The sequence below is a fragment of the Actinoplanes sp. NPDC023936 genome, from assembly GCF_040639325.1.
Taxonomy (GTDB): domain Bacteria; phylum Actinomycetota; class Actinomycetes; order Mycobacteriales; family Micromonosporaceae; genus Actinoplanes.
On the sequence record NZ_JBEZZR010000010.1, the window covers coordinates 1 to 56,690 of the forward strand.

The following is a 56,690-nucleotide window of genomic DNA, read 5'->3' on the forward strand; positions in this document are numbered from 1 at the left end:
TATTCGGATCTGGGCGGGGGAGGGCCCACTCCGGGCGGTCAGGCTTGATCCCTGCGTGGGCCCTCCCCCGCCCCAAAACCTTGCGTGGCTGGCCTTTGGGGGGCCGGGAACGCTATGTGAGGGCTTTCGGGTGGCGGTGGGTGCGCCGGGTTGGCTTTGGTGCGGCTCTGCGGCTCTGCGGCTCTGCGGCTCTGCGGCTCTGCGGCTCTCCGGCTCTGCAGCTCTGCGGCGAGGGCTACGGGGTGGGCCAGGGGTAGGGGCGTTCGGGGGGTAGGAGGGCGGCTGCGGCTGCTGGGGTGGCGCTTTGTGTCCTGGCGTGGATGGTGTGGGCCAGCTCGGTCACGTCGGTGATTGAGGCCGTCCAGGCGGTTGTGTAGTGGGCGGCGGCGTCCGGGCCCAAGCCCAGTTGCAGCGAGCGGTAGGGCAGCGGCTGCAGGTGCAGGTCGCGTTCCGGGTCCCACTGGATTCGGGTGGGTGCGGCCCTGAGCCGGCGCTGCCAGGTCGCTCGGTCGGGGTGCGTTCCGGGCTCGTAGTGGCTCAGGACGGCGTGATTCAGCGCCCACTCGAAGCCGGCACGGGTGATCGACACGGCGAGTATCCGTTCCTGGCCGGGCTTGGTGGCCCAGCCGGAGCGGTACATCATCCACAGGAACGACGGTTTGATCCAGGTCATCCGATTCGGCTTGAACGGTGGCACGAAACGACCGGCTCGCAATGCCGGTTCCGCGATTTCTACCGGATAAGCCTGATAAATCGTGATCAGGTCATCGTCGAACACTGCTCGAATCTCACGCACGAGCAACATCGTTGCGGGGTTCTACAACTGTTGCACCTCAGTTTGCGGCGCATCGCCGGCCAGCACGAAATCGTTCGAACCCAGCGGCTCGACAAGTCCGTCCTCGACGAGTCCGGAAAGCGCCCGCGCCCGTTGCACCTCATCCGTCCAGACGAGGTCCAGGCGCTGCCGCGGCACCGGCCCGCTGGTGTGCCGCAGCACTTCCAGAATCAGTCCTCGAACCTGGCGATCGGTGCCGGCGTAACGCTGCGGTTTACGGCTCGGCCCGTCCGGGAGTGGCGTTCCGGAAAGACGCCAAGCGCAAACGTCATGGAACGGGCATTCACTGCATTTCGGCGACCGGGCCGTGCACACGATCGCGCCCAGTTCCATGAAGGCGATGCTGGCCCGGGCCGCCGTCGGCACGTCGAACGGCAGCAGCGCCTCCATCGCGGTCAGGTCGGCGGCGGTGGTGGCCGGCCCGGCGTCCGGTTTGCCCTCGACGGCTCGGGAGACCACCCGCCGCACGTTCGTGTCCACCACCGGGTGCCGCTGCCCGTACGCGAAGGTCGCCACCGCCCGCCCGGTGTAGGTGCCGACACCCGGCAGAGCGAGCAACTGATCGAGATCATCCGGCACCCGCCCGCCGTGGCGCTCCACGATCGCGACGGCGCAGGCGTGCAGGCGCATGGCCCGCCGGGGGTACCCGAGCCGCCCCCACATCCGGATCGCCTCGGACGGCGGATCGGCGGCGAGCGCGGCCGGTGTGGGCCAGCGGGTCATCCAGGAGCGCCAGGCGGGCTCCACGCGGACGACCGGGGTCTGCTGGAGCATCACCTCACTGACGAGTACGCCCCACGGGGTAGTCGAGGGCTGACGCCACGGAAGATCTCGGGCATTCGTGTCGTACCAGGCGATGGCTGCGTCGGCGAGAGTCATAGCCGTTTTACTGTAGGCGGGTGCACGAGCTAGCCATCACCGTCATCGGCCCGGACCGGACCGGCATCGTCGCCGACGTCGCCGAGGCTCTCGCCGGAGTCGGCGCGAACCTCACCGACTCGACGATGACCCGTCTGCGTGGGCACTTCGCCATGACCCTGATCTGCAACGGGCCGACCGCCGAGGAGGTCGAGGCGGCGCTGAAGCCGGTCGGTCTGCTCGCCACGGTGCGCAGTGTGGAGCCGGAGTCCGACCAGGTGCCGAACGGCGAGCCCTACCTGGTGAGCGTGCACGGCGCCGACCGGCTCGGCATCGTCGCGGCGGTCACCCGGGTGGTCGCCGCGTCCGGTGGCAACATCACCGACCTCACCACCCGTCTGACCGGGCCGCTCTACGTGCTGGTCGCCGAGGTGGACCTGCCGGCCGGCGCGGCCGACGAGCTGGCCGAGCGTCTCGCCGTCGCGGGCGCCGAGCTGGGCGTCGACGTCACGCTCCGGCGAGCCGAGTCGGAGCTGCTGTGAGCCGGCGATCGGCGGGCCCGGAACAGATCAAGGATTCGGCCGGCCCGCAACGGAGCCCGGCATGGGCCGGCTCCGGAGGAATGCCCGAGGGCCGGGTGCTCCCCGTCGTCACCGCGCCAGCCGGCGTGCTCGGCGAGGTCGGTCGGGAGGTCGACCCCACCGACCCGGAGATCGTCCAGCTCGCCGCCGACCTGGTCGCCACGATGCGGGTCTCGCCGGGCTGTGTCGGGCTGGCCGCGCCGCAGGTGGGTGTGAGCGCTCAGGTCTTCTGCGTGGATGTCACGGATCACCCGAAAGCGGCGACGGTCCACGGCACGTTCGTCCTCTGCAACGCGAAGATCATCGAAGCGAGCCGGTGGCGGCCCGGCCGGGAGGGCTGCATGTCCGTGCCCGACCTCACCGGTGACGTGAAGCGTGCGGCGCGGATCGTGGTCGAGGCCGTCCTCCCCGGTACGGGTGAATCCGTCACGATGACGACCGACGCGTTCGAGGCGCGGGCGCTGCAGCACGAGATCGACCACTGTGGAGGCAAGCTCTTCCTCGACCGGGTCGCCGGCGCCCACGCCGTCTACCAGCGCAAGGTCTATCTCTAACGAGCGATTCGCGAGTTGGTGTCGCATAACCGGCGCGTCGTGCGCATGCCGCTGGACGCACGGGTCTACCGTGAGCGTCATCATGCGTGCGACGGTTGGTCCCCTCTCACCCAGCGTCTACTGGCGCCGGCGTGCGGTCGTGCTGGGCGCGGTGCTGCTCGGCGTCATCGTGCTCTTCATGGCCTGTTCCCCTGAGGACGACAAGGACACGAAGACCAAGAACGCGTCGTCGCAGTACCCGACACCCGCGCCGAACACGGCGTCGCCGTCACCGGACACCTCCTTCCTGGACAGCGCGCCGCCCGGCGGCCAGGCGCTGCCGGACCCCGCCGACCTGCTGACGCAGGATCCGGCGGAGGAGCTGCTGCCGACCACGAACGCCCCGACGGCCGGCGCCCCGAGCGCCGGTGCCCCGGGTGCCGGCGCCACGACCGCGGCTGTCCCGGCCGGTGACGGTGGCGCCTGCACGGATGCCGAGATGTCCGTCACGCCCGTTCCGGTGAAGGCCGGTGTCAAGCGCGGCGTTCCGCTCGAGATCCGCTTGAAGATCAAGAACATCGGCACGCGCACCTGTACGCGGGACGTCGGCGCCGACCCGCAGGAGCTCTACCTGGAGCAGGGCGCGCAGAAGTTCTGGTCGTCGGACAAGTGCAGCACGGCGAAGGGCAGCGACATCCGCGCGTTCGCCCCGGGCGCCGAGCGGGAGTACATGGTGACCTGGAACGGCCGCCAGTCGACCCAGTGCGCCAACAACGTGCCGGCCGGCCCGATCCCGCCGGCCGGTGATTACGAGCTGCGCGGACGCCTTGGCGCGCTGGTCAGCGCCCCGGTCGTCGTGACGATCGTCGCCTGACAGCTTGGTCGCGGCACTCGAGCTCTACCTGGACGTCGACGCGACCCGGCGGATCCGCACGCTCTGGCGCGCGCTGGACGACGAGGGCATCCCGAGCCTGGGCTCGCTGCACCAGAAGCACCGCCCGCACATCTCCCTGGCCGCCGCCCGGCACATCGATCCGCACGCGGTCGCGGACGCCCTCGACGGCGTTCCGCTGGGCTGCGGACTGCCCGTGGAGATGAACTTCGCCGGCCAGTTCGTCGGTCGTGTCCTCTGGCTCGGCGTCACGGTCACCCCGGAACTGCTCGCGCTCCACCGAGCCGTGCACACCCGCCTGGACGAGCGCGGCGTCGACGTCTGGGACCACTATCGCCCCGGCCGCTGGGTGCCGCACTGCACCATCTCCCTGCGCGTCCCCAACCCGGTGATGGGCCCGGCGATCCGCCGCTGCCTGGAGGTCCTCCCGCTCACGGCGACGATCACCGGAGCGGCCGTGGCAGACCACGCGAACGACATACATCAAACCCTCTGACGGGTACGGGTCATCGGCCACCCTGCTACGCAGAGTCACCCACCAGTCAGCACCGGACGCCAGGAATGTTCGCTTTGTCGCACGTCGAGCGCGCCGTTACTCTACGGAAGTGAGGCACGTCACTAGACGTAGCGCTCCAGGATCGACGCCTCGGCCAGCCGGGACAGGCCCTCCCGCACACCCCGGGCCCGAGCGTCGCCCACGCCCTCGACGGCCTGCAGATCCTCGACCGTCGCCCCGAGCAGGCGCTGCAGGCTGCCGAAGTGGTCGACCAGGCGGTCGACGATCTGCGCCGGGAGCCGGGGCACCTTGGCCAGCAGCCGGAACCCGCGCGGCGAGACGGCCGCGTCGAGCGCGTCGGAGGCGCCCGGGTAACCGATCGCCTTCGCCACCGAGACCAGGTCGATCATCTCGGTGGCGGTGAGCAGGTCCAGCTCGACCAGGGCCTCGTCGAGCGTGCGGGCCTTGCGGCCGGACGGCAGGTAGTCGCGGATGACCAGGGTGCGGTCGGCGTCGACACCGGCCATCAACTCGTCCAGCTGGAGGGCGAGCAGGCGGCCGTCGGTGCCGAGCTCCACCACGTAACCGGAGATCTCGTCGGCGATGCGGCGGACCATCTCCAGCCGCTGCACCACTGCCACGGCGTCCCGGACGGTCACCAGGTCCTCGATCTCCAGGGCGGAGAGCGTGCCGGAGACCTCGTCGAGGCGCAGCTTGTAACGCTCCAGGGTGGCGAGCGCCTGGTTGGCCCGGGAGAGGATCGCGGCCGAGTCGTCGAGGACGTGGCGCTGACCGTTCACATAGAGCCCGATGATGTGCATCGACTGGCTCACCGAGATCACCGGGAAGGCCGACTGTTTCGCCACCCGCTCGGCGGTGCGGTGCCGGGTGCCGGACTCCTCGGACGGGATCGACGGGTCGGGCATGAGGTGCACGGCGGCCCGGACGATGCGGGTGCCGTCGCTGGAGAGCACGACCGCGCCGTCCATCTTGCACAGCTCACGCAGCCGGGTCGCGGAGAACTCCACATCCAGAGGGAAGCCGCCGGTGCAGATGCTCTCGACGACAGCGTCGTAGCCGAGCACGATCAGCGCGCCGGTGCGGCCCCGCAGGATGCGCTCCAGACCGTCGCGCAGCGCCGTGCCGGGGGCCATCAGGGCCAGGTTGGCGCGGAGCGGATCGCTTGCTCCCCCGGTCAGGCCGGGGCCGGCCGTAGGTGTCATCGCGCGGTGTCCAGCGCCGTTGACGCCGGGACGTGGCGTGGAACTGGCGGCGGGCTTGGAACCATCGCGGTCGAGCGGCACCTGGACATTCTACGGACTGTCATCCACGTCAACGAGGCGTGGTTCGATGAATGCTCCGTAGCGTGATGATTCGTCACGCTGCGTCACCGCGCGACGTGATCGGCGGCGGCCCTCGCCGCGCTCTGCAACGCCGAGCGCAGATCGCCGACCTCGACCACCTGCATGCCCTTGGGCGTGCCTGTCGTCCCGTCCGGCCCGCAGCCCGGCGGCACCAGCGCGACCCGGAAACCGAGCCGGGCCGCCTCGGCGAGCCGACGCCCGACCGCGCCGACCCGGCGGATCTCACCGGTCAGGCCGACCTCGCCGATCGCCACCAGGGTCGGCGGCATCGCCAGGTCGAGCCCGCCGGACGCGACAGCGAGCGCCATCGCCAGGTCGGCCGAGGGCTCGGTGAGCCGGATCCCGCCGACGGTGGCCGCGAAGACCTCCCGGTTGGAGAGCTTGAGCTGCTTGGTGCGGCGCTCCAGGACGGCCAGGACCATGGCAAGGCGGGCGCCGTCGAGACCGGACACCGTCCGCCGGGGCGAGCCCTGCACCTCGGCGCCGATCAGCGCCTGGACCTCGGTGACCAGAGCGCGCCGGCCCTCCATCGCCACCGTGACGCAGGTGCCGGGGACGGGCTCCAGATAGCGCGTGAGGAATAGGCCGGACGGGTCGGGGAGGCTGGTGATGCCGCCCTCGTGCATCTCGAAGCAGCCCACCTCGTCGGCCGCGCCGAAGCGGTTCTTCACGCCGCGGACCAGCCGCAGCGACGAATGCTTGTCGCCCTCGAAGTGGAGCACCACGTCGACCAGGTGCTCGAGGACCCGGGGACCGGCGACCTGGCCGTCCTTGGTCACGTGACCGACCAGGACCGTCGCGATGCCGCGCTCCTTGGCGATCGAGACGAGGGCGGCCGTCACGGCGCGGACCTGGGTCACGCCGCCGGGCACGCCCTCGGTGCCGGGGGCGGAGACGGTCTGCACCGAGTCGAGCACCAGCAGACCGGGTTTCACGGCGTCGAGGTGGCCGATCACCGTCCCCAAATCGTTCTCTGCGGCCAGGTAGAGCTGGTCGTGCAACGCGCCGAGCCGCTCGGCGCGCAGGCGGACCTGGCTCACCGACTCCTCACCGCTGACCACCAGCGACGGGGTGCCGGCGCCGGCCGCCCACTGCTGGGCCACGTCGAGAAGGAGGGTGGACTTGCCGACGCCGGGCTCGCCGGCGAGCAGCACCACAGCGCCGGGGACCAGGCCGCCGCCGAGCACCCGGTCGAGCTCACCGACACCGGTGGCGACGGCACGAGCCGGCGCGGCGCTGATCTGGGCGATCGGCCGGGCCGGCTCGGACGGCATGCGGGAGCTGACCACCCGGCCGGAGACCAGCGGGGCGGAGACTGTGGACTCGATGACCGAGCCCCACTCGCCGCACTCCGGGCAGCGGCCCACCCACTTGGGTGGCTGGTGGCCGCAGGCGTCGCAGACGTAAGAGGCGCGAGGTGCCTTGGCGGAAGCTCGGGAGGATGTCACCCGGCAAAGTTAGCCGGGGGGTACGACATCACTCGTGCTCGGCCTCGCCGAGGTGATCCTCGGCCGGCTCGCCCGGCGCCCGGGAGACGGGGGTCAGCGGGTTCGCGACCGGGGCCGGCAGCTCGAGGGCCGGCGAACCGTCGCTGAACTCGAAGACGAGGTTGACCGAGGTGCCCGGCATGAGGTCGTCACTGAGGCCGATGACCTGGAGCTGCGCCGCGTCGGTCGGACGGAACAGGGCGGAACCCTGCGCGCCGATCTTGAACTGGGCCGGGGCCACCTTGACCGGGGGCACAACCGGGGCGGTCGGGCCGTCGGAGGCGATCGGCGCCGACGGGGCGTCGGAAGCCGGGCCGGTGGGCGCCTCGGACCCGTGCGCGCCGGGAGTCTCGGAAGCGTTCGCGGCGGGAGTCTCGGGAGCGTGCGCGGACGGCGTCTCGGCGGGAGCGCCGGACGGCGCTGCCGGGGCGGCTCCACCGGTGACCACGCCGACCTGGCTCGCCGAGACGACCTGGGCCTGTTCGGTCGGCTTGGAGCTGATCGACACCGTGATCTCGTTGTCGGTCTGGTTGTAGAGGCTCAGCTCCAGCGGCGCGTTCCCGCCGGCCTGGTAGCCCTGCACACCCGGGAACTCCACCTGCAGGTTGCGGATGTAGACGCTTCCGGCCGCGGTCTGCGAGTCGACGCCGCCGATGGGCGTGTCCAGCATGGCGGTTTCGGCGACCTGACCGGCCGAGCACCCGGCCAGCGCCAGGACAGCGACCGTGGCGGCACCCGCGACCAGACCGGCGCGACGGGTTCCCAGGGGACGCATCACGATCCTCCAAATAGAGACACCAAGGTGTTAGATCAGCCTAATGGGCGGCGATCGGCCGCGTGCGCCGACCCATCCAACAGGTGCCGGTCAGATCCATCATGCGCCGGTCAGGCCAGGACGGATCAGCTCAGCACCAGCAACACGACGTCGATCAGGGCCACCACCATCACCGCGCGAAACAGCGCCACCGGCCGGCCACTCGCGCGCTTGGACACGTACATCCCAAGAGGAAGGACCACGACGGCGACCGACACCGCCGCCCAGCCGGCCCACGACGGAGGCCCGGGGGGCCCTGCGACAAGCGTGAGCGTGGCACCCAGAAGGAGTACCGCGGCGGCCAGCTGGGAGCCGCGGGCGCCGATCCGATGCGGCAACCCGCGCACCCCGGTCGCCGCGTCGTCGGCGAGATCCGGGAGCACGTTGGCGAAGTGCGCGCCGCCGCCGAGCAGCGCGCCCGCCGCGACGAGCCAGGCCGGTGGGGCCGGATTGCCGGGCAGCGACACCACCACGAACGCCGGCAGCAGCCCGAACGCCACCAGATAGGGCACCACGGAGAACGGCGTGGATTTCAGCGGCCAGTCGTAGAGCAGGGCGAACACCCCGACCAGCGCGATCAGGAGGGTGGGCACGGCGCCGAGCGGCAGCGCCGGCAGGGGAATCGCGAGCGCCGCGAGCAGACCCGAGATTCCCACGGTACGGGCGGAGACCGCGCCCGCCGCCACCGGTTTGTCCCGCCGCCCCGCCGTGCGGTCCCGGTCCGCGTCCAGCCAGTCGTTGACCCAGCCCACCGCGAGCTGGGTGAGCGCCACCGACAGCACCACCGCGACGAGCCGCCACCCCCGATGCCCCACCCCCACGGCGAGCAACGCCATCGCGAGGGTGACGGCGCCACCCGGCTCCGGATGTGAGGCGCGTAGCAAGGCGAGTGCACGGGGCATGTCTCGCAGTGTGGTGGAACCGGCGATCCCGTGCCACGCTCGATCACATGCTGTCGATGCAGCGCAATGATCCCCGTCAGTACGACGACCTGGCCGGCGAGTGGTGGCGACCCGGCGGAGACTTCGAGCTTCTGCACTGGCTGGCCGCCGCCCGCGCGGCGCTGATCCCACCGGCGTCCGGCCCGGGCCGGGTGCTGCTGGACGCCGGCTGCGGCGGGGGACTGCTCGCCCCGCACGTGCGCGACAAGGGGTACCGGCACGTCGGCGTGGACCTGGGCCGCCCGGGCCTCGCGGAGGCGCACCGGCGCGGGGTCACCGGCCTCAACGGCGACGTGACACGGCTGCCGCTGCGGTCCGGCAGCGTGGACGTCGTGGTGGCCGGCGAGATCCTGGAGCACGTCACCGACCTGCCGGGAACTGTCGCGGAACTGTCCCGGGTGCTGCGGCCGGGCGGGCTCGTGGTGATCGACACGGTGAACGACACCCCGCTGAGCCGGCTGATCACGGTGACCCTCGGCGAGCGGCTCGGTGTGGCGCCGGTGGGACTGCACGACCCGGACCTGTTCGTGCCGCCCCGGCGGCTGATCGAGCAGTTCGCCCGGCACGGCGTGACACTGCGGATCCGCGGCGTCCGGCCCACCCTCACCGGGATGTTCAAGTGGCTGGTGTTGCGCAGGGGGTCCGCGGGAAAGATCGTTCCGGCGTTCTCCGCCGCCGTTCTCTATCAAGGGGTTGGTACCCGGCATGATCGATGAGGCTCGCCGGCTGGCGCCGCGCTTCGCGGCCCGCGCCGCCGCCACCGACCGGGACGGTTCGTTTCCCGTCGACGACTTCGCCGACCTGCGCGACGCGGGACTCTTCGGCCTGATGGTCCCGGCACGTCTCGGCGGTACCGGCGCCGGCTTCGCGGAGTACGCCGAGGTCGCCTACGAACTGGCCCGGGGCAACGGCGCCACCGCGCTGGTCTTCAACATGCACGCCTCGGTGACCGGCGCGCTCAGCGGGATCAGCGACGCCCTGGCCGACGCGCTCGGGCTGCCGCCGGACGCGATGGCCGCCCGGGACGAGCACCTGAAGGCGGCCGCCGCCGGCAGCTGGTACGCGGTGGCGATGAGCGAACGCGGCGTCGGCTCCCGGCTGTCGAAACTGGCCACCAGCTACGAGCGGGTCGACGGCGGATACCGGATCACCGGGTCGAAGACGTTCTGTTCGGGGGCGGGGCACGCGGACGCGTACCTGGTGGCCGCTCGCAGCGCGAGCGACCCCACCCAGGTCTCGCAGTTCCTGGTCCCGGCCGGCGACGGGATGCGCGTCGAGGAGACCTGGGACGCGCTCGGCATGCGCGCCACCGGCTCGCACGACCTGCACATCGACGTGACGGTCCCGGCGTCGGCGCTGCTCGGCGGCCTGGAAGGGCTCGCGCTGGTGGCGGTGCAGCTGGCGCCGCACTGGATGGTGGCCAGTTACGCGGCGGTCTACGTGGGCGTGGCCCGGGCCGCCGTCGACGCCGCCGTCGCGCACGTGAACGAGCGAGGGCTCGGGCATCTGCCGGCGGTCCGTGCCCGGATCGGCCGGGCCGACGCCGCCGTGTCCGCCGCCCATCTGGCGGTCCGGGAGGCGGCCCGGCGCGTCGACGAGGCGCCCGGCGACACCGAGACGAACCGCTGGGTGTGGCGGGCGAAACTGCTGGCCGGCACGACCGCGGCCGAGGTCGCCGCATCGATGCTGGAAGCGGCGGGCACGTCGGCGATGCGGCGAGGCCATCCGCTGGAACGCCTGTACCGCGACGCCCGGGCCGGCTCCCTGCAACCGGCCACCAGCGACGTCTGCGCCGACTGGCTCGGCATCGACGCCCTCGGCGGCGATCCCGACTCCGACGGGGTGACCCCCCGGTGGTGACCGCGGTGATCAGCGGCCTGGGCGTGGCGCTCCCGCCCTCGGCCGTGCAGTCCGAGCTCTGGGACGGGTACTTCGCCCACCACTACAGCGGCACGCGGCGGGCCCTCGCGAAGCGGATCTTCACGAACTCCGGGGTGCGTACCCGGCAGGCGGTGGTCAGCCCGCTCCTCGAAGACGTCTCCAGCTGGTCCACCGAACGCCGGATGCGCCGCTACCAGGTCGAGGCGATCCCGCTCGGCAAGGCGGCGGTCGGCCGGGCCCTCGCCGACGCCGGCCTGACCGCCGACGAGCTGGGCCTCTTCGCGGTCTGCTCCTGCACCGGGTACGCCACTCCCGGGCTGGACATCCTGCTCGCCCGGGACATGGGCATGTCGCCGAGCGTGCAGCGCCTCTTCGTCGGGCACATGGGCTGTTACGCGGCACTGCCGGGCCTCGGCACGGTGAGCGACTTCGTGGTGGCCCGCGGGCGGCCGGCGCTGCTGCTCTGCGCGGAGCTGACGAGCCTGCACCTGCAGCCGGCCGGTACCCGTACCGACATCCAGCAGATCGTCTCCCACGCGCTCTTCTCGGACGCGGCGGCCGCGTGCGTCGTCACTCCCGGCGGGCATGGGTACGCGGTCTCCGAGGTCGCCGCCGTCACCGACACCACGACCGCCGACCACATGACGTGGGAGGTCACCGACGCCGGATTCCGGATGGGGCTGTCCCCGCAGGTGCCCTCGGTCCTGTCGGCACACGTCCGTGAGCTGGTCGACGACGTGCTGGCCAAGCGCGGGCTGCGGATCGCCGACATCGACGGGTGGGCGGTCCACCCGGGCGGCCCCAAGATCCTCGACGTGGTGCAGGAGCGGCTGGAACTCGACGACGCGGCGCTCGCGCCCTCCCGGGGAGTGCTGGAGGCGTACGGGAACTGCTCCTCCGCGACAGTTCTGCTGGTTCTCGACGCCCTGCGCCGCCAGGAAGATCCACCACGACGAATCGTCATGCTTGCGTTTGGTCCCGGCCTCACGCTCTATGTCACTCTTCTGGAGGGCTCTACTCTCGGAGCGTGAACGCGGAACGGGGTCGCGGTGCCGTATTGCACCTATTGGCGGCGTTGATCCTGGTCGCAGGGGCGATGTGGTGGTGGCGAGCCGCACCTCGCGAACCGGTCGACGACCGCCTGCTGGACTGGCGGCTCACCGCCGAGCAGTTGCTGCCCGACTCGGGTGACCTGCAGACGTCCGGGACCGTGGCGGTCACCGAGGACGGTCATGAGGAGGTCGCCGAGGTCGGCGGCGGAGAGTTCCTGGTGTCGGTGGTCTGCGCGGGGGAGGACGGCAGTCGGGTCCGGGTCAGCCTCGGCGCGCGGGAGACCGGGCGGGGGTTGAGGTGCTCGGGGGAGCGGACGCCGGAGGTGTTCAGTGTCGGGCTGGCGAACGAGCTCCACCTGCGGGTGAACGTGGAGAAGGCCGGCCCGGTCGTGTTCCGCTACACCCTCCAGCGCGTCAGCTCGTAACGCCGCCTCCCGCGCTCGCCGCGCGTGGCGTGGCCGCCGCTTCCCGTGTTCGCCGCGCGTGGCGTGGCCGCCGCTTCCCGTGTTCGCCGCGCGTGGCGTGGCCGCCGCCTCCCGCGCTCGCCGCCTGCCGCTCCGCTCGCTGGGCGTTTTGTCCGAGCGCGCGGGTGCTGCGCGTTTTACCGTTCCGCCTAAGCGGGCCGATTACAGGCGGGCCAGATCGGGGCGGATCCGCTCGGCCGAGGCGACCCGGTCCCACAGCCGCACGATCTTGCCGGACTTGTCGACCACGAGCACCGCGGCCGTACCGTCGGGTGCGCTCAGCCGGAAATGGCGCCGCAGGCCGCCGGTGGGATCTTGCAGGAGGCTGACCGCCTTGCCGTCCGCCTGGGGGGTCTGCGCCGGCGGCAACGCGACCGCGCCGGTGCCCACCGAAGGGGTGGTGGACTCGACGGCGATGACCGCGGTATCCGGCTTGACCAGAGAAACGGTATCGGCGATCAGGCGCTCGCAGTCGCAGCCGTCGGTCAGAATGATTACAGCGGGTAGCCGGCCCATCAGCGAGACGGTCTGCCCGTTAGCGCCGATCAACTCCAGGGCGGGCAGCTTGCCGGCCGGCTCCTCGGTGGTGGTGGCGGTGCGCTGCGTGGCCGGCTGACGCGGCGGGCCGGGCCACGCCGAGGCGAACAGGCTCGCCACCGTGACCAGGATGGCCAACGAAATGATCAGAGCGGGAGTGCGCACGGCGAACGTGCCCCACCGGCGCAGGCGGCGCACTGCCGGCCTGCGGGCGAAGCGCTGCCACCCGGTGGCGGGCGCCGCCGTGTCCAGCTCGGCGCGGACCGCCTCGACCTCGTCGGAGAGCTCGGAGAGGTCGTCGGGGATCACGATGACCCCCCACTCCTCCGGGAGGTCAGGAAGATCGTCGTTGGCGCCGCCGTCAGGCGGCCAGCCGCCGTTGTCGCTCGCGCCAGCCATGACTAAACCTCCCCCCTGGCCGACCAGATCTTGCTTCGGTCGGGGAACTCTCGTCCAGCCTCCCCCACGGGGGCTCGCATCGCCAGTGGTGCGTCATTGCGGACCTTAGCGATAAGCTTGATCTGACAAAGCCATCAGGTCGGGAATTTCCGACTCGCTGGCTTAGCCCGTGACGTGCCGATCACTTTGAGTTACTTAGGCAGCTTCTCGCTTCGCTGTCAAGCGGGAGAAAGCCCCGTCACATGCCCCCTGAGCTGCACTAACAGTGACCGCCAGGGCGAGACACCGCCGTCTGAGCGTGTTACCCTAGACACAGCGAAAGGGGTTTCGAACCTATGGTTTTCAGTGTCGGCGAGACCGTTGTTTACCCCCACCACGGGGCCGCACTCATCGAGGCAATCGAGACTAGGGTCATCAAGGGCGTTGAAAGGCAGTATCTCGTTCTGCGTGTCGCCCAGGGCGATCTGACTGTTCGGGTGCCCGCTGAGAACGCCGAAGAAGTCGGCGTGCGCGAAGTGGTTGGCGAAGAGGGCCTGGGCAAGGTCTTCGACGTCCTGCGCGCTCCGCACACCGAGGAGCCGACCAACTGGTCGCGGCGTTACAAGGCCAACCTGGAGAAGCTGGCCTCCGGCAACCCGCTGAAGGTTGCTGAGGTCGTTCGTGACCTTTGGCGTCGTGAGCGTGAGCGTGGCCTGTCCGCAGGTGAGAAGCGCATGCTCGCCAAGGCCCGCGACATCCTGGTCGGCGAGGTGGCCCTCGCTGAGAAGAGCACCAAGGACGAGGCTGAGGTTCTGCTCGACAAGGTCCTCACCGAGGCCTGATCCACCCGACGCAAACACTCCTCAAGACTGTGTCCGACGACCGCGACGTGACCGCGCAGCCCAGTGCTCGCGGTGACGTCGCGGTCGTCGTTCCAGCCGCCGGCGCCGGCCTCCGGCTCGGTCCCGGCGCGCCCAAGGCGCTCCGCCTTCTCGAGGGCGAGCCCCTGCTTGTCCACGCGGTCCGCCGGATCGCCGCGGCGCCCTCGGTCGCCATGATCGTGATTGCCGCCCCACCGGCCGACGTCGACGCCGTGCACACCCTTCTCGCCGAGATCGCCCCGGTCACCGTGGTGGCCGGCGGTGCCGAGCGTCAGGAGTCGGTCGCCGCCGCCCTCGCCGTCGTCCCGCCCGAGCTGGGCATCGTCCTGGTCCACGATGCGGCCCGTTGCCTTACCCCGGTCTCCGTCTTCGAGCGCGTCGCCGCCACCGTCCGTGACGGCGCCGACGCGGTGATCCCGGTGCTGCCGGTCGTCGACACGATCAAAGAGGTCGACGACAGAGAAACGGTGCTGGGTACGGTCGACCGCTCCGCGCTCCGAGCCGTCCAGACCCCGCAGGGCTTCCGGGCCTCGGTGCTGCGAGCCGCCCACGCCGCGGCCGCGGATTCACACACCGACGACGCGGGAGCAGTCGAGAAGCTGGGCCTGCCGGTGCGCTGCGTTCCCGGCTCCGACCTCGCGCTGAAGATCACCCGCCCCATCGACATGGCCGTGGCAGCCCACCTGCTGACACTTCCCACCCCGCCGGACTAACCCGCGCCGCGGTGCCCGCCGCCGACATCGAGGCCGGCGTCAGCAGGGCAGGCGCTCGCGGGCGGGCCGTCGGGGATGGGCAGCACACGGGGCGGCGTAGGCTCGCGTGGTGATCGTTCCGCGGGTTGGTGTCGGTACCGATGTGCACGCCTTTGACGGCGACCGGCCCTGCTGGGTGGCGGGACTCCAGTGGCCCGGGGAGCCCGGCCTCGCCGGGCATTCCGATGCCGATGTGGCAGCGCACGCTGCCTGTGACGCGCTGCTCTCCGCGGCCGGGCTCGGTGATCTGGGCAGCAACTACGGGACGAGCCGGCCCGAGTGGGCGGGCGCGGCCGGGGTGGCGCTGCTCAAGGAGACGGCTTCTCGGGTTAGGGCGGCCGGCTTCGAGATCGGGAACGTGTCGATTCAGGTGGTGGGGAACCGTCCCAAGATCGGCAAGCGGCGCGCCGAGGCCGAACGGGTGCTCTCCGACGCGGTGGGCGCGCCGGTCACCGTCGCCGGGACCACCACCGACGGCCTCGGCCTCACCGGGCGCGGTGAAGGACTGGCCGGCATAGCCGTGGCGATGGTCTATCCCGCTGCCTGAGCCCCGTGGCGGTTGTCACGGAGGAAACTCCGTGGTCATCGGGCATGATCACTGCCATGACCGTCGCGCTGCCGGAGACTGCCCGGAATTTGATCGACAATCCCACCTACGTGGTGCTGACCACGATCAACCCGGACGGCACGCCTCAGTCGACTCCGATCTGGGTCAAGCGGGACGGTGAGGACGTCATCTTCTCGACCGTCCGGGGACGCCAGAAGACGCGGAACATGGAGCGGGACGCGCGGGTCTCGATCTGCGGGTACGACCCGGCGCAGCCGTACTCCTACTTCACCGTGGAGGGCACGGTTGATCTGCGGGACGACGAGGGCGACCTGATCAGCGAGCTGAGCTTCAAGTACGCGAACGAGCCGTGGACCGCCGACGGGCCGGACGTGGTGCGGGTCGTGTGCCGGCTCACCCCGACTCACGTCATTTCCAGGTAGACCGCCTACGCTCGGCATCGTGTCCGCCCCCATTGAGCCCGAGACCACGCCCGAGGAGCACCGGCAGCGAGCGCTTCTCCTCGCCGACCTCGGCCGGTACGACGAAGCCGCCGAGGAGATCGCGGCCGGCTTGAGCAGCGCGCCGAAGGAGTCCGCGCTGCTCGCCACGCTTGCCACCATTCACCTCGCCGCGGAGCAGCCGGTCGAGGCGCTGGCCGCCGCCGACCGGGCCGTGTCGGCCACACCGCCGGCGCTTCCGGCACTGGTGGTGCGGGCCATGGCGCTCACCGACTGCCGGCGGTTCAGTGATGCCGCGCAGGTCGCGGAGGGGATTCTCCGGGACTGGCCCGAGGACGCGTACGCACAGCGAACCGGCGCCGCCCTGCTCAGTGAGGCGCGCAACGGCCAGGAGGCGCTGAACGCCGCGTGGAACGGTGTCCGGGTCGCTCCGACCGAAGCCGAGGCGCACCTGGTCCTGGCCGTCGTCGCGGCGCGGCTGCGCCTCTTCGACCTGGCGCAGCGGGCCTATGCGGAGGCCCTGGAACTGGACGGGACGGTCGGCGACGCCGCCAGCGAGGTGGGCATCGTCCGGTTCGAGCGGCGCCGATGGGCGCGAGCACTCGAGGACCTGGCCGAGGAGGCGTCGCTGGGTGTTCCTCCGGAGGCCTCGATGCCGGGCGAGGAGGCGTACCCGAGCAAGCTGGTGAGTGAGGTGGCGCGCCCTGCGCGCCCAGTGCTCGACGTCTCGGAGGAGTCCGCGGACGCGGTGCGCCAGACCGTGCAGTACGCGGCGGGCGGCACCCTTGTCGCCGCCGTGCTGACCGCCGCCATGACGCTGGTCAGCTCGGGGATCTCGCGGGTCTGGTCGGGCATGGTCGGTGTGCTGATCTTCGGTGCGGTGGTGCTCTGGTTCCGGGGGCGGCTACCGGAGCCCGGTGGTGTGGTGCTGGCCCGGCTGCGCTCCGCGAACCGGAAACTGGCGGTCGCGGTCTATCTGAGTTTCGCGGCACCGCTGTTCCTGCTGCTCTACACGGTGATCGGTGGCCTGCCCGCGCTGGTGATCGCGATGGTCCTGGCCGCCGCCGCGGAGCTTCTGGTGATCACCAGCCGCCGCTGAAGGCGCTGATAAGCGAGGACGACGTGGTTGTCCGTTTCTCGCGGCGTCCATTAGGTTCGAAATCGTGTCGACGATGGTGCCTCCGCTCTATGCCGGGCTCGTCGATGACGCGTCTCTGCTTCCGCCCAGTCCGATCGTCCTGGCGGACGCTGTGGCGAAATACGACGAGCACGCCGCTTCCTGGTACGCGGGTCTGATCGGCTCCCTGCTGGTCCCCGCGTCGGTCGTCGGCGCCGGTCCGCTGCCCCGCGCCCGGGCCGGGCTGATCGGTGACGTGCCCGCCGCGAACCTGCCGGTGACCGTGGAGAAGCTGCGGGCCGCCGGCCTGGCGATCGAGCACGTCGAGGCGGCGGTGGCCCGCCGGGGCGAGGACCCGCAGCCGGGGCTGGCCGCGTTGCGGGCGTTCGCGGCGCGGCAGGGCGACATCCGGCTGTATGCCGAGATCCCGCTCAGCTGGGGACTGCTCGCCGCGCTGGACAGCGTCGCCGAGGCCCGCGTCGAAGGGCTGGCGATCGCCCCCAAGTTCCGGGTCGGCGGGCTGGCCGCGGAACTGTTCCCGACGCCGGTCGAGCTGGCCGCGGTGATCTGCGCGTGCCGGGACCGGGAGTTGCCGTTCAAGCTGGCCGCGGGGATGCGGCACGCGACCCGGCACACCGATCCGGAGACCGGTTTCACCCACCACGGGTTCCTCAACGTGCTGATCGCGACGGTGGTCGCCGCGGAGGGCGGTGAGGTGGCCGAGGTGGCCGAGGCGCTCGCCGCGACGCACCCGGTGCCGCTGGTCGAGCCGGCCCGGGCACACCGGGACGCGCAGCGGCCGCTGTTCGTCGGCTTCGGCGCGGCGAACGTGGTGGAGCCGCTCACCGAACTGGTGCGGCTGGGGCTCATCAACGGTGGGTATGAGTGATCGTGGGATGATTCCGGTGTGACCCGGGTGCTGCTTCGAACTCTGGCGGCCGCGGTTCTGCTGGTCGCCGCCGGTCTGATCGGCTGGCGGGTGCTGGCTCCGGCCGAGGTGCTGGCGAGCGCTACCGCCCCGTACCCGCCGCTGACGATCCGTCAGCCGGGTGTCACCAGCAAGATCAATGTGGCGCCGCTGGTCGTCGACGGCCGGCTGCGCGTCTACGCCGCGAAACATCAGGTACGAGCCGACGGGCCGGTCGACGCGCGGACGGTCTACACCGCCCGGTGGTCGTTCCGCCGCTGGCCCGAGCAGCTCAGCGGCGTGGCGGCGAGCGGGACGACTGTCGTCACCCGGTGGTCCGACGGTGAGCTGGTGGCGCTCGATGCGCGTACCGGGAAGATCAGTTGGCGGGCGGACGGCCCGGAGGCGCCCGGCTATGCCGGACACCGCACCGGGGCCGCGACGGTCTGGAGCCCGCCGGGCTTGCGGATCGCCGCCGGCAGCGTCGTGATCACGACAGATCAAGAACTGATGGGGTACGACGTGAGCACCGGCGCCGTGCGCTGGCGGATGACTCGTCCGGCCGGCTGTGCGGAGAGCTTCACCACGGCCGGCGGTGCGTACGCGTGCACCGGCGGCACCGCCGTCGACGTGGCGACCGGCAAGCCGGTGACCGGCTGGCCGGCAGCGCCGTGGACGCCGCTCGGCTGCGACTCCGACGGTTCAGGTTGTGCCGGCCTGCGGGACGCTGCGGGGCAGGGATGGGTGCACGGGAAGCGGGCGCCGGCCCTGGACGATCGGGACGCCACGGTGGCGGCCGGGGTGGTCGTCACCTCGGACGGGAACGTGGTGACCGGCCGTTCGCCGTCAGCCGAGGGTGGCGAGCTCTGGAGCTGGAGTGGATCGGCGCGGGTGCTGGGTGGTTACGGCGCTACGGTGCTGCTGTTGACGCCGGAGAACACGTTGATCGGGGTAGATGGCGGCACCGGGGTGGAGACGTTGCGGTTCCCGCTGGGGCGGGGCGGCGAGAGCACGGTGTGGAAGCCGGGGGCGTATCGGATCGCCGGTGGTTATCTGGCGATGGAACAGCTCAACATGGACGCGCCGGATGACCCGGAGTCGCCGATCTACTATTTGACGCTCGACACGGTGATCGTTGCATCCTTGGGTTGACCGCCGTGGCGCCGTGTGTTGATTTTGCGCCGCGTCGCGCCGTGTGTTGATTTTGCGTCGCGACGGGCCCTGTGTTGATTCTGGTGTTGACTGCACGTGTTGAGTTGATGCGTCCAGTCAAGCTCTTCAGTCCAGTCAGGCTCAAGTCAGCACGTGGCGTTGTGGTCATGTCAGGTGGGGCAGCAAGGCTGACCACGCCTCCTCTGCGGCACCGGCGATCGGGCCCTCGTCGTCGCCGAGTGTTGCCGGCAGGACCGGGGGCGGCGCCTCTCGATGGATCAGCATCAAGCCGTCGCGGTAGGCGGCTTGGATCGCTTCCGGGACGGTTGCCAACAGGTCCACGCCCAGTCCGCCGAGCGTGACCAGGTCGGCGTCCAGGCCGTTGACCAGGCCGGCGATGCCTCGGCCCAGCGCCGCACCCACTGCTCGGACCGCCGTCAGCTCGGCCGCGTCGCCGCGTGCTGCCGCAGCGATGACGCGGCGGGCGTAGGTGACCTCGTCGCGCGGCGGTGGCTGGTTCAGCAGGCGGGCCAGGGCGGTGCCGTCGACGGCCGTGCCCCAGCAGCCGGAGGCGCCGCACGGGCAGCGGATCGCCGGGTCGCCGAACGGCATGTGGCCGAACTCGCCGGCCGCGCCCCGCGCGCCGATCACCGGGCGGCCGTCCTCCACCACGGCGCCGCCGAGACCGGCCTCGATGCGCAGATGCAGAGCGACCGAGGCGCCGGCCGCGGCACCCCGGCGGGACTCGGCGGTGGCGGCCAGTGTCGCATCGTTGCCGGCCACGAAGACGCCCGCGCCGGGCCGTCCGTCCGGCCGCGGGACGCCCGCGCCGGGCCGTCCGTCCGGCCGCGGGACGCCCGCGCCGGGCCGTCCGTCCGGCTGCGCGACGCCCGCGCCGGGCCGTCCGTCCGGCTGCGCGACGCCCGCGCCGGGCCGTTCGCCCTGGTGGGACGTGGCCTCTTCAGGCCAGAGGCTTGTCAGGTCGACGTCGTGCCAGCCTGCGGTTGAGGCGTCCAGGCGCAGGGTGCGGGAAACCGTGCCGGGGACCGAGACTCCCACGGCGCGGACTCTGTCCCCGTACTCGGCGAGGATTGTGGAAATCGCGGCCGTGACGGACGCACGGACCTCGTCCCAGCCGGTGGTCGCGTGTCGTTGGGACCGGGAGGCGGCGGTGGCGCCGCCCAGCTCGACCAGGTCGATGCGCCAGGCCTCGTGGGTGATCGCGAGGGCCAGCACGAGCGGGCCGGCCGGATGCGGCAGCAGCACGGTGGTCGGGCGGCCGCGGCTGCCGCTCGGTGCGGCCGGGGCCTGGACCAGCAGCGACGCCCGGCTCAGCTTGGTGACCAGCTCGGTGGCCGCGCCGGTGCCGACGCCGAGCAGCCTGGCCGCGTCGGCGCGGGTGACACCGGGCCGGTGGTGCACCACCCGGAGAAGCTCGGTGGAGCGGGTCGTCACGTCGAACTCCTTTATTTTGCTCTTCGTTAGAGCTTATTCTCGGGCGGTGAAACTCAACCGCCCGGCGCTGATCGTTCTCGGTGCTTCCACGTTCTGCTACGTGACAGCTGAGACCCTTCCGATCGGCCTGCTCCCTCAGATCTCCGCTGGTCTCGGTGTGTCCGAGGCGCAGGTCGGCCTCCTGCTCACCAGCTATGCCGTGGTGGCCGCACTGAGCACGATCCCGCTGACCGCGCTCACCATGCGGGTCCCCCGGCACACGTTGCTGGCGGTCACGGTAGCGGTCTTCGTCGTCTCCCAGGCAGCGGCCGCGCTCGCGCCCACCTTTACGGTGCTGGTCCTCTCCCGGCTGATCTGCGCGCTGGCGCACGGCGTGTTCTGGTCGGTGATCGGGCCGATCACCGCGCGGCTCGCCCCGCCGGGACAGGTCGGGCGGGCCACCTCGCTGGTCTTCATCGGCAACTCGCTCGCCATCGTGTTCGGCGTGCCGCTCGGCACCGCGCTCGGGCAATGGCTGGGCTGGCGGATGGCGATCGGCGTGATCGCGGCGGCCGGGGCGATCTGCTTCGTGGCGATGATCGCGCTGTTGCCGGCCATGCCGGTGCTGCCACGGGACCGGGCGACCCGGCTGAAGCGGCAGATGCGCGACGCCGTGCTGATCCTGCGCAACCGGCGGGTGGCCGGCCTCTGCGCGGTGACGGTGGTGGTGGTCGTCGGGCACTTCGCGGCGTACACCTACATCGCGCCGCTGGTCCGCCGGGACGCCGGGCTGGACGGCGCGGCGCTCAGCGCCCTGCTGCTCGGGTACGGCGCGGTCGGCCTGATCGCCAACTTCGTGGTGGGCCGGTTCGTCGACCGGCGGCCCGGCCCGATCCTGCTCGGGCTCACCCTGGCCGTGGCCGCCTCGATCGTGCTGCTCGCGCCGGTGCTGGGACCTGTCGCGACGGTGCTGGCGGTGCTGATCTGGGGTGGCGCGTTCAACGCGATCCCGGTGCTGCTCGGCTCGGCATCGCTGCGGGTCGCGCCGACCAGCCGGGACGCGGCCTCGGCGGTTTACGTGGTGGCGTTCCAGATCGGCATCGGCAGCGGGGCGTTCATCGGCGAGCGGACGGTCAGCGCCGGTCACCTGGCGGCCCTGCCGGTCGTGACGGCGGTCTTCGCGGTGGCCGCGGCGGTGCTGGTGGTGACGTTCCGCAGCACCTTCCCGGCCCGGATCAGCGCCGAAGAGCATCACCGGGCCGAGCAGGAGGCCGTCTCCGGAGGTTGAGCCCTGCTGAGAACGGCCCGGCCGGCTCAGGAGGCCAGGGCCGCCTCGGCAGCCGCCAGGAACAGGTCGTTCTCCTCCGGAGTGCCGACCGTGACCCGGACGCCGTCGGGCTGGAAGCCCCGGACGATCACGCCGCGGTTCTCGCAGGCGGCGGTGAAGGCGGCGGTGCGCTCGCCGAGCGGCAGCCAGACGAAGTTGGCCTGGCTCTCCGGGACGTCGATCGAGAGCTTCCGGAGCGCCTCGGTGAGCCGGGAGCGTTCCGCGACGACCAGGGAGCAGCGGCGGCGTACCTCGTCCTCCTGCTCCAGGGCGGCGAGCGCGGCCGCCTGGGCCACCGTGCTGGTGGAGAACGGGGTGACGACCTTGCGGATGGTCGCCGCGACCTCGGGCTGGGCGACCAGGTAACCCATTCGCAGCCCGGCCAGGCCCCACGCCTTGCTCATGGTCCGCAGCACCACCACGTTGTGCCGGTCGCCGTAGGTCTCGAGCGCGTCCGGCACGTCGGGGTCGGTGACGAACTCCCGGTACGCCTCGTCGAGCACCACGAGCACGTCGGAGGGCACGGAGTCGAGGAACCGGTCCAGCTCGGCCTTGCGCAGCGCGGTGCCGGTCGGGTTGTTCGGGTTGCAGACGAAGACCATCCGCGTCCGGTCGGTGATCGCGGCGGCCATCGCGTTCACATCGTGCCCGTGACCGGCGGTGTTCGGCACCCGGATGCTGGTCGCGCCGCCGCCGGCCGCGATGATCGGGTACGCCTCGAACGACCGCCACGAGTAGACGATCTCATCACCGGGCAGACAGGTGGATTTCGTCAGGATCTCCGCGAGCCCGACCGAGCCGCAGCCCGTCACGACCCGCGCCGGGTCCACGCCGAACCGCTCGCCGAGCACCTCGCGCAGCCGGATCACGCCCATGTCGGGGTAGCGGTGCACCGACGACGCGGCCTCGGTGACGGCCTCCACCACGCCGGGCAGCGGCCCGTACGGCACCTCGTTGCTGGCCAGCTTGATCGCCTCGGCGATGCCCAGTTCCCGGGCGAGGTCGGCGACGTTGCGGCCGGGCACGTAGTTCGGCAGCGCGTCGAGGTCGGCGCGGGTCAGCCGAGTCATTGTGGTCCTCCGGGAGTGTTGCCGCCCGGCGCGGGCGGGACGGTGGGTGGGGCTCCGTGCGGGACGGCGACCACGACGGTGGCCGCCGCCTTGTCCGGCCAGCCCTGGCGGAGGCGGGTGTCGAAGACCGGCGAGAGCGAGGCCAGGAACTGGATCACCAGGCCCACCCCGCACCACCAGAACAGCGTCCACATGCCGAGCCGGGCCCACCGGGCGAACGCCCGCCCGAAGCCGAGCGGCGCGGTGCTCTCGATCGGGACCACCTTGATCCCCATGGCTCGTTTGCCGAGCGTCTGACCGCGGTTGGCGGTGGACGGGGCCTCGTAGAGCAGCCAGAGCAGGGTGGCGACGAGCACGATGGCGATCGACAGCGTCTGCATCCGTGAGGAGGCGGGCGCGGCGACCAGGGCGTCGTTGCCGGCCTCCATCTGCCTCATCTGCTCCTGCACGATCGGGTAGAACTCCTGCCAGTACTGATAGATGAACCAGCCGTTGACCACGATGTTGAGCAGGAGCACGGCGACGATGTCGATCAGCCGGGCGGTCAGTCGCCGGCCGAGGCCGGCGAGGGGGAGACCGTGCGGCATCGCCTGCGGCACGGGATAGAGGTACGCGTGGGGCGGCTGCCCGGCCCACGCGGGCTGACCCGGCGGAACGGGCTGGCCGGGCTGCGGCTGCGGTCCGGGGGGACCCGGCCACCCGGGCGGCGGCGGCATGCCGGGCGGCGGCTGCCAGCCGGGCGGGGGCGGCGGCTGCGGTCCCCACCCGGGTGGCGGACCGTAAGCGGGCGGCGTCTGGCCGGGCGGTGGCCCGTAGGCGGGTGGCGTCTGGCCCGGCGGGGGACCGTAGACCGGCGGCGTCTGGCCCGGCGGCGGACCGTAGGCGGGCGGCGCGGCGTAGGGCTGCGGCGCTGGTGAGACGGCCTGCGCCGGTGCCGCGGGGGCGGGCGCCGGAGGCTCCGGCTCGACCGCGGGCGGGCCGTCCGGCGGGGTCGCGTCGGCCGGGATGGCCTGACCCAGCCAGCCCTCACCGTCCCAGTAGCGCTGGGTGCTGGTGTCGGCCGGGTCCTTGTACCAACCCGCGGGAAGCGAACTCATGGGCAAACCTTTACCAGAACGACCTGACCGTTCCCTGCGGCCCGGTCTTTGATCTCAGTGTCCCAGGTCGCTCCAGTGCTTTCCGAAGACAGTGGCCCGGCCCGATGTTCCAGGCAACAGTTCCCTTCCAGTCTGATCAGACTGCGCAATACGTACGGTAGTTTCGCGTGATGAGTGAGCAAAGTGTGCAACTCGATGGCCTCGATGCCCGGCTGATCGAGTTGCTCGAGGCGGAGCCCCGGATCGGTGTGCTGGAGCTCTCCCGCCGGCTCGCGGTCGCCCGTGGCACCGTGCAGGCACGCCTCGACAAGCTCGTCGACCGGGGCGCGATCAAGGGGTTCGGCCCGGAGGTGGTCCCGGCCGCGATCGGCTTCGGCGTGACCAGCTTCGTGACATTGGAGATCCGGCAACGGTACGGGCATGACGCCGTCGCCGGGCATCTCGCGGACATCCCCGAGGTCCTCGAAGCGCACACGATCACCGGGAGCGGGGACATCCTGTGCCGGATCGTGGCGCGCGCCAACGCCGACCTGCAGCGGGTGATCGACCAGATCGTCGGGTACGAGGGGATCGTCCGGGCGCACACGATCATCGCGCTCGCGGAGCTGATCCCCTACCGAACCGGGCCGTTAGTGCAATTTATCGGGTCGACACGGACAAACAGCCCTCGCGAGTGAAGTCGATCGAGGTCATTACCCTGCCGGAATGGCCGCGGGCGGGGGTTCCTGGAAGGGATACACGGTGCTCACCGCCGCGGTGGTCGTCACCGTGCTGGCCAGCACCGGCGTCTGGAACCCGTTCCCGCAGGTGTGGGAGTGGGTCAACCGGAGCGAGCCGGTCGCGGCCGGGGCCCGCTGGCAGCAGCGGATCGGCGGCACCCCGCAGAGCGTCGCCGTCGTCGGCGACGCGGTGATCGTCGAGTACCGGACATCGGTCGAGGCGTTCGGGCTGACCGCCGCCGTCCCGCTCTGGAAATCCGACTCGGACTGGGCGTCGATCGCCGGCTCGGGCGACGACGCCGTGGTGGTGACCGGCCGGCTGCTCACCAAGGGCTACCAGGTGCTCGACCCGCAGACCGGCGCGGTCCGCCGGTCCGACACGACGGCCGGCGCGGTCTGGACCTACCGGGACGCGATCGTCGATCTGAGCTGCTCCGGTGGCAACGACTGCCGGCTCACCGCCTGGGATCCGAAAGCCGGCACCGAGCTGTGGAGCGTCGACACCGGCGGCATCGGTTTCGTGCTGGACGCCGCCAACCCCGACCTGCCGGACACCCGGCGGCTGGTCTCCGGGGACGTGGACGACGACGTGGCCGGGCCGCCGCCGCTCCCGGAACTGATCGGCCTGCCGCACGACGGGCAGATCCGGGTGATCGACACCGCGAAGGGCACTGTGGTGAAGACCGTCCGGGCGGCGCGCGACCAGCGGATCGTGGTGGTCGGCGGCCGGGTGCTCACGGTCAGCGGCACCTCCGCCGACGGGACCTGTTACTACGAGGTGGTCGCCAGCGACCCGCCCGGTGACGCGGTGGTGTGGCGGCGGGACGGGCTCAACCTGCGTACCGCCGACAACGGGGCGGACTGTGCGCCGGGGCGGGACCCGGCCGGCGGCTACAACGTGCTGCTCGGGGTCGACCCGTACGGCCGGGAAGTGCTGATCAACGGCAACGACGGGCGCAACCTCTGGTATGGCGACAAGGAGTCCGACGTGCTCGCCGTGAACGACTCCTACGCGGTGATCCGGGAGGGCGACACGGTACGCGGTTACTCGTTCAGCAAGGACAAAGCGGTGTGGCGGCAGACCGGCCGGGAGAAGGCGGGCGCGGCGCTCACCCCGTACGCCGCAATCGTGGTTTCCAAGAATCGGATCACCGCCCTGGCACCGGCGTCGGGCGCGGTTCGGGCCGATGTGCGTACCGGTGCGAAGGTCTTCGCCGCGGGGCCGGAGGGTTTGATCGCCGTCTCCGGACGTGACATGGCCTACCTGCCGTTCTCCTGATCTGTGATCGAGAGAGCGACTCCTCGGGGAGGGTTCGCGCGGGGCGGGCCGGCTGCCCTAGGCTTGCCGCTCATGAGCAGAGGCGCCGCTTTCACCTACTCGCCGCTCTTGCCGGCCGGCGAGGACCTGACTGAGTACCGTCTGGTCACGGACGAGGGCGTGGACGTGGTCGAGGGTCCGGGGGGCCGCCGCTTCCTGACCGTGGAGCCGTCCGCGCTGACCCAGCTCACCGCCGAGGCGATGCACGACATCGCGCACTACCTGCGCCCGGCGCACCTGGCCCAGCTGCGCTCGATCATCGACGACCCCAAGGCGTCGCCGAACGACCGCTTCGTCGCGATGGACCTGCTGCGCAACGCGAACATCGCGGCCGGCGGGGTGCTGCCGATGTGTCAGGACACCGGCACCGCGATCGTGATGGGCAAGCGCGGCCGGCACGTGCTCACCGACGGCACCGACGAGGCGGCCATCGCGCTCGGCGTCTACCAGGCGTACACCCGGCTGAACCTGCGGTACTCGCAGCTCGCCCCGCTGACCATGTGGGACGAGAGGAACACCGGGACGAACCTGCCGGCGCAGATCGAGCTCTACGCCGAGGACCCGGGCGGGCAGCCGGACGCGTACAAGTTCCTCTTCATGGCCAAGGGCGGCGGCTCGGCCAACAAGTCGTACCTTTACCAGGAGACGAAAGCGCTGCTCAACCCGCAGCGGATGATGCAGTTCCTGGACGAGAAACTGCGCCTGATCGGCACCTCGGCCTGCCCGCCGTACCACCTCGCCGTGGTGGTCGGCGGCACCAGCGCCGAGCACGCGCTGAAGACCGCGAAGCTGGCCAGCGCGAAGTACCTGGACAACCTGCCCACCTCCGGCACGATGCTGGCGCACGGCTTCCGCGACCTCGAGCTGGAGGCCGCGGTGCTGGAGCTGACCCGTGACTTCGGGATCGGGGCGCAGTTCGGCGGGCGGTACTTCTGCCACGACGTGCGGGTGATCCGGCTGCCCCGGCACGGCGCGTCCTGCCCGGTCGCGATCGCGGTCTCCTGCTCGGCGGACCGGCAGGCGGTTGCGAAGATCACTCCGTCGGGTGTCTGGCTGGAGCGGCTGGAGACCGACCCGGCGCGGTTCCTGCCGGACGTGGAGATGGGCGAGGAGCCGGTCGTCCAGGTCGACCTCAACCGGCCGATGTCGGAGATCCGCGCCGAGCTCAGCAAGTACCCGGTCAAGACGCGTCTCTCGCTGACCGGCCCGCTCGTGGTGGCCCGGGACATCGCGCACGCGAAGATCGCCGAGCGGCTGGACGCCGGCGAGCCGATGCCGCAGTACCTGCGCGACCACGCGGTCTATTACGCCGGACCGGCGAAGACCCCCGAGGGGTACGCGTCCGGCTCGTTCGGCCCGACCACGGCCGGGCGGATGGACTCCTACGTGGAGAAGTTCCAGGCGGCCGGCGGCTCGATGGTGATGCTCGCCAAGGGCAACCGATCACAGCAGGTCACCGACGCCTGCCGGACGTACGGCGGGTTCTACCTGGGCTCGATCGGCGGCCCGGCGGCCCGGCTCGCCCAGGACTGCATCCGGCACGTCGAGGTGCTCGAGTTCCCGGAGCTCGGCATGGAGGCGGTCTGGAAGATCGAGGTCGAGGACTTCCCGGCCTTCATCGTCGTGGACGACAAGGGCAACGACTTCTTCGCCGAGGTCACCAAGCCGATGCTGAGCATCGGTAAGCGCTGACACCACGCCCCGGCGTGGGTGAGGTCGCACGCGAGTGGGCGTCCGCGTGGGTCAGGTCGCACGGTTGCCGTCTGTGTGCCGGCGTCTTCGCCCCGGCGTGGGTGAAGGCGCACGGAGTTGTTGCGTGCGTCCTCATCCACCGCTCGGTTGAAAGGGGTCGCGCCCGTCGTTGTCGAGGGCTCCGAAATCGGCGAGGCGAAGCCGTGGTCGATTTCGGCGCCCTCGACAACGACTCAAAGGGGCGCGACCCCCGCCGAGCGGAGCGAGGCCATCAGCTCAGCCGCAGTAACCGGCTACCGGGCTCAGCCACTCGGCGAGCTGGGTCTTGAGGGTCTTGTCCAGGTCCTTGGTGGACTTGATCTTCTCGATGTAGTCGCGGTCCTTCGCGCTCTTCTCGATCTTTGTGGCCGAGGCGTCGCCGGCCTCCTTGAGCTCGGGGTTCTCCGCGCTCTCGGTCTCCTTGCGGATCTGGGTGCCGACCGACTTCAGCTCGGCGGCAGCGGCCTTCTCGGCCTTCTTCGCCTCGTCGGTCTGCTTCGCCTCCTTGTGCGCGATCATCTTGCCCAGCTCGGTGCCGAAGTCACCCAGCGCGGCGCTGAAGACCTTGTTGAGACGGCCGCACACCTTCTCGGTGTTCGCCGAGTAGTCCGGCGCCGGCTCGGTGGTGGCCGGGGCGGCGGAAGCGGTGACGGCGGCCGGGGCCGCGATCTCGCTGGTGTTCGCATCGCTCTCACAGGCGGTGCCGGTCAGCAGCACGCCGCCGGCGAGCGCGGCCAGGATGGCGCGTCGCATCAGGGGATCCTCTTCGTCGGGGGGTCATCCAAACTCGCACCGACGGTACGTTCCGTTCGCTACCGCGTCCAACCGAGCGTGATCATCAAGATACGAACAGCCCGTCCGGGGTAGCACCCCGGACGGGCCGTGCGCCCCCGTTGAAAGCCGGGCCGCCCCGCCGCAGAAGGGGCGCTCAAGCGGCGGAGCGGCGCTGAGAACAGCGTGCCCGAGGGCGCTCTCGTTTCACTGTCGTTCCGGTCCTCTGTGCTCGGATAGGCTCGCGGGCACGGCACACGGGGAACGGGTGACTACCTTGCGCTACCGCATCCTGGGGCCACTCTCTGTAACTGACGACGAGCAGAACGTGGCTGTCACGGCGACTCGCGATCGCATCGTGCTCGCGATGCTGCTCCTGCGTCCCGGCCGGATCGTGGGTGTCGGCGAGCTCACCGAGGCGGTCTGGGGCGCGACGCCGCCGGCCACCGTGCGGTCGTCGTACCGGAAAGCTCTTGATCTTTGGCGGGGCCCCGCCTGCGCGGAGATCGACGCGCCGGCCGTGCGCGCGGCGGCCGCCGTTCTGGAGGAGCGGCGCGCCTCGGCTGTCGAGGACTGGGCGGACCTGGAGCTGAACGCCGGGCAGGCCCGGGAGCTGCTCGGCGAGATCGCCGGGTGGGTGGAGCAGTTCCCGCTGCGCGAGCGGCTGCACGGCCAGCTGATGACCGCGCTCTACCGGTCCGGGCGGCAGGCGGACGCGCTCGCCGAATTCCGCCGGGCCCGCGACGTGCTGCGCGGCGAGCTCGGCATCGAACCCGGCCCGGAGCTGCAGGAACTGCATCGAAGCATGCTCGCCGGGGAGAGCCGGGCCGCCTCGCCGGCCTCGGTTCGCTCGCGGGTGCGTGGGCCATGTACGGCGAGGCCTTCCGGGTGGCACGGGAGCGGAATCTCCCGTACCCGATGGCTCGGGCCCAGGCCGGGCTCGCCGACTGCCTGGACCACGACGATCCGGAAGCCGTCAGGCTCCGGGCGAACGCGTGTGATCTTTTCGACCGGATGGGGATCACCACGATCGACGGGCGTCCCGTCAACCGGAGAGAGAGGATGAAACCGTGACGACTGACGAGAGTGGCTACCGCATCGAACGCGACACGATGGGCGAGGTACGCGTGCCCGCCGACGCTCTGTGGCGCGCGCAGACCCAGCGTGCCGTGGAGAACTTCCCGATCTCCGGACGCGGGCTGGAACCCGCGCACATCCGCGCGCTGGCCCGGATCAAGGGCGCCGCGGCGCGGGCCAACGCGAGCCTCGGTGTGCTGGAGAAAGACTTGGCCGACGCGATCGCGGTCGCCGCGGCGCACGTCGCCGACGGTGGTTACGACGACCAGTTCCCGGTCGACGTCTTCCAGACCGGCTCGGGCACCTCGTCGAACATGAACGCCAACGAGGTCATCGCCACGCTCGCGTCGCGCGACCTGGGCAAGCCGGTGCACCCGAACGACCACGTCAACGCGTCGCAGTCCAGCAACGACGTCTTCCCGTCCTCGATCCACCTGGCCGCCACCGAGGCGGTCAGCGCCGACCTGATCCCGGCCCTCGGCCATCTCGCGTCAGCATTGCGGGAAAAGGCACAGGCCTGGTCCGGTGTGGTGAAAAGCGGCCGGACCCACCTGATGGACGCCACCCCGGTCACTCTCGGACAAGAATTCTCCGGGTACGCGCAACAGGTCACCAACGGCATCGAGCGGCTGACCGCCACCCTGCCGCGGCTCGGCGAGCTGCCGCTGGGCGGGACCGCCGTGGGGACCGGGGTGAACACGCCGCCCGGTTTCGCGCCGGCCGTGATCGAGCTGCTCCGCGAGGAGACCGGCCTGCCGCTGAGCGAGGCGCGCGACCACTTCGAGGCGCAGGGCGCCCGGGACGCGCTGGTCGAGGCATCCGGCCAGCTACGGGTGGTGGCCGTGGGCCTCTACAAGATCGCGAACGACATCCGCTGGATGGGCTCCGGGCCGCGCGCCGGTCTGCGTGAGCTGCGCCTGCCTGACCTCCAGCCGGGATCCTCGATCATGCCGGGCAAGGTGAACCCGGTGGTGCCCGAGGCGGTTCGCCAGGTCTGCGCCCAGGTGATCGGCAACGACGCGACGGTGGCCTTCGCCGGCACCCAGGGCGACTTCGAGCTGAACGTGATGCTCCCGGTGATGGCCCGCAACGTGCTCGAGTCGATCCGGCTGCTGGCCGCGGTCTCCCGCCAGCTCGCCGACCGGTGTGTCGTGGGCCTGGAGGCGAACGAGGAGGTGGCCCGGGCGTACGCGGAGGGCTCGCCCTCGATCGTCACCCCGCTCAACCGCTACCTCGGGTACGACGAGGCGGCCGCGATCGCCAAGCAGGCGCTCGCGAGCGACCGGACGATCCGCGAGGTGGTGATCGAACGCGGTCACGTCGCGTCCGGGAAGCTCACCGAGAAGCAGCTCGACGAGGCGCTCGACGTGCTCCGTATGACCCGTCCGTAAATTGACTGCCGTTCATCTTGTGTTGAGCGATGTTTCTCGATCTGATTCCTCCTAGTCCCTAAAACCTAGGAGCGAATTCCATGAGAAGACGCGTCATCACGGGGGCGGTCGTCACAGCGACCGGTCTTGCCTTCTTGACCGCGGTTCCTGGTTCGGCCACGGCCGAGCCAGGTAACGCGGTCGACTACACCGTCGTCGCTGCCGACGGCGCCTCGGCCGCGGAGGCCACGGCTGCCATCAAGGCGGCCGGGGGCACGATCGTGACCGGCAACGACGCCGTCGGCGTCTACCGGGTCACGTCGACCGACACGGCGTTCTCCGCCAAGGCCGTCAAGTCCGGCACGCTGATCGGCGCCAGCGAGCGCAAGGCGATCGGCAAGGCGCCGAACGGCCTGGAGAAGATCGAGAAGACCGGGCATTCGGCCAAGGGCTCGTCGAACAAGGGCGTGAAGCTCGACCCGCTCGACGACAAGCTCTGGGGCCTCAAGATGGTCCGCGCCGACAAGGCTCGCAAGATCGAGTCCGGCGACCGCGGCGTGACCGTCGGCATCCTCGACACCGGCTTGGACGCCTCAAACCCGGACCTGGCGCCGCACTTCAGCAGCCGGCTCTCCCGCAACTTCGCCCCGGACATGACCGACGTGGACGGCGCGTGTGAGGTCGCGAGCTGCGTCGACCCGATCGGCACCGACGACAACGGGCACGGCACCCACGTGGCCGGCACGATCGGCGCCGCGTCGAACGGCGTCGGCGTCTCCGGCATCGCGCCGGACGTCACGCTGGTCGAGCTCAAGGGCGGCCAGGACTCCGGCTACTTCTTCCTCGACCCGGTGGTCAACGCGCTCACCCACGCCGCTGACTCCGGCCTCGACGTGGTCAACATGTCGTTCTACGTCGACCCGTGGCTCTACAACTGCACGGCCAACCCGGCGGACAGCGCCGAGGACCAGGCCGAGCAGCGGGCCATCATCGCGGCCATGAAGCGCGCCCTGAACTACGCGCACCGCAAGGGCGTCACGCTCGTCGGCGCGCTCGGCAACAACCACGAGGACCTCGGCAAGCCGCGGACCGACATCTCCAGCCCCGACTACGGCGGCGACCCGTACGACCGGCCGATCGACAACAGCTCCTGCTGGGACCTGCCGGTCGAGGGCCCGCACGTCATCGGTGTCTCGTCGGTCGGCCCGTCCGGCAAGAAGTCGGACTTCAGCAACTACGGCCTCGAGCAGATCTCGGTCGCCGCGCCGGGTGGCTACGCCCGGGACTTCTTCGGCACCCCGGCCTACAACACCCCGGGCAACCGGATCCTCTCCAGCTACCCGCTGAAGGTTCTGGTCGAGGAGGGCCTGGTCGACGCGGAGGGCAACATCCTCCCGGCCGGTGAGGGACTGGTCTTCAAGGACTGCACGCAGGGCGGCAAGTGCGGGTACTACACGTACCTGCAGGGCACCTCGATGGCGGCCCCGCACGCCGCCGGCGTCGCCGCGCTGATCGTCAGCCGGTACGGCTACCCCGACTTCCAGCGGGGCGGCAAGACCATGGCGCCGAAGCTGGTCGAGGCGCAGCTCTACCGCACGGCCGCCGAGCAGGCCTGCCCGGAGCCGCGCCTGGTGAGCTACGCGAACGAGGGCCGGCCGGCGGAGTTCGACGCGCTCTGTGAGGGTGGCGAGAACTTCAACGGGTTCTACGGCTACGGCATCGTCGACGCGTACGCGGCGGTCGGTGGTCGCTGATCTATATGAAGGCCGCCTCGCCCTGGGCGGGGCGGCCTTCTGTTATAGGGGGCCGCTACCCTTGTACGGTGACGCTGCGCTTGTATGACACCGCGACCCGATCGGTCCGGGACTTCGTCCCGATGACGCCCGGTCTGGTGGGGATCTACCTGTGTGGCCTCACCGTGCAGTCGCCACCGCACATCGGGCATCTGCGGTCCGCCGTCAACTACGACGTGTTGCGACGCTGGCTCCTGCACACCGGCCACGAGGTGACCTTCGTCCGCAACGTGACGGACGTCGACGACAAGATCCTGCAGAAGTCGCTGGACCAGAAGCGGCCGTTCTGGGCCATCGCCTTCGAGAACCGGCTACTGCTGGACCGTGACTACCGCTCACTGAACGTGCTGCCGCCCACCTACGAGCCGCTGGCCACCGGTCACATCACCGAGATGCACGAGCTGATCCAGACGCTGATCTCGGGAGGCCACGCTTACGCGGCGGACTGCCTGAACGGCGACGTCTACTTCGATGTGTCGTCGTACTCGGCCTATGGCGCGCTGTCCGGGCAGAAGCCCGCGGACATGCGGTCGGCGGGTGACGCACCGGAACGCGACAAGCGGGACGCCCGGGACTTCGCGCTCTGGAAAGGCGTCAAGGCCGACGAGCCGAGCGACGCCTACTGGTCCTCGCCCTGGGGTCGCGGCCGGCCCGGCTGGCACATCGAGTGCTCCGCCATGGCCCGACGCTACCTCGGCGACGAGTTCGACATCCACGGCGGCGGCCTCGACCTGACGTTCCCGCACCACGAGAACGAGATCGCCCAGTCCAAGGCGGCCGGCCTCGGCTTCGCCCGGTACTGGGTGCACCACGCGCTGCTCAACCTCGGCGAGTCCAAGATGAGCAAGTCGCTGGGCAACGTGATCGACCTGGACTCGCTGGTCGAGGCCGGGATCCGTCCGGTCGAGGTGCGGTACTACCTGGCCTCCCCGCACTACCGCTCCCGGATCGACTACTCCGACGAGGCGCTGCGCGAGGCCGCGGTGGCGTACCGGCGGATCGAGGGCTTCGTGCAGCGTGCCGCCGAGATCGTCGGGCCCGGCCGGCCCAAGGCCGTGCCGCCGGCCTTCGCCGAAGCGATGAACGACGACCTGAACACCTCGGCGGCGCTCGCGATCATCCACGACACCATCCGCGAGGGGAACACCGCGCTCACCGCCGGTGACGAGGCCGCCATCCGCGGCGCGCTCACCGCGGTCCGTGCCATGCTCGGGGTGCTCGGCATCGACCCGCTCGACGCGTCGTGGGACGCGGGCACGAGCGGCAACGACCTGAAGCCGGTCGTCGACTCACTCGTCGCGCTGGCGCTGGAACAGCGGGCACAAGCCCGCGCACGGAAAGACTGGGCGGCCGCCGACTCGGTGCGGGACCAGCTCAAGAACGCGGGTATTCAGGTGGAGGACACTCCGACCGGGCCGCGCTGGACGGTAGGAGAGCAGCACTGATGCCGGGAAATTCACAGAACGCCAGCAAGCGGGCCACCGCCAAGAAGGGCGCCGTGTCGGGCTCGGGCGGTAAGAACCGCTCCAGCCTGAAGGGCCGGGGCAAGACCCTGCCCGCCGACGAGCGCCCCTGGCACAAGGGGTACTCGGGCACCGAGAAACTGCCCGAGAAAACCGCTCGTAAGCAGGAGAAGGAGCGCCGGGCAGCGGCGGCCGAGGGCCGGGCGCCCAAGGTCGGCATCCCGGGCACCAAGGACACCACCTGGGGCCGCGGCGGTGGCCGTGGCACCAGCATGACCCGCGCGGCGGCAGCGGCCCGTGGTGGCCGGGCGTCCGGTCCGCGCGGGCCCCGGGTCGCTCCGGGCCGCAAGTCCAACCCCACCAAGGAAGGCCCCGAGCTGCTGCTCGGGCGTAACCCGGTGGTGGAGGCGCTGCGCGCCCTGGTGCCGGCCACCGCGCTCTACGTGGCGCAGGGCATCGACATCGACGACCGGGTCACCGAGATCGTCCGGACCTCCGGCGACCGGGGCATCCCGATCCTGGAGATCAGCCGCAACGAGCTCGACCGGATGACCGGTGGCGTGCTGCACCAGGGCATCGGCCTGCAGGTGCCGCCGTTCGCGTACGAGGACTTCGACGACCTCGTGGCAGCGGCGCTGGAGCAGACCGCTCCGCTGCTGGTCGCCCTCGACGGCATCACCGACCCGCGCAACGTCGGCGCGGTGATCCGCTCGGTCGCCGCCTTCGGCGGGCACGGCGTGTTCATGACCGAGCGGCGCGCGGCCGGCATCACGGCGACCGCGTGGCGCACCAGCGCCGGCGCGGCGGCCCGGGTCCCGGTCTCCCAGGTGGTCAACCTGACCCGGGCGATCAAGGCGGCGCAGAAGGCCGGGTTCACCGCGATCGGGCTGGACGCGGACGGCGAGACCGACCTCTACCAGCTCGAGGCGGCGGTCGGCCCGCTGATCGTGGTGGTGGGCTCGGAGGGCCGGGGCCTCTCCCGCCTGGTCGGCGAGACCTGTGACCTGCGGGTGAGCATCCCGATGGCCTCCGACGTGGAGTCCCTGAACGCCAGCGTGGCGGCCGCCGTCACCCTGGCCGAGGTCCGCCGCCGCCGGGAGGCGTGAGACTCAGAAGTACGCGCGCAGGCGGTCGCCGTCCGTGAGGAACAGGCGGCCGCCCGCCACCGCCGGCGGGTAATGCTGGTCCGCGGGCATCCCGCCTCGCACACCCTTGCCGGTGACCGCGTCGACGATCGACAGCGGGGATCCGAGACCGGACGGGCTGAAAAGCAGGTTCCCGGCCCGGACCGGCTGACCCGCCGAGTCCGGCAGGTGCACCGACCAGAGCTTGCGGCCGGTCGCCGCGTCCAGGCAGAGCACGCTGCGGTATCGGGGCAGGTAGAGCCGCTGGTTGTCGGCGGTGACACCGGGCGCCGGCAGGGCGGATCTCCAGATCACCGAGCCGTTCGCGGCGTTCACCGCGGTGAGGGCACCACCGGCGCCGCTGACGTAGAACCTGCTTCCGGCCGGGTCGCTGCCCACGGCGTACCAGTTCTGTGCGGTCTGCCAGATCGTCCGGCCGGTGGTGACGTCGACCGCCCGGGCGGTGTTCCCCTCGGTGCGCAGCAGCAGCCGCCCGTTCGCGGAGAGCAAGCCGTCGCCGCGGGTGCCGGTGAGCCGCCAGAGCCGGCCGCCGTCGCCGAGCCGGTACCCGGTGGTGCTGAGGGTGAAGTCCGGCCGGGTGTCGACGACGACCACGCCGCGGTCCACCACCATGTCCTGTGCCGGCCCGCCGATCGGCACCTCCCACAGGCGGCCGCCGCCGGCGGTGGAGAACGCGGTGAGGAAGCTGCCCTGCCCGTCACAGGTGTAGGTGAGAGTGACGAGCTTGCCGTCGGCGACCGCCATCCGGCTGATGCCGCGCCGGACGATCCTGGTGAACCAGCGGCGATTGCCGGTTGCCGGGTCGAGGGCGGCAATGCCGCCGGGCGCGCTGGTATAGACGGATCCGCTGTAGATCAGCGGTTCACGGCCGACCTCACAGTCCGGAGCGCCGTGCGTCGGCACCTCCCACTTTTTCGCGATATTCGCGGTGTTGAACGTGGTCTCGGCCGGGTTGTAGTAGGTCGCTCCCGGGCCGTACCCGGGCTGAGCCCAATCCGACGGAGGGGGCAGCATGAGGGCCGCGACAACAGCGGCCACCAGAACGGAACTCATACAAGATCAACGAGCAGAGCCCCCGGTCGGGATCGAACCGACGACCTCCCGTTTACAAGACGGGTGCTCTGGCCATCTGAGCTACAGGGGCGTATCCCGGTCAGCATAACGTCCTGGGATGCGGCCGCCATCTTGGCAGGTCGGTGAAAAACAATTACGTTTGCGGGGCTGTTCCTTCTACTCGGATCGTCCGGCACGTTCCTGCCGGTGGAAAGGAAGTCGATTCACCATGGCTACCGTCACCTACGACAAGGCCTCCCGGATCTACCCGGGCTCTGAGCGTCCCGCCGTCAACGAGCTGAACCTCGAGATCGGCGACGGCGAGTTCCTCGTCCTGGTCGGCCCCTCCGGTTGTGGCAAGTCCACCAGCCTGCGCATGCTCGCCGGCCTGGAGGACGTGGACCGCGGCCGCATCCTGATCAACGACAAGGACGTCACGAACCTCCCGCCGAAGTCCCGTGACATCGCGATGGTGTTCCAGAACTACGCTCTCTACCCGCACATGACGGTGTACGAGAACATGGCGTTCGCCCTGAAGCTCCGCAAGACCCCGAAGTCGGAGATCGACCGCTCGGTGAAGGAAGCCGCCGCTCTGCTCCAGCTGGAGGAGTTCCTCTCGCGTAAGCCGAAGGCGCTCTCCGGTGGTCAGCGTCAGCGTGTCGCCATGGGCCGCGCGATCGTGCGTCAGCCGCAGGTCTTCCTCATGGACGAGCCGCTGTCGAACCTCGACGCCAAGCTCCGCGTCCAGACCCGCTCGCAGATCGCCTCCCTCCAGGCCAAGCTGGGCGTCACCACCGTTTACGTGACCCACGACCAGGTCGAGGCCATGACGATGGGCCACCGGGTCGCCGTGATGCTCGACGGTGTCCTCCAGCAGGTCGACACCCCGCGGGCGCTCTACGACACCCCCGGCAACGTCTTCGTCGCCGGCTTCATGGGCTCGCCCGCCATGAACATCAAGACCGTTCCGCTCACCGAGTCGGGCGCCACCTTCGGCTCGCTCAGCGTCCCGCTGACCCGCGAGCAGGTCGCCGCGGCCCAGCAGGGCGGCGACGGCAAGGTCACCATCGGCTTCCGCCCGGAGGCCGCCGAGGTCGTCACCGAGTCGGCCGGCGCTCTGCCGATCGTGGTGGACCTGGTCGAGGACCTCGGCTCGGACGCCAACGTCTACGGCCACTCCGAGGTCGGCGGCGCCTCCGAGCGCTTCGTGGTCCGCACCGAGCGTCGTTACATGCCGAGCATGGGCGAGACGGTGTACATCAAGCCGCAGACCAGCGCGCTGCACGTGTTCAACGCCGGTTCCGGCCAGCGCATCTGACGTCGCACCACGAGGACGTGGCCTTCCCGTTTCGGGGAGGCCACGTTTTTCGTCTTCCGGGCGGTTCTCGTTTTCGGGCGGGCAGAATTCTCGGGTGCAGACATTCCTGCCGTACTCCGGATTCACCGCCAGCGGTCTCGCACTCGACGTGAAACGGCTCGGCAAACAGCGGGTCGAGGCCATCCAGGTGCTACGGGGGCTGATTCAGCCGGGGTACGGCTGGCGGCATCACCCCGCGGTCAAGATGTGGCAGGGTTACGAGGAGGCGCTGGTCCGGTACGGGCTGGACATGTGCGCCGTCTGGACCGCCACGGGACGGGCGGACACCTGCGCCGCGACGCTGCTGCTCGATCTGCGGGCCGCGCGCGGCATCGAGACGGTCCGCACCGCCGAGGAGCTGGCGCTCGCCGGTGAACTCCCACCCTGGCTCGGCGACGAGGACCTGCATCTCAGCCACCGGTCCGCGCTGATCCGCAAGGACGCGGCGCACTACCGCCCGCTGTTCGGCGACGACGTCCCCGACGACCTGCCCTACGTCTGGCCTGCCTCCGGCCGCCCTAGCTCAAGTCCCAGCTCAGAAGCGTGAAGGTCATCTCCTCGCACGCACCTGCCCGGCGATATGTGGCGAGAGCCGCCTTGTTGTCGGACTCGGTGGCCACCCACATGCCGTAGCAGCCGTTCGCTTTCGCCAGCGCCGCCAGCGCCTCGACCAGCGCCGCGCCGATCCCCTGCAGCCGCGCCACGGGAGCGACGCCCAGCTCGTACACGAGCATTTCGGTGCCTTTGTCGGGATGCGTGGTCTCCACCCCGGTGATCATCCCGACCGGCCGGTCGCCGTCGTCATAGGCGAGCAGCAGGTGATGCGTCGGATCGTCCAGGAAGCGCTGGGTGGCGCCTTCCAGCGGCGGCGCATCGAAGAGATCAGCCGCTCGGTGGACCTCGGCCGCGGCGGTCACACGTTCGATGCGCATAGCGCCACGATAGCCAGCAGGCATTTTCGAAGACCGATGTCCCGTTCACCGCCCGGCCGCTGGTGGTCGGGAACGGGCGAGAGCGCACGCCGCTGGACGCTGACGGCGCGCGCTCTCGCTGGGATCAACGACGGGGTACGACCCTGATCAGTTGAGCCCCTCGGTGGGCTCCTCGAGCAGACGCGGGTCGTCGATCTTGTCGCGCGGCGCCACGCTCGAATAGGCGGACGGCGACGAGTGCTGAGCCGCCGACGACTGGGCCGCCGACGACTGAGCCGGCGACGTGTGGGCCGGCGACGTGTGGGCCGGCGACGAGCCGGCCGGCGTCGGCTGCGCGGACGACGACTGGGCCGGTGCGGGCTGAGCAGCCGCCGGCGCCGGAGAAGAGGCGGCCGGGTCGACCGGCAGGGCCGAGGCCGCAGTGCTCGGCGTGGAGGGCGTTGACGACGTGGACGACGCGGCGCCCGGCCGGGCCGAACGGCCGGACTGCGACTGCACCGGCGAACCCCCGAGCGGCAGGCCGGAGATGTCCTTGCTGAGGTCGCTGACCTGGCGCTGGACCCCGCGAACCGGGACCGTGTTGCCCAGGCCCACCAGCGGCGCGTCGGTGCTCGCGCTCCCGGCCTGCATGGCCGCGCTCTCGGCATGCACGGCCGCCGCAGGCACGGCGGCGCCGTGGTCGGCCGTCGGCATGTGGTGCGTGACCGGGAGCCCGCTCGGGCCGAGCGTCGTGAAGAGTGGCTTACCGGCGGCGACCAGCGTCCCCAGGGAACCCTTGGCGACAGCGAGGTCGTGGGCGGCGAGCGCGGCGGGCGCCGGGTTCGGCAGCCGGCCGAGCGTTCCCGGAGTCCGGCGCTTCTGGTCCTTGCTCGGCAGGGTTCCGCTCACCACGTCGGCTGCGGGCAGTGCACGGCCGGCCTTCTCCTCGGTACGACCGGCGCCCTCCCCACCACGCTGGAGCCGGACGATCCGCTTGTCGTCCACCGCGAGCCGGATGAGCGGTTCGCCGCTGAGCGGGTCGGACACGAGCGGGGGCACCTGCAGGGCCTCATCCGCCGGGTTCAGCGGTTGTCCGTCGGTCCGGGCCACGGACGCCTGAGCGGGGGCCGCCCCGAAGAGCAGGATCCCGCCGATGAACGCTCCGGCACACCACAACTTCCGCACTGATCTCTCCAAGCCACTTCGGACGATGGGCCGGGACAATGCCCGCCAAAAACAGATACCTAACAAGTCGGACGAATGGTTCGGATGGCGCAACGAGCGGCCCCGCGCGTGGGTTCCGGTTGACTACGATTTGCGAACGTGAGTGTTCTGCCGGCGAACGAGCGTCCCGAGCCAGCCCAGTCCGATGAGGACGGCCGGTCCCACCTGGTGCTCTGTGGCGCCGACGCACTGGTCTACACGCTCGCCGAGGAGCTCGCGAATTCGCGGCGCCGGATCCGGATCACGGTGATCACTCCGCACCGGGTGCGCGCGGACGTGCCGGATCTGGCCGGCCTCGCCGACCGCGGTGTCACCTGGCACCGGGCGGACCGGCTGGACGAGAAGACCTTCCAGGAGGCCGGTCTCAGCGGCGCGGCAGCGCTCGCGCTGGTCATGCCGGACGACATGACAAATCTGCATGCCGCGCTCTGCGCCCGCGAGGTGGAGGAGACGCTGCGGGTGGTGGTCCGGATGTCCAGCCGTGGCCTGGCGAAGAGCGTGGACCGGCTCTTCCCGGACTGCGCCGTGCTCTCCGACGCAGAGATGGCGGCGCCGGCGTTCGTCGCGGCCGCACTCGGCGAGGTCGCGCCCACCCACTTCCGCCGCGCCGACCGTACCCTCTATGTCGCTCAGCGTGCCGACGTCCCGGCTCGCCGGGTCGTGCTGACCCTGACCGTCACCGACGCCGAAGGCGAGGTGAGCGTCCTTCCCGCCGAGCCCTCGCCGGAGTGGATGCTCCCGACCGACCTGGTGCTCGCCGAAGCCGTCGGCCGCCCGGCCGGCGAGGACGTGACGCGTCGCCTGCTGACCCGGGCCGGGCGCAAGCGGCGGCCGTTCGGATATTTCGGGCGCGCGGTGCGGGCGGCGGCGAGTCGCAAGCTCGGCATCGCGGTGCTGATCACGCTCGCCACGACGATCGTGGCCGGCGCGGTCCTGAACCGGTACGACGAAGTGGACCACGGGCTCTGGGAGCAGATCTACGTCACGCTGCTGACCGCGGTGGGAGCCTCCGATGTGGAGGAGGGCTACAGCGCGATCGCGCAGGCCGCGCAGCTGGTCCTGACCATCGCGGGTCTCGCGCTGATCCCACTGATCACCGCCGCGGTGGTGGACGGCATGGTCAACGCCCGCCTGGCGATCACGCAGGGGCGGCTCGTCAGCGAGCTGCGCGATCACGTGGTGCTCGTCGGCCTCGGCACGGTCGGCACCCAGGTGATGCGGCAGCTGCACGACCTCGGGGTCCGGGTGGTGGCGATCGACCGGAACAAGAACGCCGTCGGTGTGAAGGCCGCGCAGAACCGCGAGATCCCGGTGATCGTCGGAGACGCGTCGGACGAGGCGACGCTGCGCGCGGCAGCGATCGACACCTGCCGGGCGCTCGTCGTGCTCTCCACCAACGACCCGAGCAACCTGGAGGCGGCGTTGCGTGCCCGCAGCGCGCACGAGGACCTGCGGGTGGTGCTCCGGCTCTTCGACGACGACTTCGCGCAGCGGGTCGAGTCGGCCTTCCAGATCAACACGTCGCGGAGCGTGTCCCGGCTCTGCGCGCCGGTCTTCGCGGCCGCCCTGCTGGACCGCGACGTGCACGCCACCATCCCGGTCGACCGGCACGCCGTCATGGTCGCCACGGTCACCGTCGCGGCCGGGTCCAGTCTGGACGGTGCGACGCTGGAGCAGGCCGACCATCCGGGCCAGGCGCGGGTGCTCGGCATGTCCGCGGCCGGCCAGCAGTGGATCGACTGGCGGCCGGACCCCCGGCGGGTGCTCGCCGAGGGTGACCGGATTCTGGTGGTGGCCCGGCGCGGAGGACTGCGGGCGCTGGCGTTCTAGGCCGTCGGCGTCAGGGCAGCACGCTGGACAGCTCGTCCGGCTCCACGCCGAGCACGGCCTGCTCGTCGGGCTTGTTGACCAGAACCTCGGTCAGGTACGACTGGACGGTCGGGCCCATCCCGACGTCCCGGCCGGCCCGCTCGGAGAGCAGCCACTTGTGCTGGATGATCTGCGAGAAGATCTCCTGCGGCTCCAGCTTCTGGCGCAGGTGGGCCGGCACGGCTCGGACCACCGGCTCGAAGACCTCGGTCAGCCAGCGGTGGGCGGCCTGCTGCTCGTCGGTGAGGTGGCTCTCCGCGCGGTAGGTGTCCAGGTCGTTGAGCAGCTGGCGGGCCTGGTTCTCCTCCGCGTCCAGGCCGGTGAGCCGCATCAGCCGCCGGGTGTGGTACCCGGCGTCGACGACCTTCGGGCGCACCCGGTAACCGCCGTCCACGGTGGACATCGAGACCTCGGCGACGTCGAAGCCCATCTCGTTGAGGCGGCGGATCCGGCGCTCGATGTGGTGCCGGGCGTCCTTCGCCACTTCCTGCTCGTAGGTCACCTCGTGCCACAGCCGCTCGTAGCGCGCCACGATGTCGTCGACAACGGCCTCCGGGTCGATCGACTCGTGCAGCAGCTCGGCGGCCTGCAGGTCGAGGCACTCGCCGAAGATGTTCAGCCGCAGGATCTCGATGTCCTCGCTGCGCTGGCCCTCGGAGAGTTTCGGATAGAGGTTCCCGGTCTCGGCATCCACCAGGTACGCCGCGAAAGCGCCCGCGTCCCGCCGGAACAGCGTGTTCGACAGCGAGCAGTCGCCCCACGAGAAACCGGTCAGGTGCATCCGCACGATCAGGGCGGCGAGCGCGTCCAGCAGCCGGTTCATCGTCTCCGGCCGCAGCACCCGGGAGAAGATCGCACGGTACGGCAGGGAGAACTGGAGATGGCGGGTGACGAGCACGGTCTCGAGGGGCTCGCCGTCCTTGGTCTGCCGGTCGGTGGCGATCGCGACGGCCTGCACCGCCGGGAAGTCGATCCGCTCCAGGGCGCGAAGCAGGTCGTACTCCTTCTCGGCGATGCGCTCGCGGGTCTCCTTCATCGCGTAGACGGTGTCGTTCAGCTTGACGAACCGGACGACGTGCCGCGAAATGCCCTGCGGGAGTGCTACCAGGTGGTCCGCGGGCCATTCCTCCAGGGGAATGTGCCATGGCAGGTCCAGGAGCGCCGGGTCGATGAGGGCGGAGGTGATGCGCACCGCCCCAGTGTGCCCGTTCGATCGGCGCGTCGCGTGCGTTGGTGGCTCGTTACACAGGTGCGAAACGGCCGACTACGTACGGGAGTGGCATGCGACGCAAGACAGGCATCGTCATCGGAACGTGCACTGCCCTCGCGCTGGCCGGTACGGCTGCCGCGCTGGCGGTGACACCCACCAGCGATCGCCCGGTCGGCATCTGGCACGAAGCGCCGGCGGTTAGCCGTACCCACGTGGCAGCGCAGGGGAAGGCACCCGCCGCGCCCCGGATCGAGGAATCGGCGCGCGCGGAACGCGCCGCCGTGACGCCCTCTCCGGTCCCGTCGGTGTCCCGCGGGTCCGCCGCCCCCGCCACCCGGAAGCCCGCCGCGAAGACGGCGAGCCAGGGCCGTGACCGGCCGCTGGAATCGGCCACCACCACGGGCACCAGCCGGCAGCGGGTCGGCGAGCTCATCCCGGTACGGAAGGTGCTGGAGTACCTGACCGGGCCGCGGGAGGAGAAGTTCCACTACCCGGGCGCGTCGTACGTGAAGGTGCACTTCGACCGGCTCGACATGCTCCCCGGGGACTACCTGACCGTCTCCAACCCGGAGGGCACCGAGAGCTACCGGTACGAGGCCTCCGACGACGGCCGGTGGGCCATGTCGATCACCGGGGACACCGCGGTCGTCGAGGTGCACCGCGCGGCCGACCCGCTCGGCCTCGGTGACGCTCTCGGCAACCTCGGCGTGCGCGTCGACCGGGTGGCCCGCGGATTCGACCGCGGCGAGTCGCGGCGGGCCCGTCCCGGCAAGTCGCAGCCGGCCCGGCCCGGCGAGTCGCAGCCGGCTCGGCCCGGCCGTGAGGAGTCGGTCTGCGGGGCGGACACCTCCGGCGACGCGGTCTGCTACCAGTCGGCCGACCCGGTCGCCTACACCAAGTCGAAGGCGATCGCCCGGCTGCTGATCAACGGCACCGAGCTCTGCACCGGCTGGCGGGTCGGCGCGAAGAACCGCATGATCACCAACAACCACTGCCTCACGTCGTCCGGCGAGGCCTACGACACCGAGGTGTGGTTCAACTACCAGTGCGCCAAGTGCGGCGGGTACGACGTCTTCAAGCCCACGAAGGTCTGGGGTGACCAGGTGGTCGCCACCGACAAGACGCTGGACTACACGCTCTTCACTGTCGACGGCTTCGCGTCGGTCGAGAAGTTCGGCTATCTCACCCTGGACACCGGCCGGCCCACCCGTGGCCAGGAGCTCTACGTGCCGCAGCACCCGGCCGGCGAACCCACCCGGATCGCCGGTGGCAAGGGGGAGAAGGCCAGCAACTGCGCGGTCGAGAACCCGGACTACACCGGGTACGCCCCGCACTCGGACGTCTCGTACTTCTGCGACACCGCGGGCGGCTCCTCCGGCTCACCGGTGCTGTCGCGGCGGACCAACCGGGTGGTGGCGCTGCACCACTTCGGCGGCTGCCCCAACTCCGGGGTCCGCGGCGACCTCCTGGCCGCCAAGTTGCGCCCCTACCTTTAGCGTCTGTTTCAGGAGGGAAGTCGGGCTGCGGCCCCCCTCCTGAAACAGACGCTAGTTTGGTGGTGTGGTTTCGTCACTCGCACCCGTCCGGACCCGTAGCTGGTGGCCCGATCTGCTGGCCGTGGTGGCGTTCGCGCTCCTGACCGGGGTTCTCGCCGAAGGTTTTCTGCTGGCGTTCGATCAGCGGGTCGCGGACTGGGCCTTCGCGCACCAGCCGCCGGTCCTCTACTGGACCGCCCGGGTGCTGAACTATCTCGGTCAGGGTGGGCAGGTGCTGATGCCTGTCGCGCTGATCCTGACCGGGCTGCTGGTGTGGCGGACGCGGTCGGTGCGTGCGGCTCTGCCGTTCGTCGCGGCTTTCGTCCTGACGTATTTCACCATCGGGCCGGCGAAGCTGGTGTTCGACCGGGCGGCGCCCGCTTTCACCGGACCGGACAAGACCGAGCTGTTCAATCCGGCGGCAATCGGAAAATACGGGATGAGTTACCCGTCCGGACACATGGGCAACGTGCTGGTCTGGTACACGGTCATGGCGCTGTTGATCGCCGCGCTGCTGCACCGGCCGCTGACCGGGCGGGAGTGGGTGCTGATCCGGGTCGTGCCCGTGGTGATCGTCTTCTGCACGACGGTCTACCTCGGCTTCCACTGGGTGACGGACTCGGTTGCCGGGGTGCTGCTCGGGCTGGTGCTGGCCCGGATCATCGCCCGCGTCCCGTGGGACTCGATACCGCTCCCGGCGCTGCGCGGGTGGGAGCGGCCGGCCGGGTTGCCGGCGTCGCGGATCTAGGCGGTCACCCAGGTCCCGGCTCTCATCACCCGGCGGATGGTCAGGTCAGCGTCCAGGACGACCAGGTCGGCCCGGAGGCCCGGCGCTATCGCCCCGCGATCGGTCAGCCCGAGCAGGCGGGCCGGTGTCGTCGACGCCATCGTCACCGCGTCGGTCAGGGGCAGGCCGGCCGCCACCGCGTTGCGCAGCGCCACGTCCATGGTGAGCGTGCTGCCGGCGATCGAGCCGTCCCGGACCAGCCGGGCCACCCGGTCGGCGACCACGACCTCCTGGCCGCCCAGCTCGTACCGGCCGTCCGGCATGCCGGTGGCGTCCATCGCGTCGGTCACCAGGATCGACCGGTCCGGGCCGGCGCTGCCCGCGGCGAACGCCAGCATGCCGGGGTGCAGGTGGATGTTGTCGGCGATCAGCTCGACCGCGGCGATCGAGGAGAGCAGGCCGATCACCGGTCCGGGTTCGCGGTGGTGCGGCGGGCGCATGCCGTTGAAGAGGTGGGTGCCGACGGTCGCCCCGGCTGCCACTCCGGCGTGGGTCTGAGCGTACGTGGCGTCGGTGTGTCCCACCGCGGCCAGCACGCCGTGCTCGCGCAGGAACGCGATGGCGTCCAGAGCGCCGGGTAGCTCGGGCGCGACGGTCATCATCCGTACCGTGCCCTCACCGATCTTGACCAGCTCGGTGAGCTCGCCCGGCACCGGGTCGCGCAGGAACGCGGGGTTCTGCGCGCCGCAGCGCGCATGGGAGAGGTAGGGGCCCTCGAAGTGGATCCCGGCGAGCACGCCGTCGGCGACCAGCGGGCGGTAGGCCTCGGTGGCGTCGCGCATGAGCTCGAACGGGGAGCTGACCAGGCTCGCCAGCATCGTGGTGGTGCCGTGACCCAGGTGGAAGGCGGCCGCGCCCCGGGCCGCCGCGGCGTCGCCGGTGGTGAACGTGTGCCCGCCACCGCCGTGGCAGTGCAGGTCGACGAAGCCGGGGACGATGATGTCGTCGCCGGAGGTCCCGCCGAGATCCACCGATGCGATGGAGTCGCCGTTCACGACTACTTGTCCGGGGTGCGTCCCGGACGGCGTGACGATCCGGCCTGCCAGGCGCGTCATCGGTCTCCCTGCAACGAGTCGAGGGCCAGCAGCGCCGCACCCAGACAACCGGCCTTGTCACCCAGCTCCGCCCGGACGATCTCCGGCGACCGGTGGAACGTGATCCGCTGGGCGACCGCCGCGCGTACCGGCCGCAGCAGGTCGTCGCCGGCCTCGGCCAGCCCGCCGCCGAGCACCACCACACCGACGTCGTAGAGCGCCTGCGCGGTCAGCAGCCCGTCGGCGAGCGCCTCGACGGCGTCCCGCCAGACCCGCCCGGCGAGCTCCTCACCGGCCGCCGCCCGGGTCGCCACGTCGAACGCGGTGGCCTCCGGATCGCCGGACAGTTCCGCGTACCGTCGCCCGATCGCCTTCGCCGAGCTCTGCGCCTCCAGGCAGCCGCGCAGGCCGCAGCCGCAGGTCACGCCGCCGGGCCGGACCACCACATGCCCGAGTTCGCCGGCCGCGCCGTGCGCGCCGGGATAGCCGGAGCCGTCGACCACCAGGCCGGCCGCGATGCCGGTGCCGATCGCCACGAACAGCACGTGCCGGCGGCCCCGCCCGGCGCCGAGGCGCGCTTCGGCGAGGGCGCCCACGCGCACGTCGTGGCCGAGCGCGGCGGGCATGCCCAGCCGCTGCCGGGCAAGATCCCTCAGGGGTACGTCCCGGAAGCCCACGTTCGCCGACCAGACCGCCACACCCGTGACCTCGTCCACCACACCGGGCACGGCGATACCGGTGGCCACCGGGGTGAGTCCTCCGGCCCGCGCCGTGGCGGCCAGCGACTCGGCGACGTCCAGGATGTTCTCGGTGACCGCGACCGGGCCCCGTTCGGCCCGGGTGGGATGGCGTTCCTCGTGCTGGACCGTGCCGTCCGGCCGGACCAGGGCGCACTTCATCCCGGTGCCCCCGACGTCGAGGGCGATGACGACAGCGGTCATCCGAGGATCACGGAGCGGGTCAGGTTGCGCGGGTTGTCCGGGTCGAGGCCCTGGGTGGTGGCGAGGGCCACCGCGACGCGCTGCGCCAGGATCAGGTCGGCCATCGGGTCGAGCGGGTCACGACCGCCGAGCCAGCGGCCGAGCGACGCGTAACCGCCGTGGTGGCGGCTGTGCAGGAAGGCCGCGCCGGTCTTCTCCACCTCGTCGGCGAGGCCGGCCGGCACGTCGCCGAACGCCCACACCACGCGGCGCGGCCCGGCGATCGAGATCGGGCCGTGCCGGTAGTCCATGGCCTGGTACGACTCGGTCCAGAAGCTCGCGGTCTCCCGGCACTTGAGCGCGGCCTCCTCGGCGATGCCGACGGTCCAGCCGCGGCCGAGGAAGGTGATCTGGTCGACCAGGGCGGGGTGCACCGGCAGCGGCATCCGGATCGCCACCTCGGCGTCCATCGCGGCGGGCTCCAGGTCCTCGCCGAGGTGGGCGCGGAGCAGCGCGAGCACGCTCGTCGCGAACCGGGTCTGCACGACGGCCTGCTCGTCGGCGAAGTCCAGCACGATGGCGTCGCGGGCGATCTGCGCGGCAGGCTGGGCGCGGTCCGCGGTCAGCACGGTGACCGGGGCTTTCTCGCCGAAGGCACGCATCACGTCGACCACCTCGGTGGTGGTGCCGGACCGGGTGATCGCGACGAGCCGGTCGTACCGGCGGTCGTGCGGGAACTCGGAGGCCTGGAAGGCGTCCGTCTCACCCTGTCCAGCCTGCTCGCGCAGCGCCGCGTACGCCTTCGCCATGAACCAGGACGTGCCGCAGCCGATGACGGCCACCCGCTCCCCGGGGGCGGGCAGGCCCGGCGCTGCTCCGGCTAGGTTCGCGGCTTTCCGCCAGCACTCCGGCTGAGTGGCGATCTCCGCTTTGACATGGCTCATAGCTGTTCCTCACCGGTAGTTGCTGCGCATTAGCGCTCGGTTCCCGGGACTTTCGCGCGTTATTGTGCTCATGGCCCCGGCGCGGGGGCAAGTTCCAAAGGTCCTTCGCTCATCGCGCCGCTTTGCTTCGGGACCTTTCGCGCACTAATGTGCACACACCTATCATGAAACGTGCAGCTGGGAGTGACGGGTGGACCGGTACGCGCGGTGGAATGCCCTGCTCGAGCTACTCACGGAGAACGGCCGTGTGACGGTCGAGGAGGCCTCCGAGCGCCTCGACGTGTCACAGGCGACCATCCGCCGTGACTTCGACCAGCTCGCCCAGCAGCAGATGATCACTCGTACCCGCGGTGGCGCGGTCGCCAACGGAGTCTCCTACGACCTGCCGCTGCGGTACAAGAGCGCCAAGCACTCGGCCGAGAAACAGCGCATCGGCGAGGCCGCCGCGAAGCTGGTCAGCCCCGGCACGGTGGTCGGGCTCAACGGCGGTACCACGATCACCGAGGTGGCCCGCGCCCTGGCGGTCCGGCCCGACCTCAACGCCGTCGGCGAGGGCGCCCAGCTGACCGTCGTGACGAACGCGCTCAACATCGCCAACGAGCTGCTGGTCCGCTCGCGCATGAAGATCGTGGTGGCCGGCGGGGTGGTCCGCCCGCAGTCCTTCGAGGTGGTCGGCCCGCTCGGCGGCGCGCTCCTCAAGGAGGTGACCATCGACATCGTGCTGCTCGGTGTCGACGCGCTCGACGTCGAACTCGGCGCGGCCTCCCACCACGAGGGCGAGGCCGCGATGAACAGTCTCATGGTGGCCCGCGCCAAGCGGGTCGTCGTGATCGCCGACTCGTCGAAGCTGGGCGGGCACGCGTTCGCGCGGATCTGCCCGATCTCCAAGGTGGAGACGCTGGTGACCGACTCCGGGGCGCCGCCGTCGGTGGTGGACGCGTTCCGCGACGCCGGGGTCGAGGTCATCACCGCCTGACGTGTGTTCGGGATCCCGGTATTGGCGATCTTCACCTAGTGTGCGGCGAATGACCGCCGTACTCGAGATATCAGGGCTGCGTAAGACCTACCGCAGCCGCAAAGGTGTCCGGAATGCGTTGGACGGCTTCGACATGGTCGTGGAAGCCGGCCAGGTGCACGGATTCCTCGGGCCCAACGGCTCCGGCAAGACCACCACGTTGCGTACGCTGCTCGGCCTGATCAAGCCGAACGACGGCCGGATGGCCATCCTCGGGCGTGAGGTGCCGCGGCATCTGCCGGAAGTGGCCCGCGAGGTCGGCGCCATCGTGGAGAGCCCGCAGTTCTTCGGGAACTTCACGGCCGAGGCCACGCTGTCGCTGCTCGCGGACGCCGGAGGGGTGAACCGGAACCGGGTCTACTCGGTGCTCGACCTGGTCGGGCTGCGGGATCGGGCGAAGGAGCGGGTCAAGACGTACTCGCTCGGCATGAAGCAGCGCCTGGCGGTCGCGTCCGCGCTGCTCAAGGAGCCGAAGCTGCTGATTCTGGACGAACCGGCGAACGGTCTGGACCCGGGTGGCATCCGGGAGATGCGCACGCTGATGCGGGACCTGTCGGACTCCGGCATGACGGTGCTGCTCTCCAGCCACATCCTCGGTGAGATCCAGCTGATCTGCGACTCGGTCACGATCATCTCGGCCGGCCGGCGGGTCACGTCGGGATCGGTCTCGTCGGTGCTGGCGCAGCACACCAGCGGGGCGGTCAAGGTACGGCTCGAGCCGGGCGTCGACCTGATGAGCGCGGCCCAGCTCCTGCGCGCCGCCGGCGCGCAGGTGGACATGGCGGCCGACCACTTCACGGTCGGCAACGCGAGCAATCCGGCGCAGATCACCAAGCTGCTGGCCGACCGGCAGATCTACGTGACCGAGCTGACGCCCGTCGCGGCCGACCTGGAGGACGTCTTCCTGGAGCTGACCGGCACCGCGCCGGTCGAGGGGCACACCCGTCAGGTGGACGAGAGCGCGCTGACCGCTGGCCAGAGCAAGGGTGGGTGGGGACAGTGAGCCTGGCTCGTGCGGAATCCCGGCGCCTGATCAAGCGCCGTTTCACCAAGGTGCTCCTGATCGGCCTGTTGCTGGTGCTGGCAGCGGTCTTCGCCGGCTCCTGGTTCACCAGCGAGAAGGTGGGCCCGTCGCAGATCGCGGCGGCCAAGGCCGAGGCGGACGGCTACTACCAGGAGGCCCTGCGCACCGCCGCCACGGACAAGCAGCAGTGCCTCGCTGCCGCTGGCACTCCGCAGGCCGCCAACTGGCCGGCGAACTGCGACGAGCTCTACACGCCGACGCGGGAGGACTACGACTACCGGTGGTACATGCCGGCGACCTTCGACCTGCGCGAGGACTTCCGGAACATGATCTCGGTGTTCGCGGTGGTGCTGGCCGCTGTCGCGTTCCTGATCGGAGCGTCCTTCGTGGGCGCCGAATGGAACAGCGGCGGGATGATGAACCTGCTGCTCTGGCGGCCGCAGCGGACCCGGGTCCTGGGCACCAAGCTGATCGTCTTCCTGAGCTGGCTGGTCGGCGTGTCGGTGCTGCTCGGCGCGGTGTGGGCCGGGTTGTTCCGGGTGCTCGCCGAGGCGCGGGGCACGACCGACAAGATGACCTCCGGTGTGTGGCAGTCGTTCGGGCTGATGGGTCTGCGCGGTCTCGGCCTGATCGTGGCGGCGGGCGCCCTCGGTTTCGCGCTGGCCTCGCTGGGCCGGCACACCGGGATGGCGCTGGGCGCGCTCGTCGCACTCGGCGCGGTGCAGATCGGCGTCTACGTGATGGCCGGTCTGGCCGGATTCAAGTACCCGGACCTGCTGTTCACGCCTTTCTGGATCTTCGCGGTGCTGTACAAGGAGTGGGTCGCCACCGACTACACGTCCTGTGACTACTCGTCCGTGGCCGGTTGTCGGCCGGACACCTTCACGATGACCTGGCAGGCCGGAAGCATCGGCGTGGCAGCGGTGGCCGTACTCGTCGTGGCCGCCGCACTGTGGACGATGCGTAAGCGCGACATCACATGAGGTAACGTGCGCGGGGATCACCTGACACGCTTATCCTGGTGATCCCCGCTGATGCTTGGAGCGCCATGGAGGAAGACGAGAAACCGGCCCTCACCGAGCGCGAACAGCAGATCATCGCGTTCGAGACCAAGTGGTGGAAGCACGCCGGCGCCAAGGAGCAGGCGATCCGGGACACCTTCGACCTCTCCTCGACCCGCTATTACCAGCTGCTCAACGCCCTGCTCGACAACCCGGCCGCGCTGGAGCACGACCCCGTGCTGATCGGCCGGCTGCGTCGGCTGCGATCAGCACGGGCCCGCACCCGCCGGCGGTAGGGCTCACGGCTGGTGCGTGTCGGCGTACGCCGCGAGCCACGCCACCTGGTCCGGATCGAGCGACGCCCGCACCCGTTTCCGGGCCGTCGCCACGTTCGCCGCGGTGACGGTGGACGCCTCCAGCGAGTCCCGCATCGCGGCCAGCGCCGACTCCCGGATCAGCGCGGCGCAGTCGGCCGCCGAGAACCCCTCCAGCTCGGCGCCGAGCTGGTCCAGGTCGACCGACGCGTCGAGCGGCACCGCGCGGGCCGACGCCCGCAGGATCGCGGCCCGCGCCTCGCCGTCCGGCGGCGGGACGTAGACCAGCCGCTCCAGCCGGCCGGGCCGCAGCAGCGCCGGATCGATCAGATCGGGCCGGTTGGTGGCGCCGATCACGACCACGTTGCGCAGATCCTCCACCCCGTCCAGCTCGGTGAGCAGCGCCGCCACCACCCGATCCGTGGTGCCGCCGTCGGTGGCCTGGCCGCGGGTCGGCGCGAGCGCGTCCACCTCGTCCAGGAAGACCAGCGTCGGCGCGGCCTCCCGGGCCCGGCGGAACAGCTCCCGCACCGCGCGCTCGCTGTCGCCGACCCACTTGCTGAGCAGCTCGGCGCCCTTCACCGACAGCACGTTCGCCTTGCCGGTCCCGGCGATCGCCTTCACCAGGTACGTCTTGCCGCAGCCGGGCGGGCCGTAGAGCAGCACGCCACGCGGCGGTGAGACGCCGAGCCGGGCGAACGTGTCCGGATAGGTGAGCGGCCACAGCACCGACTCGGTGAGCGTCTGCTTCACGTCGGCCATGTCGCCGACGTCGTCCAGGGTCACCTCGGCGACCTCGAGCGTGGACTCCGCCATCGAGGTGGGCCGGACCACGTCGAGCGCCGCCTCGAAGTCGGCCATCGTGACGGTCGGCGCCTCCGGCCCGGTCCCGTTGCCGACGTGGCGCAGCGCCGCGCGGACCCCTGCCTCGCGGGCCAGCGCGCCGAGGTCGGCGGCGACAAAGCCGGGGGTACGGCCGGCCACCTCGTCCAGCCGCACGTCCTCGGCCAGCGGCATCCCGCGGGTCAGCACGTCCAGCTGCTCGCGGCGCATCGCGGCATCCGGCAGCGGGACCGTGAGCTGGACGGCGAGCAGGTCGGGCGCGCGCAGAGCCGGATCCACCGACTCGGGCTTGCTCGTCGTGCAGACCACCGCCGCGCCACCCGCGACCGTCTCGGCGAGCACCTGGCGGAAGACGGTGGAGATCGGGCCCGGCTCCTCGCGGGGCGCGAGCGCCTCCACGTCGGAGATGAGGAGCACGGCGGGCTTGCCGCCCCGCACCTCCTGGCTCAGCTCCCGCAGCCGGGCCGCCGCCGCATTGTTGGTGAGCGCGGCCAGCTCCGGCGCCCACACCGGCCGCACCGTCGCGCCGACCGCGGTGCCCACGGCGCGGACCAGCGCCGATTTGCCGGAACCGGACGGGCCGGAGATCAGCACGCCGAGGGTCACCTTGGTGCCCAGCCGGGCCAGCACCTCGCCGTGGTGGAAGCCCAGGTCGAGCAGCTCCTCCAGCTCCTTGGCCTGGGCCCGCAGACCCGGCAGGTCGTCGAGGCTGGGTGGCGGCACGTCCGGGTCGGTCGACGCGGGCTCGCCACGGACCGGAGCCGGGGCCGCCGGAGCCGGGCCGCTCGTGACCTGGCCGTCCTGCCACGCGACCACGGTGTCCATGGTGACGAGAGCGGCATCCGGGCCGTCCAGCGAGGTCACTGTCAGCAGGGTGCTGGTCCACGCGTACCCCACCCGGTTGGCGAGGCTGCGCCGCGCCGCCTCGACCAGGCCCCGGTCGCCGGCGCCCGGCAGCACGTCCTGCGGCAGCAGCGACACGTCGTCGCCGGTGCTGACCACCTTGCCGAGCAGGGCGAGCCGCAGCATCTCGGGGGAGACCACCGCGACGATCTCCGCCGGGCCGGTGAGCGTGACCCGTCGCGCCGCGACGACCGGAACCGGGGTGACAGTGACCTGGCCGCCGTCGCGGACACCGAGGTTGCCCAGGATCAGGTCGTCGGCGTAGAGCAGCGCACGGCTCGCCGTCGCCTCGGCGCGGGCCACGATGCCGGCCGTGGTGCGGGCGCCGGTCAGCCGTACCGGATCGCCGGGCCGCAGCGCGAGGGCTGCCATCACCTCCGGGTGAAGGCGGACGATGCCCCGCCGTGCGTCCAGGGCCGCCGGCCGCAATGTCACGGTCAGCGTGAGATCATCAGCCACCGCGGATGCCTCCGAATTGATCGTTTGGGGCTCTTGGACGTCCACGCTATCCGCCGCAGGCTCGGGAAGCCGTTGTCGAGGCTTGTACTGATCATCGAGGTGACCGAGCCCGGGTCGCCGCGGGCGTCGAGGAACGCCACCGGACCGCCTCGGGATATTGACCGGTTCACAGGTGCCGCACAGTCGGATCGGACTACCGTGTGCGCCATGTCTGCCCTGACCGCCGGGTTGCGCAAGCTGCCCCGGCTCACCCGGCGCCGGGCGATCATCGCCGGGGTCGTGGTCGTGCTGCTCGCCGCCGCGACCATCTGGCAGGTCCGCTCGGACACCGACGCCTGGACCGCCGAGGATCTGCGCCTGACCGTGCGCTCCGGACCGGCCGGGAACGAGCCGGTCGACCTGGACGCCCGCTTCTACCTGCCGCGGGACCGTTCCGGGAAGGTGCCGGCCGTGCTGCTCGCGCACGGCTTCGGCGGCACCAAGGAGTCGGTGAGCTCGGACGCCGAGAGCCTCGCCGACCGTGGCTACGCGGTGCTCACCTACACCGCCCGGGGCTTCGGCCGCAGCGGCGGCGAGATCCACCTGGACCACCCGGACTACGAGGTCAGGGACGCCCAGGGGCTGCTCGACTGGCTGGCGCAGCGCCCCGAGGTGCGCACCGACGCCGCCGGTGACCCGCGGGTCGGCGTGGTCGGCGGCTCCTACGGCGGCGCGCTCGCGCTGATGCTCGCCGGCCAGGACCAGCGGGTCGACGCGATCGTCCCGTCGATCACCTGGAACGACCTGAGCACGTCGTTCCTGCCGCAGTCCGCCGACACCGGCGGGGTCGGCGTCTTCAAGAAGTCCTGGGCCGGGCTGTTCTTCGGGAACGGGTCGGCGTCGCTGGTCCCCCAAGATCAGACCGCACCGGCCGGCGACCCGGCCGGCGACCCCGTCGGCGACCCCGCCTGCGGCCGGTTCTCGGCCGACGTCTGCGCCGCGTACCTGCAGATGGCGACCACCGGCACCCCCGACGCCACCACCGTCGAGCTGCTGCGGAAATCCAGCCCGGCAGCCGTCCTCGACAAGATCAAGGCGCCGACGCTGCTGATCCAGGGCGCTGTCGACACGCTCTTCCCGCTCTCCGAGGCCGACGCGAACGCGCGCGGGATCGCCGCGACCGGCACCCCGGTCCGCGTCGCCTGGTTCACCGGCGGGCACGACGGCGGCGCCGGGCCGGCCTCCGACTCGGACCGGGTCAAGTACCTCACCGTGCAGTGGCTCGACCACTACCTGAACGGCGAGGGCGAGGCGCCCGGCGACGACTTCACCTGGTCGCGGGTGGCCGGCTTCAGCGCCCTCGATCGGGGCCTGGTGACTAACGGGTACTCCGCGAAGGCGTACCCGTCAATGGGCGGAACCGGACGCACCCAGATCTCGCTCACCGGATCGGCGCAGCCGATCGCCAACCCGCCGAACGGCAATCCCGGCGCGCTGAGCTCGCTGCCCGGCCTCGGCGGGCGGCTCACGTCGGTGCTCAGCGGCGGCGTCGCGATGGACGTTCCCGGTCAGTTTGCCTCGTTCACCTCCGAGCCGCTGGACGCCGCGATCGAGGTCGGCGGATCGCCGCAGGTGCGGCTGCGCGCCGCCTCGCCCACCGGTGCGGCCACGCTGTTCGTGAAGCTCTACGACGTCGACCAGAGCGGCGCGGCCACGCTCAGCGCCGGCCTCGTCGCACCGGTCCGGCTCACCGGCCTGCCCGCGACCATCGACGACGCGCAGCCGGTCACCGTCACGATGCCGGCGATCGTGCGCCGGATCGAGGCCGGGCACACGCTGCGGGTCGCGGTCGCCACCTCCGACCAGGCGTTCCTCACGCCGGCGCAACCGGCCACCTACACGGTCGCGGTGGAGCCTGCGCTCACCCTGCCGACGCTGACCGGCACGCCGATCGCCAACCCGGCGACCCTCTGGTGGTACGTCCTCGCCGGTGTCGTCGCCGTCGTCCTGATCGGGCTCGTCGTCGTCCTGCTGGTCCTCCGCGGCCGGCACCGGCGCCGGGAGATCACCGTCGAGGCGCGCTACGCGGACACCCCGCTGGTGGTGAACGGCCTGCGCAAGGCGTACGGCGACGGTTTCGTGGCGGTCCAGGAGATCGGCTTCACGGTCGAGCGCGGTCAGGTCGTCGGCCTGCTCGGACCGAACGGCGCCGGCAAGACCACCACGCTGCGGGTCCTGATGGGCCTGACCACACCGACCGCCGGCGAGATCTTCGTCTTCGGGCACCGGCTGGTGCCCGGCGCGCCGATCCTGTCCCGGGTCGGCGCGCTGGTCGAGGGCCCCGGCTTCCTGCCACACCTCACCGGCTATCAGAACCTCCGGGCGTACTGGCAGGCCACCGGCCGCCCCTGGGCGGACGCCCGCTTCGACGAGGCGCTGGAGATCGCCGGCCTGGGCGCGTCGGTGCATCGCCGCACCAAGAACTACAGCCACGGCATGCGCCAGCGGCTCGCCATCGCACAGGCCATGCTCGGCATGCCCGAGCTGCTCGTGCTCGACGAGCCGACGGACGGCCTCGACCCGCCGCAGATCGCCGAGATGCGCCGCGTCCTGCAGCGGTACGCCACCGACGGCCGGGCCGTGCTGGTCTCCAGCCACCTGCTCGCCGAGGTGGAACAGACCTGCACACACGCGGTCGTGGTCAACAAGGGCCGGATCGTGGCGTCCGGCCAGGTCGAGGACATCGTCGGGGACTCGCCGTCGGTGCAGCTCGACGTCTCCGACGTGCCCGGCGCCACCCGGGTCCTTTCCCGCCTCGGCGTGCGTTCGGTGCAGCCGGAGGGACCGTCCGGCCTGATCGTCGACATGAACGGGACTGCCCGCTCCGAGCTGGTCGCGTCCCTGGTCGAAGCCGGCATCGGCGTGGACCGCCTGGTGCCCCGGCGCCGGCTCGAGGACGCGTTCCTGGCCCTGGTGGGCGACAACTCGCGGGGAAGTGGGGACCGATGAGCTCGGGTCTTTCGAACAGCGCCGCCGACCTTTCGAACAGCGCCGCTGCCGCTG

52 protein-coding genes, 1 tRNA gene and 1 pseudogene are annotated in these 56,690 nt (G+C 71.2%); 34 read left to right on the forward strand and 20 right to left on the reverse strand.

The genetic code is table 11. The annotated features are described in order from the left end of the window. Positions 1-235: 235 nt before the first annotated feature. Both AB0F72_RS15595 and AB0F72_RS15600 read right to left on the reverse strand, forming a co-directional pair. Positions 236-805, reverse strand: coding sequence for a DUF4291 domain-containing protein (locus AB0F72_RS15595; RefSeq protein WP_360430784.1), 570 nt, complete (start codon positions 803-805; stop codon positions 236-238). 12 nt (positions 806-817) lie between these two features. Then, positions 818-1,714: an A/G-specific adenine glycosylase gene (locus tag AB0F72_RS15600; RefSeq protein WP_360430786.1), complete on the reverse strand. Its 897-nt coding sequence runs from the start codon at positions 1,712-1,714 to the stop codon at positions 818-820. Between the two features lie 20 nt (positions 1,715-1,734). On the opposite strand from AB0F72_RS15600, the gene AB0F72_RS15605 reads away from it, so the two are divergent. The 4 genes from AB0F72_RS15605 to AB0F72_RS15620 all read left to right on the forward strand — a co-directional run bounded on the left by AB0F72_RS15605 (position 1,735) and on the right by AB0F72_RS15620 (position 4,195). After that, a complete protein-coding gene (locus tag AB0F72_RS15605; RefSeq protein ID WP_360430788.1) occupies positions 1,735-2,235 on the forward strand; it encodes an ACT domain-containing protein in 501 nt (166 codons plus the stop codon). Between the two features lie 80 nt (positions 2,236-2,315). Beyond that, on the forward strand, positions 2,316-2,828 hold the full coding sequence (gene def / locus AB0F72_RS15610) for a peptide deformylase (RefSeq protein WP_360431238.1): 513 nt from the start codon (positions 2,316-2,318) through the stop codon (positions 2,826-2,828). Positions 2,829-2,910: 82 nt separating this feature from the next. Next, on the forward strand, positions 2,911-3,681 hold the full coding sequence (locus AB0F72_RS15615; protein ID WP_360430790.1) for an adhesin: 771 nt from the start codon (positions 2,911-2,913) through the stop codon (positions 3,679-3,681). Between the two features lie 4 nt (positions 3,682-3,685). Then, complete coding sequence (locus tag AB0F72_RS15620) at positions 3,686-4,195, forward strand: 2'-5' RNA ligase family protein (RefSeq protein ID WP_360430792.1); 510 nt, start codon at positions 3,686-3,688, stop codon at positions 4,193-4,195. Between the two features lie 122 nt (positions 4,196-4,317). Here AB0F72_RS15620 and disA read toward each other — a convergent pair whose 3' ends face one another. The 4 genes from disA to AB0F72_RS15640 all read right to left on the reverse strand — a co-directional run bounded on the left by disA (position 4,318) and on the right by AB0F72_RS15640 (position 8,762). Then, positions 4,318-5,499 carry a DNA integrity scanning diadenylate cyclase DisA gene (gene disA / locus AB0F72_RS15625; protein WP_360430794.1) on the reverse strand — a complete coding sequence of 394 codons (1,182 nt, stop codon included), beginning with the start codon at positions 5,497-5,499 and terminating at the stop codon, positions 4,318-4,320. Between the two features lie 83 nt (positions 5,500-5,582). Further along, positions 5,583-7,007, reverse strand: coding sequence for a DNA repair protein RadA (gene radA / locus AB0F72_RS15630; RefSeq protein WP_360430796.1), 1,425 nt, complete (start codon positions 7,005-7,007; stop codon positions 5,583-5,585). Between the two features lie 28 nt (positions 7,008-7,035). Then, entirely contained in the window at positions 7,036-7,821 is a 786-nt protein-coding gene (locus tag AB0F72_RS15635) for a hypothetical protein (protein WP_360430797.1), read from the reverse strand. Between the two features lie 125 nt (positions 7,822-7,946). Further along, positions 7,947-8,762, reverse strand: a complete 816-nt coding sequence (locus AB0F72_RS15640; protein ID WP_360430799.1) for a UbiA family prenyltransferase — start codon at positions 8,760-8,762, stop codon at positions 7,947-7,949. Positions 8,763-8,809: 47 nt separating this feature from the next. Here AB0F72_RS15640 and AB0F72_RS15645 point away from each other — a divergent pair, with 47 nt between their 5' ends. The 4 genes from AB0F72_RS15645 to AB0F72_RS15660 are packed head-to-tail and all read left to right on the forward strand — an operon-like array spanning position 8,810 to position 12,159. Beyond that, positions 8,810-9,517: a methyltransferase domain-containing protein gene (locus tag AB0F72_RS15645; protein ID WP_360430801.1), complete on the forward strand. Its 708-nt coding sequence runs from the start codon at positions 8,810-8,812 to the stop codon at positions 9,515-9,517. After that, a complete protein-coding gene (locus tag AB0F72_RS15650; protein WP_360430802.1) occupies positions 9,507-10,661 on the forward strand; it encodes an acyl-CoA dehydrogenase family protein in 1,155 nt (384 codons plus the stop codon). Before AB0F72_RS15645 ends, AB0F72_RS15650 begins: the two co-directional genes overlap by 11 nt. Next, positions 10,655-11,713, forward strand: coding sequence for a type III polyketide synthase (locus tag AB0F72_RS15655; RefSeq protein ID WP_360430804.1), 1,059 nt, complete (start codon positions 10,655-10,657; stop codon positions 11,711-11,713). The genes AB0F72_RS15650 and AB0F72_RS15655 overlap by 7 nt, the downstream gene beginning before the upstream one ends. Continuing rightward, positions 11,710-12,159 carry a DUF6023 family protein gene (locus tag AB0F72_RS15660; protein WP_360430806.1) on the forward strand — a complete coding sequence of 150 codons (450 nt, stop codon included), beginning with the start codon at positions 11,710-11,712 and terminating at the stop codon, positions 12,157-12,159. Before AB0F72_RS15655 ends, AB0F72_RS15660 begins: the two co-directional genes overlap by 4 nt. 201 nt (positions 12,160-12,360) lie before the next feature. Here AB0F72_RS15660 and AB0F72_RS15665 read toward each other — a convergent pair whose 3' ends face one another. Beyond that, the gene (locus AB0F72_RS15665; protein ID WP_360430808.1) at positions 12,361-13,134 is read right to left on the reverse strand and encodes a hypothetical protein; all 774 of its coding nucleotides are present in this window, start codon (positions 13,132-13,134) and stop codon (positions 12,361-12,363) included. Between the two features lie 335 nt (positions 13,135-13,469). On the opposite strand from AB0F72_RS15665, the gene AB0F72_RS15670 reads away from it, so the two are divergent. The 7 genes from AB0F72_RS15670 to AB0F72_RS15700 all read left to right on the forward strand — a co-directional run bounded on the left by AB0F72_RS15670 (position 13,470) and on the right by AB0F72_RS15700 (position 18,930). Beyond that, positions 13,470-13,955 (forward strand): CarD family transcriptional regulator, encoded by a 486-nt coding sequence (locus AB0F72_RS15670; RefSeq protein WP_014447856.1) that lies wholly within the window; start codon positions 13,470-13,472, stop codon positions 13,953-13,955. 47 nt (positions 13,956-14,002) lie between these two features. Continuing rightward, positions 14,003-14,707 (forward strand): 2-C-methyl-D-erythritol 4-phosphate cytidylyltransferase, encoded by a 705-nt coding sequence (gene ispD / locus AB0F72_RS15675; protein ID WP_360431241.1) that lies wholly within the window; start codon positions 14,003-14,005, stop codon positions 14,705-14,707. Positions 14,708-14,813: 106 nt separating this feature from the next. Further along, on the forward strand, positions 14,814-15,293 hold the full coding sequence (gene ispF, locus AB0F72_RS15680; protein WP_360430810.1) for a 2-C-methyl-D-erythritol 2,4-cyclodiphosphate synthase: 480 nt from the start codon (positions 14,814-14,816) through the stop codon (positions 15,291-15,293). A 56-nt stretch (positions 15,294-15,349) separates the two neighbouring features. After that, positions 15,350-15,736, forward strand: a complete 387-nt coding sequence (locus AB0F72_RS15685) for a PPOX class F420-dependent oxidoreductase (RefSeq protein WP_360430812.1) — start codon at positions 15,350-15,352, stop codon at positions 15,734-15,736. Positions 15,737-15,755: 19 nt separating this feature from the next. Continuing rightward, a complete protein-coding gene (locus AB0F72_RS15690) occupies positions 15,756-16,853 on the forward strand; it encodes a hypothetical protein (protein WP_360430814.1) in 1,098 nt (365 codons plus the stop codon). Between the two features lie 64 nt (positions 16,854-16,917). Beyond that, positions 16,918-17,760: a hypothetical protein gene (locus AB0F72_RS15695; RefSeq protein ID WP_360430816.1), complete on the forward strand. Its 843-nt coding sequence runs from the start codon at positions 16,918-16,920 to the stop codon at positions 17,758-17,760. 18 nt (positions 17,761-17,778) lie between these two features. Continuing rightward, on the forward strand, positions 17,779-18,930 hold the full coding sequence (locus AB0F72_RS15700) for a PQQ-binding-like beta-propeller repeat protein (RefSeq protein ID WP_360430818.1): 1,152 nt from the start codon (positions 17,779-17,781) through the stop codon (positions 18,928-18,930). 165 nt (positions 18,931-19,095) lie between these two features. Here AB0F72_RS15700 and AB0F72_RS15705 read toward each other — a convergent pair whose 3' ends face one another. Continuing rightward, positions 19,096-20,385 carry an ROK family protein gene (locus AB0F72_RS15705; protein WP_360430820.1) on the reverse strand — a complete coding sequence of 430 codons (1,290 nt, stop codon included), beginning with the start codon at positions 20,383-20,385 and terminating at the stop codon, positions 19,096-19,098. A 46-nt stretch (positions 20,386-20,431) separates the two neighbouring features. On the opposite strand from AB0F72_RS15705, the gene AB0F72_RS15710 reads away from it, so the two are divergent. After that, complete coding sequence (locus tag AB0F72_RS15710) at positions 20,432-21,652, forward strand: MFS transporter (RefSeq protein WP_360430822.1); 1,221 nt, start codon at positions 20,432-20,434, stop codon at positions 21,650-21,652. Between the two features lie 26 nt (positions 21,653-21,678). Here AB0F72_RS15710 and hisC read toward each other — a convergent pair whose 3' ends face one another. Both hisC and AB0F72_RS15720 read right to left on the reverse strand, forming a co-directional pair. Next, positions 21,679-22,761, reverse strand: coding sequence for a histidinol-phosphate transaminase (gene hisC, locus AB0F72_RS15715; protein ID WP_360430824.1), 1,083 nt, complete (start codon positions 22,759-22,761; stop codon positions 21,679-21,681). After that, positions 22,758-23,858, reverse strand: coding sequence for an RDD family protein (locus AB0F72_RS15720; RefSeq protein WP_360430826.1), 1,101 nt, complete (start codon positions 23,856-23,858; stop codon positions 22,758-22,760). Before AB0F72_RS15720 ends, hisC begins: the two co-directional genes overlap by 4 nt. A gap of 170 nt (positions 23,859-24,028) precedes the next feature. Here AB0F72_RS15720 and AB0F72_RS15725 point away from each other — a divergent pair, with 170 nt between their 5' ends. From AB0F72_RS15725 to AB0F72_RS15735, 3 genes are all read left to right on the forward strand, one after another. Next, positions 24,029-24,535 (forward strand): Lrp/AsnC family transcriptional regulator, encoded by a 507-nt coding sequence (locus AB0F72_RS15725; protein WP_360430828.1) that lies wholly within the window; start codon positions 24,029-24,031, stop codon positions 24,533-24,535. Positions 24,536-24,563: 28 nt separating this feature from the next. Beyond that, positions 24,564-25,856 (forward strand): hypothetical protein, encoded by a 1,293-nt coding sequence (locus AB0F72_RS15730; protein WP_360430830.1) that lies wholly within the window; start codon positions 24,564-24,566, stop codon positions 25,854-25,856. 72 nt (positions 25,857-25,928) lie between these two features. Further along, on the forward strand, positions 25,929-27,587 hold the full coding sequence (locus AB0F72_RS15735) for a fumarate hydratase (protein ID WP_360430832.1): 1,659 nt from the start codon (positions 25,929-25,931) through the stop codon (positions 27,585-27,587). Between the two features lie 276 nt (positions 27,588-27,863). On the opposite strand, the gene AB0F72_RS15740 is transcribed toward AB0F72_RS15735, so the two are convergent. Next, positions 27,864-28,379, reverse strand: coding sequence for a hypothetical protein (locus tag AB0F72_RS15740; RefSeq protein ID WP_360430834.1), 516 nt, complete (start codon positions 28,377-28,379; stop codon positions 27,864-27,866). Positions 28,380-28,665: 286 nt separating this feature from the next. Between AB0F72_RS15740 and AB0F72_RS15745 the strand changes: the two genes are divergently transcribed. From AB0F72_RS15745 to rlmB, 5 genes are all read left to right on the forward strand, one after another. Next, positions 28,666-29,463 carry a BTAD domain-containing putative transcriptional regulator gene (locus AB0F72_RS15745; RefSeq protein ID WP_360430836.1) on the forward strand — a complete coding sequence of 266 codons (798 nt, stop codon included), beginning with the start codon at positions 28,666-28,668 and terminating at the stop codon, positions 29,461-29,463. Between the two features lie 4 nt (positions 29,464-29,467). After that, complete coding sequence (locus AB0F72_RS15750) at positions 29,468-30,865, forward strand: class II fumarate hydratase (RefSeq protein WP_360430838.1); 1,398 nt, start codon at positions 29,468-29,470, stop codon at positions 30,863-30,865. Between the two features lie 80 nt (positions 30,866-30,945). After that, the gene (locus tag AB0F72_RS15755) at positions 30,946-32,598 is read left to right on the forward strand and encodes a S8 family serine peptidase (protein WP_360430840.1); all 1,653 of its coding nucleotides are present in this window, start codon (positions 30,946-30,948) and stop codon (positions 32,596-32,598) included. Positions 32,599-32,666: 68 nt separating this feature from the next. Beyond that, positions 32,667-34,082, forward strand: coding sequence for a cysteine--tRNA ligase (gene cysS, locus AB0F72_RS15760; protein WP_360430842.1), 1,416 nt, complete (start codon positions 32,667-32,669; stop codon positions 34,080-34,082). Beyond that, the gene (gene rlmB / locus AB0F72_RS15765) at positions 34,082-35,206 is read left to right on the forward strand and encodes a 23S rRNA (guanosine(2251)-2'-O)-methyltransferase RlmB (protein WP_360430844.1); all 1,125 of its coding nucleotides are present in this window, start codon (positions 34,082-34,084) and stop codon (positions 35,204-35,206) included. The genes cysS and rlmB overlap by 1 nt, the downstream gene beginning before the upstream one ends. Before the next feature lie 3 nt (positions 35,207-35,209). Here rlmB and AB0F72_RS15770 read toward each other — a convergent pair whose 3' ends face one another. Then, on the reverse strand, positions 35,210-36,298 hold the full coding sequence (locus AB0F72_RS15770; RefSeq protein WP_360430846.1) for a PQQ-binding-like beta-propeller repeat protein: 1,089 nt from the start codon (positions 36,296-36,298) through the stop codon (positions 35,210-35,212). Between the two features lie 17 nt (positions 36,299-36,315). Beyond that, a tRNA-Thr gene (locus AB0F72_RS15775) sits at positions 36,316-36,389 on the reverse strand. Positions 36,390-36,527: 138 nt separating this feature from the next. On the opposite strand from AB0F72_RS15775, the gene ugpC reads away from it, so the two are divergent. Continuing rightward, positions 36,528-37,616: a sn-glycerol-3-phosphate ABC transporter ATP-binding protein UgpC gene (ugpC, locus tag AB0F72_RS15780; protein ID WP_360430848.1), complete on the forward strand. Its 1,089-nt coding sequence runs from the start codon at positions 36,528-36,530 to the stop codon at positions 37,614-37,616. 94 nt (positions 37,617-37,710) lie between these two features. Continuing rightward, positions 37,711-38,202 carry an MSMEG_6728 family protein gene (locus tag AB0F72_RS15785; protein WP_360430850.1) on the forward strand — a complete coding sequence of 164 codons (492 nt, stop codon included), beginning with the start codon at positions 37,711-37,713 and terminating at the stop codon, positions 38,200-38,202. Here AB0F72_RS15785 and AB0F72_RS15790 read toward each other — a convergent pair. Beyond that, complete coding sequence (locus AB0F72_RS15790) at positions 38,174-38,587, reverse strand: GNAT family N-acetyltransferase (protein ID WP_360430852.1); 414 nt, start codon at positions 38,585-38,587, stop codon at positions 38,174-38,176. The genes AB0F72_RS15785 and AB0F72_RS15790 overlap by 29 nt on opposite strands. A 147-nt stretch (positions 38,588-38,734) precedes the next feature. Further along, entirely contained in the window at positions 38,735-39,751 is a 1,017-nt protein-coding gene (locus AB0F72_RS15795) for a hypothetical protein (RefSeq protein WP_360430854.1), read from the reverse strand. Positions 39,752-39,889: 138 nt separating this feature from the next. Here AB0F72_RS15795 and AB0F72_RS15800 point away from each other — a divergent pair, with 138 nt between their 5' ends. Continuing rightward, complete coding sequence (locus AB0F72_RS15800) at positions 39,890-41,620, forward strand: NAD-binding protein (RefSeq protein ID WP_360430856.1); 1,731 nt, start codon at positions 39,890-39,892, stop codon at positions 41,618-41,620. Positions 41,621-41,630: 10 nt separating this feature from the next. Here the strand turns inward: AB0F72_RS15800 and AB0F72_RS15805 are convergent, their stop codons facing one another. After that, a complete protein-coding gene (locus AB0F72_RS15805; protein WP_360430858.1) occupies positions 41,631-42,851 on the reverse strand; it encodes a DUF4032 domain-containing protein in 1,221 nt (406 codons plus the stop codon). 89 nt (positions 42,852-42,940) lie between these two features. Here AB0F72_RS15805 and AB0F72_RS15810 point away from each other — a divergent pair, with 89 nt between their 5' ends. After that, positions 42,941-44,365, forward strand: coding sequence for a serine protease (locus AB0F72_RS15810; protein ID WP_360430860.1), 1,425 nt, complete (start codon positions 42,941-42,943; stop codon positions 44,363-44,365). A 64-nt stretch (positions 44,366-44,429) separates the two neighbouring features. Next, a complete protein-coding gene (locus AB0F72_RS15815; protein ID WP_360430862.1) occupies positions 44,430-45,152 on the forward strand; it encodes a phosphatase PAP2 family protein in 723 nt (240 codons plus the stop codon). On the opposite strand, the gene nagA is transcribed toward AB0F72_RS15815, so the two are convergent. From nagA to AB0F72_RS15830, 3 genes are read right to left on the reverse strand one after another with little or no spacing between them, the layout of a single operon-like run. Then, positions 45,149-46,246, reverse strand: a complete 1,098-nt coding sequence (gene nagA / locus AB0F72_RS15820; RefSeq protein ID WP_360430864.1) for an N-acetylglucosamine-6-phosphate deacetylase — start codon at positions 46,244-46,246, stop codon at positions 45,149-45,151. The two genes, AB0F72_RS15815 and nagA, sit on opposite strands and share 4 nt — an antisense overlap. Next, on the reverse strand, positions 46,243-47,166 hold the full coding sequence (locus AB0F72_RS15825) for an ROK family protein (protein ID WP_360430866.1): 924 nt from the start codon (positions 47,164-47,166) through the stop codon (positions 46,243-46,245). The genes nagA and AB0F72_RS15825 overlap by 4 nt, the downstream gene beginning before the upstream one ends. Beyond that, entirely contained in the window at positions 47,163-48,089 is a 927-nt protein-coding gene (locus AB0F72_RS15830; RefSeq protein WP_360430868.1) for a sugar isomerase, read from the reverse strand. The genes AB0F72_RS15825 and AB0F72_RS15830 overlap by 4 nt, the downstream gene beginning before the upstream one ends. A gap of 190 nt (positions 48,090-48,279) precedes the next feature. Between AB0F72_RS15830 and AB0F72_RS15835 the strand changes: the two genes are divergently transcribed. The 4 genes and pseudogenes from AB0F72_RS15835 to AB0F72_RS15850 all read left to right on the forward strand — a co-directional run. Beyond that, positions 48,280-49,065 (forward strand): DeoR/GlpR family DNA-binding transcription regulator, encoded by a 786-nt coding sequence (locus AB0F72_RS15835; RefSeq protein WP_360430870.1) that lies wholly within the window; start codon positions 48,280-48,282, stop codon positions 49,063-49,065. A 49-nt stretch (positions 49,066-49,114) separates the two neighbouring features. Further along, positions 49,115-50,107, forward strand: coding sequence for an ATP-binding cassette domain-containing protein (locus AB0F72_RS15840; RefSeq protein WP_360430872.1), 993 nt, complete (start codon positions 49,115-49,117; stop codon positions 50,105-50,107). Then, entirely contained in the window at positions 50,104-51,111 is a 1,008-nt protein-coding gene (locus AB0F72_RS15845; RefSeq protein WP_360430874.1) for an ABC transporter permease subunit, read from the forward strand. The genes AB0F72_RS15840 and AB0F72_RS15845 overlap by 4 nt, the downstream gene beginning before the upstream one ends. 89 nt (positions 51,112-51,200) lie before the next feature. Next, positions 51,201-51,425 (forward strand): annotated as a pseudogene (locus AB0F72_RS15850) (DUF3263 domain-containing protein); the annotation flags it as partial. A 3-nt stretch (positions 51,426-51,428) separates the two neighbouring features. On the opposite strand, the gene AB0F72_RS15855 reads toward AB0F72_RS15850, so the two are convergent. Next, positions 51,429-53,648 (reverse strand): AAA family ATPase, encoded by a 2,220-nt coding sequence (locus AB0F72_RS15855; protein WP_360430876.1) that lies wholly within the window; start codon positions 53,646-53,648, stop codon positions 51,429-51,431. A gap of 207 nt (positions 53,649-53,855) precedes the next feature. Between AB0F72_RS15855 and AB0F72_RS15860 the strand changes: the two genes are divergently transcribed. Beyond that, positions 53,856-56,636, forward strand: coding sequence for an alpha/beta fold hydrolase (locus AB0F72_RS15860; protein ID WP_360430878.1), 2,781 nt, complete (start codon positions 53,856-53,858; stop codon positions 56,634-56,636). Positions 56,637-56,690: the final 54 nt, after the last annotated feature.

Coding starts and splice junctions, on each gene's coding strand:
- AB0F72_RS15595 (WP_360430784.1), bottom strand. CDS start 805: ATGTTGCTCGTGCGTGAGATTCGAGCAGTGTTCGACGATGACCTGATC.
- AB0F72_RS15600 (WP_360430786.1), bottom strand. CDS start 1,714: ATGACTCTCGCCGACGCAGCCATCGCCTGGTACGACACGAATGCCCGA.
- def (WP_360431238.1), top strand. CDS start 2,316: ATGCCCGAGGGCCGGGTGCTCCCCGTCGTCACCGCGCCAGCCGGCGTG.
- AB0F72_RS15615 (WP_360430790.1), top strand. CDS start 2,911: ATGCGTGCGACGGTTGGTCCCCTCTCACCCAGCGTCTACTGGCGCCGG.
- AB0F72_RS15635 (WP_360430797.1), bottom strand. CDS start 7,821: ATGCGTCCCCTGGGAACCCGTCGCGCCGGTCTGGTCGCGGGTGCCGCC.
- AB0F72_RS15640 (WP_360430799.1), bottom strand. CDS start 8,762: ATGCCCCGTGCACTCGCCTTGCTACGCGCCTCACATCCGGAGCCGGGT.
- AB0F72_RS15645 (WP_360430801.1), top strand. CDS start 8,810: ATGCTGTCGATGCAGCGCAATGATCCCCGTCAGTACGACGACCTGGCC.
- AB0F72_RS15650 (WP_360430802.1), top strand. CDS start 9,507: ATGATCGATGAGGCTCGCCGGCTGGCGCCGCGCTTCGCGGCCCGCGCC.
- AB0F72_RS15665 (WP_360430808.1), bottom strand. CDS start 13,134: ATGGCTGGCGCGAGCGACAACGGCGGCTGGCCGCCTGACGGCGGCGCC.
- AB0F72_RS15670 (WP_014447856.1), top strand. CDS start 13,470: ATGGTTTTCAGTGTCGGCGAGACCGTTGTTTACCCCCACCACGGGGCC.
- AB0F72_RS15685 (WP_360430812.1), top strand. CDS start 15,350: ATGACCGTCGCGCTGCCGGAGACTGCCCGGAATTTGATCGACAATCCC.
- hisC (WP_360430824.1), bottom strand. CDS start 22,761: ATGACTCGGCTGACCCGCGCCGACCTCGACGCGCTGCCGAACTACGTG.
- AB0F72_RS15720 (WP_360430826.1), bottom strand. CDS start 23,858: ATGAGTTCGCTTCCCGCGGGTTGGTACAAGGACCCGGCCGACACCAGC.
- AB0F72_RS15725 (WP_360430828.1), top strand. CDS start 24,029: ATGAGTGAGCAAAGTGTGCAACTCGATGGCCTCGATGCCCGGCTGATC.
- AB0F72_RS15730 (WP_360430830.1), top strand. CDS start 24,564: ATGGCCGCGGGCGGGGGTTCCTGGAAGGGATACACGGTGCTCACCGCC.
- AB0F72_RS15735 (WP_360430832.1), top strand. CDS start 25,929: ATGAGCAGAGGCGCCGCTTTCACCTACTCGCCGCTCTTGCCGGCCGGC.
- AB0F72_RS15740 (WP_360430834.1), bottom strand. CDS start 28,379: ATGCGACGCGCCATCCTGGCCGCGCTCGCCGGCGGCGTGCTGCTGACC.
- AB0F72_RS15755 (WP_360430840.1), top strand. CDS start 30,946: ATGAGAAGACGCGTCATCACGGGGGCGGTCGTCACAGCGACCGGTCTT.
- rlmB (WP_360430844.1), top strand. CDS start 34,082: ATGCCGGGAAATTCACAGAACGCCAGCAAGCGGGCCACCGCCAAGAAG.
- AB0F72_RS15770 (WP_360430846.1), bottom strand. CDS start 36,298: ATGAGTTCCGTTCTGGTGGCCGCTGTTGTCGCGGCCCTCATGCTGCCC.
- ugpC (WP_360430848.1), top strand. CDS start 36,528: ATGGCTACCGTCACCTACGACAAGGCCTCCCGGATCTACCCGGGCTCT.
- AB0F72_RS15790 (WP_360430852.1), bottom strand. CDS start 38,587: ATGCGCATCGAACGTGTGACCGCCGCGGCCGAGGTCCACCGAGCGGCT.
- AB0F72_RS15810 (WP_360430860.1), top strand. CDS start 42,941: ATGCGACGCAAGACAGGCATCGTCATCGGAACGTGCACTGCCCTCGCG.
- nagA (WP_360430864.1), bottom strand. CDS start 46,246: ATGACGCGCCTGGCAGGCCGGATCGTCACGCCGTCCGGGACGCACCCC.
- AB0F72_RS15825 (WP_360430866.1), bottom strand. CDS start 47,166: ATGACCGCTGTCGTCATCGCCCTCGACGTCGGGGGCACCGGGATGAAG.
- AB0F72_RS15830 (WP_360430868.1), bottom strand. CDS start 48,089: ATGAGCCATGTCAAAGCGGAGATCGCCACTCAGCCGGAGTGCTGGCGG.
- AB0F72_RS15840 (WP_360430872.1), top strand. CDS start 49,115: ATGACCGCCGTACTCGAGATATCAGGGCTGCGTAAGACCTACCGCAGC.
- AB0F72_RS15860 (WP_360430878.1), top strand. CDS start 53,856: ATGTCTGCCCTGACCGCCGGGTTGCGCAAGCTGCCCCGGCTCACCCGG.